A 57,671-nucleotide genomic window follows, 5' to 3' on the forward strand; every position below is an offset into this window, starting at 1 on the left:
CGGGATGTACGTCGTGCAGACGCCGTCGCCGTGGGCGATGGTGGCCAGCCGCTGGACGTGGGTTCCCAGCAGGTGGGAGAAGACCTCGGCCTCCGCCTCACACAGCTGCGGGAACTCCTCGGCGATGTGCGCCACCGGGCAGTGGTGCTGGCAGAGCTGCTCACCGGCGGGCTCCCGTGCGCCGGCGCCGGCCGACGCGCTACGGGTGGTAGCAGCGTACCCGTCCTCACTCAAGGCCTTCGCGAGCGCCTGGGTGCGCTGGGCGGGCTCCGCGGCGTCGACCGCGGCGCGGTAGCGGTCCGCCTGCTGGGCGACGCGGGCCCGGGCGAACGCGGTGACCGCGGCATCGCCCATCTCCCCGCCGCCGGCGGACTGCGCGATCCAGCGCAGCGCGTCGGCCGCGATCTGGTCGTACGCCTGGTCGAAGGCGTCGCGGCCGCAGTCGGTGAGCGCGAAGACCTTGGCGGGGCGCCCACGGGTGCGCGCTCCGTAGACCCGCTGCTCACGCGGCTCGACGATGTTCTCTGCGACGAGGTGGTCCAGGTGGCGACGGACGGCGGCCTGCGTGAGGCCCAACCGCTCCGCCAGGTCGGCGGCGGTCGAAGGACCGTGGTCCAGGATCGACCGGGCGACCCGGTTGCGGGTACTCCGCTCCCCGGTCGTCTGCTCCTCCTGAGCCGCGCCGACGTTTTTCACAACTTCATTGTTGCGTAATTCATCGGGCCCCGGCAACCCGCGTCGGATTCGACTCCGGTGGAGTTCGTCACTTAGGTGAACCTAAGTTGACCTGCGAAATTGCCTGAACAAGATCCATTCCCCGGGTATTCCTTCCACCCGCCGACCGGCGGGGCCATGGGCGGGTTCTGAACGGAGAACGGCGCTCCCTAGACTCACGGGTATGCGAAGCGGCAGCACCAGTCAGTCACCGGCGGTCGAGATCGCCGGCCTGGTCAAGCGGTACGGCGACAAGACCGCGGTGGACGGTCTGGACCTGACGGTGGCGGCCGGCTCGGTGACCGCCGTGCTCGGGCCGAACGGCGCCGGCAAGACCACCACCGTCGAGACCTGCGAGGGGTACCGGCGCGCCGACGCCGGCAGCGTGCGGGTCCTGGGCCTCGATCCGGCCACCGACGGCGCCGCGCTGCGGCCGCGCATCGGGGTGATGCTGCAGTCCGGCGGCGTGTACCCCGGGGCGCGTGCCGAGGAGATGCTGCGGCACACCGCGGCGCTGCACGCCCGCCCGGTGGACCCCGCGCTGCTCATCGAACGGCTCGGCCTGGAATCCTGCGGCCGCACCACGTACCGCCGACTGTCCGGCGGGCAGCAGCAGCGGCTCGCGCTCGCCATGGCCGTCGTCGGCCGTCCCGAACTGGTCTTCCTCGACGAGCCCACCGCCGGGCTCGACCCGCAGGCCCGCCGCGCCACCTGGGACCTCGTACGGGAACTGCGCGCCGACGGGGTGACCGTCGTCCTCACCACGCACTTCATGGACGAGGCGGAGCAGCTCGCCGACCAGGTCGTGATCATCGACCACGGCCGGTCGATCGCCCACGGCACGCCCGAGGAACTGTGCCGGGGCGGCGCCGAGAACACCCTGCGCTTCACCGGCCGTCCCGGCCTCGACCTCGTCTCGCTGCTCAAGGCGCTGCCGGACGGCACCGCGGCGGCCGAGCTGACGCCGGGCAGCTACCGGATCGAGGGCGCGGTCGACCCCCAGCTGCTCGCCACCGTCACCTCCTGGTGCGCGCAGCACGGCGTCATGCCGGACCGCCTGGCGGTCGAGCGTCGCACCCTTGAGGACGTCTTTCTGGATCTGACCGGCAAGGAGCTGCGCGCGTGACCACGGCAGAGAAGAAGGCCGCCGAGGCCGCCGGAACCTTCGTTCCCGACCCGGGCGCGGCGCCGCTGTCCCGGATGATCGGTGCGCAGACCGCGTTCGAGACGAAGATGCTGCTGCGCAACGGTGAGCAGCTGCTGCTCACCGTCGTGATCCCGGCGCTGCTGCTCGTCCTGTTCAGCGCCGTCTCGATCGTCGACACGGGTTCGGGCAAGGCCGTCGACTTCCTGGCCCCCGGCATCCTGGCGCTCGCCGTGATGTCCACCGCCTTCACCGGTCAGGCCATCGCCACCGGGTTCGAGCGCCGCTACGGCGTGCTGAAGCGGCTCGGCGCCTCGCCGCTGCCGCGCTGGGCGCTGATGACGGCGAAGACCGGCTCGGTGCTGGTCACCGAGGTGCTGCAGATCGTGCTGCTGACGGCGATCGCGTTCGCGCTGGGCTGGTCGCCGCACGGGAACCCGCTCTGCGTCGTGCTGCTCCTCGTGCTGGGCACCGCCGCCTTCTCCGGGCTCGGCCTGCTGATGGCCGGCACGCTCAAGGCGGAGGCGACGCTCGCCGCCGCGAACCTCGTCTTCCTGCTGCTGCTGGTGGCCGGCGGGATCATCGTGCCGCTGGACAGGTTCCCGGGCGCGGCGCAGGACGTGCTGCGGCTGCTCCCCGTCTCCGCCCTGTCCGACGGCCTGCGGGACGTGCTGCGGGACGGCGCGGGCATGCCCTGGGGCGACCTCGCGATCCTGCTGGTGTGGGCGGTCGTGGGGCTCGGCGCGGCGGCGCGCTTCTTCAAGTGGGAGTGACGCCCGGCGGGACGGTCCTCAGCCCGGCGTGATGCAGTCGACGAAGCGGGCGAACGTCTTGTCGTGCGCACCGGCGGCCACGAACGCGTCCGCGGGATGGTCGACGATCCGGCACATGTCGTAGCGGACGCTGGTCGGCAGCTGCGCGCCGGCGGCGGCCCGGTACTGGTGGGCGCCGGAGAGCTGGCACATGTCGTACCGCACCAGCGGCCCTGCGGGGCCGATGTTGTAGCGGTGCGCGGTCAGTCCGTCCGAGTACTGCTTGTAGGACTGGGACGTGTCGTCGCAGTCGTTGAAGTGGACCGTGCCGCTGCTCCACTCGCAGTCGATGACCACGACCTGCGGGTCGCGTATCTCGAAGCGGATGTCCTCGGCGTGGAAGCGCTGCACGGAGTCGAAGTGCGAGGCCCGCGGGAAGCGGAAGAAGGCACTCTCGAACCCGTACTCCGGGTGGGGGGTGGGGCGGCGGCCGGTGATGATGTAGCTGCCGCTGCGGCAGGTGATCGAGCCGCCGTAGGGGAACTCCAGGAAGTTGCCCCAGTCGTAGGTGACCGTCATGTCGGTGAACCAGTAGTTGAGGAACTGGTCCTGCTGCTCGCGCTTCTCCGACCGCTTGGAGAGCCCCGAGTACAGGAAGGCCTTTCGCCAGGCGCCGCCCACCCGGCACGCCTCCCAGCGCATCTCCGAGTTGTTGTTGCTGCCGTCCAGGGCGAGGCCGTACTCCCACTCCCCCATCCACTCGCACTCGGAGAAGCGGTAGTTCTGCGCCCAGCCGGTGGAGTACGAGGAGAAGAACGACGCGCCGGGGGTGCCCGAGGTGAAGCGCAGCCCCTCGAAGGAGATGTTGCTCCACATGTTGTTGTTGCGGCACAGATAGGCGTCCTTGGGCGACTCCGGAGCGAAGACGATCTCGCTGATCCGCATGCCGGCGCCCCGAAAGCGCAGGCCGCTCGCGCGCTTGTCCGGCTTGTCGCCGGCGAGCAGCGCGCCCGGCTTCTTCACCAGGTACACCCCCGGCGGCACGTCGATCACGGTGTGTCCCACACCGCCCGAGATCCGCGACTCGGCGTAGGCGTACGCGGCGGCGAAGGCCGCGCTGTCGTCCGTCCTGCCGTCGCCCTTGGCGCCGAAGTCCGCCACGACGTCCGCCACGCCGGGATGGTCGGCGTTCCCCTGCGCCGCCGCGGGGGCGTTCCACTCCCCGCTCGCGTAGCCCGCGATGCCCGCCCCGGCGACGACGGCCGCGCCGCCGTAGAGCATTCTCCGCCGGTTGACCGAACCGCTCTTGTCGGTTGTCATATTTCCCCCAGTCGCGGATCCTCCGCTCGATGTTATGCGCGCGGGCCAGCTCCCGACCCCCTCGTGAAAAGTTGCACAAGCGGCCGCTTACGATGGACGCGTGCCGAAGTCGCTCGAAGTCGCCCGTAACCCCCTCGCCTCCATCGCCCGGCGCTGGACCCCGTCCCCGGTGACGGTCCGGCGGGCCTGCGCGGCCGCCCTCGCGATGGCCGTGGTCATCGTGGTGACGGGCGGGGCGGTCCGGCTGACCAGTTCGGGGCTCGGCTGCCCGACCTGGCCCAAGTGCACCGACGACAGCCTGACGACCACCGGCGACATGGGCTTCCACGGCGCCATCGAGTTCACCAACCGGATGCTGACGTACGTGCTGTGCGCGGCGGTCGGCTGGGCGATCATCGCGGTGCGCTCGCAGAAGCCGTGGCGGCGCAGCCTGACGCGGCTCGGCTGGGCGCAGTTCTGGGTGGTCATGGGCAACGCGGTACTGGGCGGGCATCACGGTGCTGACCGGCCTCAATCCCTACGTCGTCGCCGGGCACTTCCTGCTCTCCAGCGCTCTGATCACGGTCGCGGTGGTGACCTGGCAGCGGGCCCGCGAGGGCGACGGCGCGGCGCGCGCGCTGGTGGGCCAGCCGGTGCGGCAGCTGGCGTGGGTGCTGACCGCCGGCTCCGCGCTGCTGATCGCGGTGGGCACGATGGTGACCGGCGCCGGGCCGCACGCGGGTGACTCGGCCGAGGTGCACCGCATCCCGATCGACTGGAAGACCGTCGCGCAGCTCCACGCCGACCTCGCCTGGGTCGTGGTGGCCCTCACGCTCGCGCTGTGGTTCGTGCTGCGCGCCGTGGACGCGCCCGCCGGCCCGAAGGCCCGTACGCGGGACCTGTTCCTCGTGCTGCTGGCGCAGGGCGTCATCGGCTATGTGCAGTACTTCACGCACCTGCCGGAGGTACTGGTCGGGCTGCACATGCTCGGCTCCGCGCTGATCTGGATCGGGGTGCTGCGGGTCGCGCTGTCGATGCGCGAGCGCCCGTCGGAGCAGCCGGGCATCCCGGGCCCCGCGCAGTCCGGCTCCCCGCTCGCGTCAACGGTCTGAGCCGGCGCTTCAACCATCTGAGCCTGCGCCCAAGGGCCTGAGCCGGCACGTCAGCGGTCCGGTCCGGCCCGGTCCAGGCGCTCCAGCCCGTACACCCGCCGCGCGTTGCCCGCGGCGATCAGTCCCGCGACGCGGTGCGCGTCGGCCGGGGTCCAGGCCCCGCCGACCACCCGGTCGGTGAGCAGCCGCTCCAGCGCCTCGCGGAAGAGGCGGGCCCCGACCACGTACAGCTCGGGCAGCGCGTGCGCCCCGGTCGAGAAGAGCACCTTGCCGAAGGGCGCCAGTTCCAGCGTCTCGGCCAGGGCCGACGCCGCCGGCGCGGAGCCGATGTCCGCGTAGACGTGCGGGAACGCTGCCGCGAGGCGGGCGACGGGGCGGTGGCTCGGGAAGCCCCGTAAGAGCACCACGTCGGTGCCGAGGCCCGCGGTGGCCCGCAGAAAGCCGGTGAGCCGCAGCGGGTCGGCGCCCGCCGAACCGCGGATCTGCAGCGGCAGGCCGGTCGCGACGGCGTTCCACACCAGATGGCGCAGCAGCACCGGGTCATCGAGCGCCTCGCCCGCCGTACGTCCCGCGAGCCACGCTCCGGCGGCGCGCCGTACCGGTCCGACGTCGGGCGGCCCGGCGGGGAATCCGGGCGGACAGGTGTCGGCGACCGAGAAGGCGACGGCCGTGCGAGCCGCTCCGTGCACCGCCTCGGCGACATTGGCGAGGAACGCGCCGACGGTCCCCGAGGTGTCGGCGACCTGCTGCGCCAGCGGTTCCAGCCGGACGGTCTCGTACACGGGAGCCGCCGCGGCGGCTCCCAGCTCCTCGGGCGAGGTGACCTCGGGGGGCGGCGCGGGGGGACCCCAATCGGCGGGACCGTCGCCGGCTCCCCCCGCCGCGTCCACCAGGTAGGCGCCGATCCCGGCGCCGCGCAGCAGCCGCCGGGTGGCCTCGTACGCGCCCAGCTCCCGGCGCCCCGCCAGGTAGTGCGCGGGGGTGCAGTGCGGTTCCAGGCCCAGCAGGGGCGGGCACCAGCGGCGTACGGCGAAGCCGGTCGGACTGTCGAAGAGCGTGGTGCCGGGCGCGGCGGCCCCCGCGAGGAGCGCCTCGAACGAGCCGAGGCCGAGCTCCCCGAAGACCACCCCGTGGCAGTGCGCGTCCACCAGTGGTGGCAGCTCCAGCATCACTGACTCCTCGCGCCGCCGGTCGGGACCGCTTCCATGGTCCCTAACGTGCGGGCGGGGCGTCAGGTGTTGCTGGGCCCGCCGACCTGGATGCCGGCCATCCGGGACCACTCGTACGGGCCGGTGCGCACCTTCGCGGCGAACTCGCCGTCGAAATCCTCGTGCACGGTGACGCCGGCGCGCTCGACGGCCTCGCGGGCCATGGCGTACGTCGGGGCCACCAGGTCGCCCCACTCGCCGTTCTCGCCGACGAGGACGATTCGGGTGCCGACCCCGCCGATGTAGGCGATGTTCGCCTCGGCGGCGCCGCCGTGGCTCTTGGCGAAGGCGTGGATCTGCTTCGTCAGCCTGGCGGTGCGGCGCTCGGCGCGCGGGTCCGCCTTCGGGGTCTCTTCCACGGGGTTCTGCGCGGTCTCAGCCATGAGGCAGATGCTACCCGTCGGTAATCAGTGAAGGAAAGGATCCACGGCCACGACGACGAAGAGCAGCGACAGATAGGTGATGGACCAGTGGAACAGCCGCATCTCCTTCAGCTTCGCGCCGCTGACCCCGGCCTTCGCGCGGCTGTACAGGCCGTGCGCCTCCTTGAGCCACATCGCGCCGAGCAGCACCGCGGCCACCGGGTAGAGCCACGACGTCTCGTTCAGCGGCCACCACAGGGTCAGCGAGACGAGCACCATCACCCAGCTGTAGATCACGATCTGCCGGGCGACCACCAGGTTGCCCGCCACGACCGGCAGCATGGGCACGCCCACCCGCTCGTAGTCGTCCTTGACCTTCATCGACAGCGGCCAGTAGTGCGGCGGCGTCCAGAAGAAGATCACCAGGAAGAGGACCAACGCGGCCCAGGAGACGGAGTTGGTGACCGCGGACCAGCCGATGAACACCGGCATGCACCCCGCGATGCCGCCCCACACGATGTTCTGCGCGGTGCGTCGCTTGAGGCCGAGCGTGTACACGAAGACGTAGAAGAGGATGGCCGTCAGCGACAGCGCCGCCGACAGCGTGTTCACCAGGACCGCGAACCAGACCGTGGAGACCACGGAGAGCGCGATGCCGAAGACCAGCCCCTCGCGCGGCGAGACCATGCCGGTGACCAGCGGACGCTGCTCGGTGCGGTGCATCAGGGCGTCGATGTCGCGGTCGATGTACATGTTCAGCGCGTTGGCGCCGCCCGCCGAGAGGTAGCCGCCCACGACGGTCGTCAGCACCAGCCACAGGTCGGGGACGCCACCCGCCGCCAGGAACATCACCGGAACGGTCGTGATGAGCAGCAGCTCGATAATGCGTGGCTTGGTCAGCGCCACGAACGCCATGACACGAGCCGCGAACGGCCGCTGTCCGTGGCTCGTCCCGATGACCCCTGCGGGTCGGGATTCGACGGCCGTCACAAACACCCCTGGGGAAGGATTAAGTCCAGCAAGTCCCGGTCCCAGACGTGAAGGTCCGGTAAGTCCTTGCGCGTACCACGCCACTGTAGACGTAGGGAATACTCCGCCCGCCCCGGGGGGTGACCCGTGTTGCCGCCCGCCCTTCGCCGCCCGTTCAGCAGGCGAACGCGCCCGGGCCGGGGCAGGCTGTCAGTATCCCGGCAGGCCGGGAATGGGTGCGCGAGGGTCCTGGTTGCCCGAAGTGAGACCGGGAGCGCTGCTCGAGGCAGTACTCCGGGCGTCGTACGGAGGGTCGAACAGCCCGCTCGAAAAGGTGCAGGTCCTTGCGGCGGTAGGCTCGACCACGCCGGGTAGGCGCCACGTCACCGGCATCTCAACATGTGGAAAGGAGCCCTGAACCAGGGTGAGCAGCAAGCCGACCACCACAGCCCTTGAGTGGACCGATCTGGACAAGCGGGCCGTTGATACCGCTCGTGTTCTGGCCATGGATTCCGTGCAGAAGGTCGGCAACGGCCATCCCGGCACGGCCATGAGCCTCGCGCCCGCCGCGTACCTGCTGTTCCAGAAGCTGATGCGGCATGACCCGTCAGACCCCGACTGGACCGGTCGCGACCGCTTCGTCCTCTCGGCCGGCCACTCCAGCCTGACGCTCTACATCCAGCTCTTCCTCGCCGGGTACGGCCTGGAGCTGGACGATCTGAAGGCGTTCCGCACCTGGGGCAGCAAGACCCCGGGCCACCCGGAGCACGGCCACACGGTCGGCGTGGAGACCACGACGGGACCCCTCGGCCAGGGCATCGCCAACGGTGTCGGCATGGCCATGGCGGCCCGCTACGAGCGCGGCCTGTTCGACCCGGACGCGGAAGCGGGCACCTCCCCGTTCGACCACACCGTCTGGGTCATCGCCGGTGACGGCTGCCTGCAGGAGGGTGTCTCGGGCGAGGCTTCCTCGCTCGCCGGGCACCAGAAGCTCGGCAACCTCGTGCTGCTGTGGGACGACAACCACATCTCCATCGAGGGCGACACCGAGACGGCCGTCAGCGAGGACACCCTCAAGCGCTACGAGGCGTACGGCTGGCACGTCCAGCGCGTCGAGCAGCTGCCCAACGGCGACCTGGACCCCGCGGGTCTGTACGAGGCCCTGAAGGCGGCCCAGGCCGAGACCTCGCGGCCGTCGTTCATCGCGGCCCGCTCGATCATCGCCTGGCCGGCCCCGAACGCGCAGAACACCGAGGCCGCGCACGGCTCGGCGCTGGGCGACGACGAGGTCGCCGCGACCAAGACCGTGCTGGGCTTCGACCCCGCCAAGACCTTCGAGGTCGAGGACGGTGTGCTGTCGCACACCCGCACGGCCGCCGACCGCGGCCGTGCGGCGCACGCCGTCTGGAACAAGCGGTTCCTGGAGTGGCGCGAAGCCAACCCGGAGCGCGCCGCCGAGTTCGACCGCGTCAACGCGGGCGAGCTGCCCGACGGCTGGGAGAAGGCGCTGCCGTCCTTCGAGACCGGCAAGAGCCTCGCCACCCGCGCCGCCTCCGGCAAGGTCCTGCAGGCGCTCGGCGCCGTCGTACCGGAGCTGTGGGGCGGCTCCGCCGACCTCGCGGGCTCCAACAACACCACGATCGACAGCGGCTCGTCCTTCCTCCCGGAGGGGAACCCGCTGCCGGGCGCGCACCCGTACGGCCGCACCGTGCACTACGGCATCCGCGAGCACGCCATGGGCTCGACGATGAACGGCATCGCGCTGCACGGCAACACGCGCATCTACGGCGGCACCTTCCTGGTGTTCTCCGACTACATGCGCCCCGCCGTGCGACTGGCCGCGCTCATGCAGCTGCCCGTCACCTACGTGTGGACGCACGACTCGGTCGGCCTCGGCGAGGACGGCCCGACGCACCAGCCGGTCGAGCACCTGGCCGTGCTGCGCGCGATCCCGGGCCTGAACATCGTCCGTCCGGCCGACGCCAACGAGACGGCGATCGCCTGGCGCGAGATCCTCAAGCGCCACGCGTCCAAGCCTGCCCCGCACGGCCTGGCGCTCACCCGCCAGGGAGTGCCCACGTACCCGGCGAACGAGCACGCGGCCAAGGGCGGCTACGTGCTGTTCGACTCCGAGGGCGGCCGTCCGCAGGTCATCCTCATCGCCACCGGCTCCGAGGTGCAGCTGGCCGTCGAGGCCCGCGACGCACTGCAGGCCGACGGGATCCCGACGCGTGTCGTCTCGATGCCGTCCGTCGAGTGGTTCGAGGAGCAGGACCAGGCGTACCGCGACAGCGTGCTGCTGCCGGACGTCAAGGCGCGCGTCGCGGTCGAAGCCGGTATCGGCCTGACGTGGCACCGCTACATCGGCGCGCAGGGCCGGATCATCAGCCTGGAGCACTTCGGTGCCTCGGCCGACGCCAAGATCCTGTTCCGCGAGTTCGGCTTCACCTCCGACGCCGTCGCCAACGCCGCACGTCAGTCCATCGACGCCGTCGACGCCGTCAGCCGCTGACGAACCGCACCCGACCAGTAGGAGATGTAATTTCCATGACAGACGCACTCAAGCGCCTCTCCGACGAAGGCGTCGCGATCTGGCTGGACGACCTGTCCCGCAAGCGGATCACGTCCGGGAACCTGGCCGAGCTGATCGACCAGCACCACGTCGTGGGTGTCACCACCAACCCGTCGATCTTCCAGAAGGCGATCGCCCAGGGCGAGGGGTACGAGACCCAGCTCACCGACCTCGCCGCCCGTGAGGTCACGGTCGAAGAGGCCATCCGCATGATCACCACGGCGGACGTCCGCGACGCCGCCGACATCCTGCGGCCGGTCTTCGACCGCACCGACGGCCAGGACGGCCGGGTCTCCATCGAGGTGGACCCGCGCCTGGCCCACAACACCCGGGCGACCGTCGCCGAGGCCAAGCAGCTCGCCTGGCTCGTCGACCGGCCGAACGCCCTCATCAAGATCCCGGCGACCCTGGGCGGCCTGCCCGCGATCGCCGAGGTCATCGGCCGGGGCATCAGCGTAAACGTGACGCTGATCTTCTCGCTGGCCCGCTACCGCCAGGTCATGGACTCCTACCTGGAGGGACTGGAGAAGGCCAAGGCCTCCGGCCTGGACCTCTCGAAGATCCACTCGGTGGCGTCCTTCTTCGTGTCCCGCGTGGACACCGAGATCGACAAGCGCCTCGACAAGGTCGGCGGCGACCAGGCCAAGGCGCTCAAGGGCAAGGCCGCGCTGGCCAACGCCCGGCTCGCCTACCAGGCGTACGAGGAGGTCTTCACCTCGGACCGCTGGAACGCGCTGGAGAAGGCGGGCGCGAACAAGCAGCGTCCGCTGTGGGCATCGACCGGCGTCAAGGACCCCGACCTGCCGGACACGCTCTACGTGACCCAGCTGGTCGCCCCCAACACCGTCAACACCATGCCGGAAGCCACCCTGGAGGCCACCGCCGACCACGGCGAGGTCACCGGCGACACCATCCGCGGCGAGTACGTGCAGGCCCAGGCCGACATCGACGCGCTGGCGGGCCTCGGTGTCTCGTACGACGACGTGGTGCAGCTGCTCGAAGAGGAGGGCGTCGAGAAGTTCGAGGCCGCCTGGAACGAGCTGCTGGAATCCACCAAGGCGGTACTCGAGCGTCAGACGCCCAAGGGGGCATGAGTTGACCAGCAGCAATCCGCTGCGTGACGCACAGGACCGGCGGCTCCCGCGTATCGCGGGGCCGTCCGGCCTGGTCATTTTCGGCGTCACGGGCGATTTGTCCCGTAAAAAGTTGATGCCTGCCGTCTACGACCTCGCCAACCGCGGTCTGCTGCCACCGGGCTTCGCGCTCATCGGCTTCGCCCGCAGGAGCTGGGAGGACGAGGACTTCGCGCAGGAGGTCCACGACGCGGTCAAGGAACACGCCCGCACGCCCTTCCGCGAGGAGGTCTGGCAGCAGCTCGCCGAGGGCTGCCGCTTCGTGCAGGGCGAGTTCGACGACGACACCGCCTTCGAGAAGCTGAAGTCGACGATCGACGAACTCGACAAGGCGCGCGGCACCGGTGGCAACTTCGCCTTCTACCTCTCCGTGCCGCCGAAGTTCTTCCCGAACGTCGTGCAGCAGCTGAAGAAGCACGGCCTGTCCGAGGGCCCGGGCGAGTCCTGGCGGCGCGCGGTCATCGAGAAGCCGTTCGGCCACAACCTGGAGAGCGCGCAGGAGCTCAACCAGCTCGTGCACGACGTCTTCCCGCCCAACGAGGTCTTCAGGATCGACCACTACCTGGGCAAGGAGACCGTCCAGAACATCCTGGCGCTGCGGTTCGCCAACACGATGTTCGAGCCGATCTGGAACCGGTCGTACGTCGACCACGTCCAGATCACGATGGCCGAGGACATCGGCATCGGCGGCCGGGCCGGGTACTACGACGGCATCGGCGCGGCCCGTGACGTCATCCAGAACCACCTGCTGCAGCTGCTCGCCCTGACCGCGATGGAGGAGCCCGGCTCGTTCCACCCGAAGGCCCTGGTCGCCGAGAAGCTCAAGGTGCTCGGCGCCGTCGAGCTCCCCCAGGACCTGGCGTCGCACACGGTGCGCGGGCAGTACGCGCACGCCTGGCAGGGCGGCGAGGAGGTCGTGGGATACCTCGAGGAAGACGGCATCGACCCCAAGTCGAAGACCGACACCTTCGCCGCGGTCAAGCTGGAGATCAACAACCGCCGCTGGGCGGGGGTCCCCTTCTACCTGCGCACCGGCAAGCGGCTCGGCCGCCGGGTCACCGAGATCGCGGTCGTCTTCAAGCGGGCCCCGTACCTGCCCTTCGAGGCCGGATCCACCGAGGAGCTGGGGCAGAACGCCCTGGTCATCCGGGTGCAGCCGGACGAGGGCGTGACGGTGCGCTTCGGCTCGAAGGTGCCCGGCACCTCGATGGAGGTCCGGGACGTGACGATGGACTTCGCCTACGGCGAGTCCTTCACCGAGTCCAGCCCGGAGGCGTACGAGCGGCTCATCCTCGATGTGCTGCTCGGCGACGCCAACCTCTTCCCCCGCCACCAGGAGGTCGAGCTGTCCTGGAACATCCTCGACCCGATCGAGAAGTTCTGGGACACGCACGGCAAGCCCGCCCAGTACGCCTCGGGCACCTGGGGACCGGTCGAGGCGGACGAGATGCTCGCACGAGACGGTAGGAGCTGGCGCCGGCCATGAGGATCGATCTGACGGACACCACGTCGTCCCGTATCAACGCCGGGCTCATCGACGCCCGCCGCGCCATCGGCACACCCGCCGTCGGCATGGTGCTCACCCTGGTCATCGTCACCGACGAGGGCAGTGCCTACGACGCCCTCAAGGCGGCCAGCGACGCGTCGCGGGAGCACCCGTCCCGCATCCTGGCCGTCATCAAGCGGCCCGGCCGCTCTCCGCGCGACCGCGCGATGGCGCGGCTGGACGCCGAGGTGCTGGTCGGCTCGGACTCCGGCACCGGTGAGACGGTCGTGCTGCGGATGCACGGCGAGCTCGCCAACCACGCCGAGTCCGTGGTGCTGCCACTGCTGCTGCCGGACGCCCCGGTGGTGGTGTGGTGGCCGGAGGAGTCCCCGGTCAACCCCGCCGAGGACCCGCTGGGGAGGCTCGCGCAGCGCCGGATCACCGACGCGGCCGCGGCCGAGGACCCGGTGGCCGCGCTCAGTGAGCGTGCCGACGCGTACGCCCCGGGCGACACCGACCTGGCCTGGACCCGGATCACGCCGTGGCGCAGCATGCTGGCCGCGGCCCTGGACCAGAAGCACACCAAGATCGCCTCCGCGACCGTGGAGGGCGAGGCCTACAACCCGAGCACCGAACTGCTCGCGCTGTGGCTCGCCGACCGGCTGCGGATCTCGGTGGAGCGCAAGGTCTCGGAGGGACCCGGGATCACCGGTGTCCAACTGGTCACCGCCGACGGCGAGATCCGGCTGGACCGGGCCGACGGCTCACTGGCCGAGCTCGCCATGCCGGGGCAGCCGGACCGTCACGTGGCGCTCAAGCGGCGCGAGACCTCCGAGCTGATCGCCGAGGAGCTGCGGCGGCTCGACCCGGACGACATCTACCGTTCCACGGTGAAGTTCGGCGTCGGCCGGCTGGCCGACTTCGGGTCGCAGGACTCGGAGGAGCCGGTCGAGGCGGTGGAGCTGATCTCCCCCGCCAAGGACGCCAAGGCGGCCGGGGCGGCATCGGCCGACAAGGCTCCCGCCAAGAAGGCCGCGCCGACGAAGAAGTCGGCGGCCAAGGGAACGAGCTCGTCATGAGCACCCCGCAGGTCGTCGTGCACCGCGACAAGGAGCTGATGGCGAAGGCCGCGGCGGCCCGGCTGATCACGAAGATCGTGGACGCCCAGGCCGCCCGCGGCTCCGCCTCGGTGGTGCTGACGGGCGGGCGCAACGGCAACGCGCTGCTCGCGGCGCTCGCCGGGTCCCCGGCGCGGGACGCGGTGGACTGGGCGCGGCTGGACCTGTGGTGGGGCGACGAGCGGTTCGAGCGGGAGGGTGACTCCGAGCGCAACATCACCCAGGCCCGGGAGATCCTGCTCGACGCGGTGCCGCTCGATCCGACGCGGGTGCACGCCATGCCCGCGTCCGACGGCGCCCACGGCCGTGACGTCGACGCCGCGGCGGCCGAGTACGCGGTCGAGCTCGCCAAGGCGTCCGGGCCGGAGGACCACGGTCCGGTGCCGACGTTCGACGTGCTGATGCTGGGGGTCGGCCCCGACACCCACGTCGCGTCGCTCTTCCCGGAGCACCCGGCGGTGCGGGAGACGGAGCGGACGGTGGTGGGCGTGCACGGAGCGCCCAAGCCGCCCCCGACCCGGATCTCGCTGACGCTCCCGGCGATCCGCGCGGCGCGCGAGGTGTGGCTGCTCGCGGCGGGCGAGGACAAGGCCGGCGCGGTCGCGATGGCGCTGTCCGGCGCGGGCGAGATCCAGGCACCGGCGGCCGGAGCACGCGGCCGCCGTCGCACGCTGTGGCTGCTGGACCGGGCCGCGGCGGCGAAGCTGCCACCACAGCTGTACCCGCCCGCTTCGGCGTAGCGGGCGCTCCGTACGTGACGGCCGCCGGCCGGGCTGATCATCAGCCCGGCCGGCGGCCGTTGTGCGTCTGTCAGCGGCTGTTACGCGTCCCTCAGCGGCCGCGCAGCTCCCGGTAGCGCCGGACCAGCGCCTCCGTGGAGCCGTCCAGGCCGGGGATGGTCGCGCCCTCGCTGAGCGCGGGCTCGATCCGCTTGGCGAGCACCTTGCCCAGCTCGACCCCCCACTGGTCGAAGGAGTCGATGTTCCACACCGCGCCCTGCACGAACACCTTGTGCTCGTAGAGCGCGATCAGCTGGCCGAGCACCGACGGGCTCAGCTCGGTGGCCAGGATGGTGGTCGTGGGGTGGTTGCCGCGGAACGTCTTGTGCGGCACGAGTTCGGCGGGCACGCCCTCCGCCGCGACCTCTTCCGGCGTCTTGCCGAAGGCCAGCGCCTGGGTCTGCGCGAAGAAGTTGGCCATCAGCAGGTCGTGCTGGTCCGCGAGCGGGCCGAGTTCACCGATGGGGTTGGCGAAGCCGATGAAGTCCGCGGGGATGACCTTGGTGCCCTGGTGCAGCAGCTGGTAGTAGGCGTGCTGGCCGTTGGTGCCGGGCGTGCCCCAGACCACCGGGCCGGTCTGCCAGGTCACCGGGTTGCCCTGCCGGTCGACGGACTTGCCGTTGGACTCCATGTCCAGCTGCTGCAGGTACGCGGTGAACCGCGACAGGTAGTGGCTGTACGGGAGGACGGCGTGCGACTGCGCGTCGTGGAAGCCGCCGTACCAGACGCCCAGCAGGCCGAGCAGGAGCGGGACGTTCTCCTCGGGCGGCGCGGTGCGGAAGTGCTCGTCCACCAGGTGGAACCCGGCCAGCATCTCGCGGAAGTGGTCCGGGCCGATGGCGAGCATCAGCGACAGGCCGATCGCCGAGTCGAAGGAGTACCGGCCGCCGACCCAGTCCCAGAACTCGAACATGTTCGCCGGGTCGATGCCGAACTCGGTGACCTTCTCCGCGTTCGTGGACAGCGCCACGAAGTGCTTGGCGACGGCCGAGGAGTCGGCGTTCAGGCCGCTCAGCAGCCAGTCGCGGGCGGAGGTGGCGTTGGTGATGGTCTCGATGGTGGTGAACGTCTTGGACGCGATGACGAAGAGCGTCTCGGCCGGGTCCAGGTCGCGCACGGCCTCGTGCAGGTCCGCTCCGTCGACGTTGGAGACGAAACGGAGCGTCAGCCCCCGGTCGGCGTACGGGCGCAGCACCTCGTACGCCATCGCCGGGCCCAGGTCGGAGCCGCCGATGCCGACGTTGACGATGTTCTTGATGCGCTTGCCGGTGTGGCCGGTCCACTCGCCGGAACGGATGCGGTCGGTGAAGACGGACATCTTGCTGAGGACGGCGTGCACCGCGGGCACGACGTCATGGCCGTCGAGCTGGATGACGGCGGAGCGCGGCGCGCGCAGCGCGGTGTGCAGGACCGCACGGTCCTCGGTGACGTTGATCCGCTCGCCGCGGAACATCGCGTCGCGCAGTTCGGCCACGCCACTGGACGCCGCCAACTCGCGCAGCAGCCGCAGCGTCTCGTCGGTCACCAGGTGCTTGGAGTAGTCCAGGTGCAGATCACCGACCTGCAGGGAGTACCGGTCGGCGCGCTGCGGATCCTGGTCGAACAGGTCGCGCAGCCGCACCTCCCCCAGCTCTTCGCGGTGTTTGCCCAGGGCGTGCCATTCGGGCAGCTGGTCGAGACGGGGACGGCCATGCGTATGGGTGTCGGACATGGGTCCAAACTAATTGATGACGGCCGGTACGAGCACGATCACCCCGCAGGCGAACAGCGCGGCGGCGGCCAGCGCCGGGGCGTTCAGCCCCCAGGCCGTCGCCACCGAGCCGCCGAGCAGGGCGCCGAGCGGCGCCCCCGCCACGGACAGGGTGCGGTTGGCGGCGCTGACCCGGCCCAGCAGCGCGGCGGGTGTCCGCTCCTGCAGCAGGGTGACCTCGTTGACGTTCCACACCATCCCCACGGCGCCGAATACCGCCAGGGCGACGACGGCGACGGGCAGCGAGCGCACGGTGCCGAGCACGGTCAGGGCGCAGCACTGCAGCACCAGCCCGGCCACCAGCGCCCTGATCCTGCCCAGCAGTTCGGAGAGCCGGCCGGCCACCAGACCGCCGGCCACGCTGCCGGCGCCGTAGGCGGTGAGTACGGCCGCGTACCCGAAGTGCCCGGCGTGCAGCCACCCGGTGACGTGCAGGACCAGGGTGGCGATGAGCGCGCCCACCCCCACGTTGACGACGGTGTTGGCCGTACAGAGCGACCGCAGGACCCGGTCCCGCCACAGCACCCCGATGCCCTCGGCGACGTCCTGACGCAGCGTCCGGCCCGCGGGGCGCGGCGCGCGCTCGCGCGGCGCCGTGCGTATGGAGGCGACCAGCGCCGCGGCGAGCAGGTACGTCACCGCGTCCACAGCGAACGGCAGCCCCGTGGACAGGCCGATCAGCACGGGCACCAGGGGCGCGCCCAGGAAGGTGCCCGCGATGGTCTGCCCGGTCATCAACCGCGCGTTGGCGCGGCCGAGGGCTGCCGTGGGGACGACCGACGGCAGCAGCGCGGTCGCCGCGTTGTCGAACAGGGTCTGCAACGTCGTCAACACGAACGCGAGGACCAGCAGCAGGGCGACGCTCACCTCGTGCAGCCACACCGCGAGCGCGAAGCAGGCCATCAGCCCGCAGCGCACCGCGTCGACCGACCACATGGCGCGCCGCTGGTCCACCCGGTCGGCGATCGCTCCGCCCAGCAGCCCGAACAGGATCCAGGGCAGGAACCCGGCCGCCGTGACCAGGGAGACGAGCAGCGGGGAGTCGGTGAGCCCCACCGCGAGCAACGGCAGCGCCGCCGTGCGCAGTCCGTCCCCCAGCCGGGAGACCGCGGCGGCGCTCCACAGCCGGCCGAAGCCGCCGTGCCAGGACGGCACGGCGCGCTCCACGGCCGGCCGCAGATCGCTGTCGTTCGCGGTCAAGACTCCCCCTCGGACCAGGATTCGATCAGTCCTGGCACCGTAACGGGCGCCACTGACAATGCCCGGGGGTCGGTGGGGAGCCGAGGTCAGCGGGGTCGTGTCGGGGTCGTCGGGGTCATCGGGGGTTCAGAACCCGCCGCGGTGCAGCCTGCCCTCGTAGCGGGCCTCCAGGACGGCGTTGCGCTCGAACCCGCCGGGCAGGTTGGCCGATATGTAGACCGGCGGTTCGTGCCCCTCGGCGGTCAGGATGCCGACCGCCTCGGCGACGACCATCTGGACGAGCAGCGCTGAGGTGATGGTGGAGACCCCGCACAGCGCGCCGCCGTCGGGCATCGGCAGCAGCGCGTCGCCGGCCGGCGCGCAGTTGTCGAGTACGGCGTCGGCGAGGTCGGCGAGCCGCTTCCCGCTGCTGTGCAGGGTGGGCACCGCGTGGGTGTGCTCCAGGGAGGTGAGGGCGACCAGCCGGTGTCCCGCCTCCTTGACCCGCAGGGCCATGTCGACGATGGAGTTGTTGACGCCGGAGTTGGAGATGATCACGAAGAGGTCCTGCGGCCGCGGGGTGGCCAGTTCGTAAAGTCGTTTGGCCAGGCCCGGGGAGCGTTCCAGCAGCGGGTCGGCGAGCACGGAGCGGTCCTCGCCGCCGCGCAGCACCAGGTCGGACAGGCCGATCCGGCTGGTCGGGACGAGGCCGCCGGCCCGGCCCGCGATCTCCAGTGCGGTGGCCTGCGAGTGGCCGGTGCCGAAGGCGTGGATGACTCCGTCGGCGGCGACGCTGTCGGCGACGAGGCGGGCCGCGGCGGCCACGGAGTCGGTGTTGGCCGCGATCGCCCGCTCCACGGCGGCGCGGCCGTGCTCGGCGAACTGGGCGGCGCTGAGCTGTGCTTCGGCCATGACCGACTCTCCTCGGTTGAATTAACCATCGCTGCGACAAATCATTGAAACAATGAACCGAGTAGCGTGGTCACGTCAATAGCCTCGCGAGCGCCACCGCCCCCGCACCGCCGTCGCGAACCGGGACGACCCGCAGTCCCATCGCCTCCGCACGCTCCGCCAACCTGCCCAGCAACGGCCCGGCGGGGGCCAGCAGACCGCCGGTGACCACCAGCGGCTCGCCCGCCTCGGGACGCAACGCCGCGACGGTGCTGCCGAGTTCCGCGGCCGCCGCGTCGAGCAGCGCACCGGCGACCTCGTCACCGGTCCGGTCCGCCGCGACGACCAGCGGGCTGAGCGCCGCCAGCCGCACCGGCGGCTGCGCGTACACCAGGGGCACGATCAGCTCCCGCAGCCGGCCCGGTCGGCGCGGGTCGGCGCGGTCCACGGGCACCGCGCGGCCCGGCATATCCCCGCCGGGCGCCAGGTAGTGGGCCGCCACCGCGTCGACCAGCGAGGTCCAGGGCCCGCGCCCGCTCAGCGCCCGCAGCGCCGCCCTGACGGCCTCCCGGCCCAGCCAGAAGCCGCCGCCCTCGTCACCGAGCAGCCACCCGTCGCCGTCCACCGTCAGCTCCTGCCGGCGCCCGGTGATCCGGGCCGCCGCGGCGCCCGTACCGGCGATGAGCAGCAGCCCGTCGGCGGGCATGCCCGGCGCGGAGGCGAAGGCGATCTCGATGTCGCCGCGGACCGCGACCCGCCCTGCCCCCATCCCGGTCGCGGCCAGCGCCGCCCCGAGGCAGGACCGCGCCAGGTCGTGGCCGGTGTCGGGCCCCGTGTCGAGGGCCGCGCCCGCGAAGCCGCCGAGCACGGCGACGACCGAACCGCGCAGGTCCACCGGAACGGCGGCGCCGAGCGCTGCCGTCAGGTTCCGGGTCAGCTCGGCCCGCGGCACGCTCATCGCGTTGCCTGGACCGCCGGCGCCCTCACCGATCACTCCGACCGCGTCGGCCAGATAGGCGCGGATCCGGGTGCCGCCCGCGTCGATGCCGACCACCAGCGACCGACCGCCGGGAACGGACCGGAGGCCGTGGTCGCCGGAAGCGCTTCGGTTGTGAATTTCATTCATCACACCGCATGGTGATTGATAGATTCACTGACCGACAAGACCCCAGCCGAGACGAGTCGTCATGGTCATCGCCCTGATCCGCTCCGAACTCCCCCGGATGTCCGACTCCTTGCGCAAGGTGGGCGAGCTGGTGCTGGCGGACCCGGCGGCGGCCACCCGGGGCTCCGCGGCCGAACTGGGCCGCCGCACGGGCACCTCGCAGGCCACCGTCACGCGGTTCTGCCACGCGCTGGGTCTGGACTCCTACCAGCATCTGCTGATCGAGCTGGCGCAGGAGCAGGGCCGCAGCCAGGGCGGCGACGGGGAGGGGCCGCTCAGCCCTGTGCTGGGCCCTGACATCGGCCCCGACGACGACCTCGACCACGTCATCGCCGTGGTCGCCCAGGCCGATCTGCGGGCGTTGCGGCACACCGTCGAGAACCTGGACCGGGAGGGCCTGGAAAGGGCCGCCCAGGCGCTCGCCAGGGCCCGCCGGATCGACGTGTACGGCGTCGGCGGCTCCGGGATCGCCGCCCGGGAGGCCGAGGCCCGGCTGTTCGGCATCGGCTGCGCCGCCCGGGGCTGGACGGAGGTGCACGCCGCCGAGACCTCGGCCGCACTGCTGACGCCGTCCGACGTGGCCGTGGCGATCTCGCACTCCGGCACGACGCGTGAGGCCCTGGACCCGTTGCGACTGGCCGCCGAACGCGGCGCGACCACGGTGGCCGTCACCAGCGACGCGCGCTCGCCCCTCGCCCAGGCCGCCGACATCCGGCTCACCTCGGCCTCGGCGGAGACCAGCTTTCGGCGGGGCGGCTACGGCACCCGTCATTCGGTCCTGCTGATCATCGACTGCCTGTCGGCCCGGGTCGCCCAGCTCACGTACGAGCGGGCCACCGCGGCGGTCGCGTTGACCGCCCACATCGGCGACAGCCACAGCGCCCGCGGCCGCCGGCGCTGACGACGGCACCGCCGGCCGCGCGGCACCGGTAACCGACGTCCGCAGTCCGCGCGCTCCCCCCGGACAGCGAAACACCCCTGTTCACCGGGTGGCCCCCGGCCTCAGCCTTCGGGCCGCCCGGCGAACAGGGGCGTATATCCGCGTGCCGTACGCGGGAAAAGCTCTCAGATCTCGCCGCGGAGCTTCGCGAGGGCCTCGGCGAGGATCGCCTCGCCGTCGGCCGCGCTGCGCCGCTCCCGCACATAGGCCAGGTGCGTCTTGTACGGCTCGGTCCGCGGCGGCGCCGGCGGGTTCTCCTCGTCCTGCCCGGCCGGGAAACCACAGCGCGGGCAGTCCCAGGTCTCCGGGATCTGCGCGTCGCTGGCGAAACTCGGCTGGGTCTCGTGCCCGTTCGAGCACCAGAAGGAGATGCGGAGGCGTGGCGCGGACTCGCCGCGCTCGGCCTCTCCCATCGGCCCCGCTCCGACCCGACTGCCACGGATCGCGTTGCCACTTGCCACGGTCGTAACTCCCTGCGTGATGGTGCTGCGAGGTCGCCCAGTTTACGGAGACCTTACGTGCCGTCCAGTGGCAGGTGGTGTACCCGGCCCCGTGAGACGCCCTCCCATGATAAGCCGCGTTTGCGACGAGGCGTCAGTTCTCCCTGGACTCACGGGAGTACGCCAGGGGCGCTACTTCTGGAACTTCAGCACCAGACCAAGTACGACAATGCACGTAAACCACAACAGACCGATCACCACGGTGATCCGGTCGAGGTTGCGTTCGGCCACCGAGGAGCCGCCGACGGAGGACTGCATGCCACCACCGAACATGTCCGAGAGGCCGCCGCCCTTCCCCTTGTGCATCAGCACCAGCAGCAGAAGCAGCAGGCTGAAGATGATGAGGGCGATGGAGAACCCGAGAACCACGGCTGGACCAACTCTCTCGACTACAAACTGGACGGCGCAGGGCCGAACCGGGCGCCAATGCGCCGGTCCGGCCCCGACAGGGTACTTCGTGCGGGCCCGCTCGGCCCACCGCCTACTGGTCCTACTGGTCCCGGAAGCGGACGATCTTGACGAACTCCTCCGCGTCGAGCGCCGCGCCGCCGATCAGGGCGCCGTCCACGTCCGGCTGCGCCATGATCGCGGCGACGTTTCCGGACTTGACCGACCCGCCGTACTGGATCCGGACCTTTTCGGCCAGTTCCTGGCTGTACAGCTCCGCGAGGCGGCCGCGGATGGCACCGCAGACCTCCTGCGCGTCCTCGGGGGTGGCGACCTCGCCGGTGCCGATGGCCCACACCGGCTCGTAGGCGACGACGATCGTCTCGGCCTGCTCGGCCGGGATGTCCTTGAGCGCGCCGTCGAGCTGGGCGAGGGTGTGCGGGACCTGCTGACCGGCCTTGCGGACGTCCAATCCCTCGCCGACGCACAGGATCGGGGTCAGCCCGTGCCGGTACGCGGCCTTGACCTTGGCGTTGACGAGCTCCTCGTCCTCACCGTGGTACTGGCGGCGCTCGCTGTGACCGACGGCCACGAACGTGCACTTGAGCTTGGCCAACATACTGCCGGAGATCTCACCGGTGTACGCGCCCGAGTCGTGCGCGGAGAGGTCCTGGGCGCCGTACTTGATCTTCAGCTTGTCGCCGTCGACCAGGGTCTGCACGGACCGCAGGTCGATGTACGGCGGCAGGACGGCGACCTCTACCGCGTCGTAGTCCTTGTCGGCGAGCGCGAAGGCGAGCTTCTGGACGTGCGCGATGGCCTCGAGGTGGTTGAGGTTCATCTTCCAGTTGCCGGCCATCAGCGGGGTACGGGTACTCATGCTGGGTCAGTCCTCCAGAGCGGCGAGGCCGGGGAGCGTCTTGCCCTCGAGGTACTCGAGGCTCGCGCCGCCACCGGTCGAGATGTGGCCGAAAGCGTTCTCGTCGAAGCCGAGGATGCGCACGGCCGCGGCCGAGTCACCGCCGCCGACGACCGTGAAGGCCGGGCTGTTGATCAGTGCCTGGGCCACCGCGCGGGTGCCCTCGGCGTAGTCCGGGTGCTCGAAGACACCCATCGGTCCGTTCCAGAACACGGTGGCCGCGTCGGCGAGCTTCGAGGCGAAGAGCTCACCGGACTTCGGGCCGATGTCCAGGCCCATCACGTCGGCGGGGATCGCGTCGACGTTGACGGTCACATGCTCGGTCGACGCCTGCGCCTTGAGGTCGGGGAACGCGCCCGCGGCGACGACGTCGACCGGCAGGACGAACTCCACGCCCTTGGCCTCGGCGCGCTTGAGGTACTCCTGGACGACCGGGATCTGGTCCTCCTGGAGCATGCTCTTGCCGACCTCGTGGCCCTGGGCCTTGAGGAAGGTGAAGACCATGCCGCCGCCGATCAGGATGCGGTCGGCCTTCTCCAGCAGGTGGTCGATGACGCCGAGCTTGTCGGAGACCTTCGCCCCGCCGAGCACGACCGCGTACGGCCGCTTCACCTCGGAGGTGAGCTTCTTCAGTACGTCGACCTCGGTGGCGATCAGACCGCCGGCGGCGTGCGGGAGGCGCGCCGGGAGGTCGAACACGGAGGCGTGCTTGCGGTGCACGGCGCCGAAGCCGTCACCCACGTACACGTCCGCGAGCGAGGCCAGGCGGTCGGCGAAGGCGCCGCGCTCGGCGTCGTCCTTCGCGGTCTCGCCCGCGTTGAACCGCAGGTTCTCCAGCAGCACCACGCCGCCGTCGGCCAGCGCGGCGACGGCCGCCTGCGCGCTGTCCCCGACGGTGTCGGTCGCGAAGGTGACCTCGGTGCCGAGCAGCTCGCCGAGGCGTGCGGCGACCGGTGCGAGCGAGAACTGCGGGTCGGGCTCGCCCTTGGGGCGGCCCAGGTGGGAGGCGACGATCACCTTCGCGCCGGCGGCGACGAGCTGGGTGATGGTCGGGACGGCGGCGCGGATGCGGCCGTCGTCGGTGATGTCGGTGCCCGAGAGCGGCACGTTCAGGTCGGCGCGGACGAACACCCGCTTGCCCGCGACCTGTCCCTCGGTCAGGAGGTCGTCGATCGTCTTCATATCCGGTGGGCTCCTCGTGGTCGACAAGGGACAGGGCCCGGCCGACGCGTCATCGCGTCACCCGGACCCTGTCCCTCACATCTGCGCGGCTGGGCCGTGACTTAGAGCTGGCCGCCGACGAAGGTGGTCAGGTCCACCAGGCGGTTGGAGTAGCCCCACTCGTTGTCGTACCAACCGAAGATCTTGACCTGGTCGCCCTGAACCATGGTCATCTGCGAGTCGAACGTGCACGAGGCCGGCTCGTTGACGATGTCCGTCGAGACGATGAGGTCCTCGGTGTACTCGAGGATGCCCTTGAGCTGGCCCTCGGCCGCCTTCTGGAAGGCCGCGTTGACCTCTTCCTTGGTGACGTCGCGCTCGACGGTCACCACGAGGTCGGTGATCGAGCCGGTCGGGACCGGGACGCGCAGCGAGGTGCCGTCCAGCTTGCCCTTGAGCTCGGGGATGACCAGCGCGGTGGCCTTGGCGGCGCCCGTGGAGGTCGGGATGATGTTGATCGCGGCGGCCCGCGCACGGCGCAGGTCGCTGTGCGGGAAGTCCAGGATCTTCTGGTCGTTCGTGTAGGCGTGGATCGTCGTCATCAGACCCTTGACGATGCCGAAGTTCTCCAGGAGGACCTTGGCCATCGGCGCCACACAGTTCGTGGTGCACGAGGCGTTGGAGATGATGTTGTGCTTCGCCGCGTCGTACTTCTCGTGGTTCACGCCCATGACCACGGTGATGTCCTCGTCCTTGGCCGGAGCCGAGATGAGGACCTTCTTCGCGCCGGCCGCGAGGTGCTTGGCGGCGTCGTCGCGCTTGGTGAAGAAGCCCGTGGACTCGATGACGATGTCCGCGCCGAGCTCGCCCCACGGCAGGTTCGCCGGGTCCCGCTCGGCCATCGTCTTGAAGGTCTTGCCGCCGACCGTGATGGTGTTGTCGGTGTGCGTGACCTCGGCCTTGAGGCGGCCCAGGATGCTGTCGTACTTAAGAAGGTGCACCAGGGTCGCGTTGTCGGTCAGGTCGTTGACACCGACGATCTCGATGTCCGCGCCCTGCTCAAGCACGGCACGGAAGAAGTTGCGACCAATACGACCGAAGCCGTTGATGCCTACCCGGATCGTCACGAACCGATCTCCTCGCTGATGTGCCGGAATACACTCCGGCTGCGAAATATGGGATGTCCCCGACCACCCACGACCCTACCTCGCCCAGGTGTTCCCAGTGACATCGACAGCCCCTGAACGGGCTCAGGACGGCCTCTGAGCGCCCGCTCAGGGGCTGTTTTCGCAGTTCAACCCGCTTGTCACGGAGTGTCACCGAGGAGGTCCGGGGCAGCCGCTCCGGATGCTGAGACGGCCGATGGGTCAGCCGACCATTTCCTCGGTGAGGTTCGCCTCGGTGCCGGGCATCCCCATGTCGATCGCGCGCTTGTCGGCCATGGCCAGCAGCCGGCGGATGCGGCCGGCGACCGCGTCCTTGGTCAGCGGCGGCTCGGCGAGCGAGCCCAGCTCCTCCAACGACGCCTGCTTGTGCTCGATCCGCAGCCGGCCGGCCGCCGCGAGGTGCTCGGGCACCTCCTCACCGAGGATCTCCAGGGCGCGCTGCACCCGGGCGCCCGCCGCGACGGCGGCCCGGGCGGAGCGGCGCAGGTTCGCGTCGTCGAAGTTGGCCAGCCGGTTCGCGGTGGCCCGGACCTCGCGCCGCATGCGGCGCTCTTCCCAGGCAAGGACGGAGTCGTGGGCGCCGAGCCGGGTCAGCAGCGCGCCGATCGCGTCGCCGTCCCGGACGACGACCCGGTCGACGTTGCGCACCTCGCGGGCCTTGGCCGGGATCTGCAGCCTGCGGGCCGCGCCGACCAGGGCCAGCGCCGCCTCGGGGCCGGGGCAGGTGACCTCCAGCGACGAGGAGCGGCCGGGCTCGGTGAGCGAGCCATGGGCCAGGAAGGCACCGCGCCAGGCCGCCTCGGCATCGCAGGTGGCGCCGGAGACGACCTGTGGGGGCAGGCCCCGGATGGGGCGCCCGCGGCCGTCCACCAGGCCGGTCTGCCGGGCCAGCTGGTCGCCGCCGGCGACCACCCTGACCACGTACCGGCTGCCGCGGCGCAGCCCGCCGGGGGCCATCACCACCAGGTCGGAGGTGTGGCCGAAGATTTCCAGGATGTCCTTGCGCAGCCGCCGGGCCGCGATCCCGGTGTCCAGCTCCGCCTCGATCACGATGCGGCCGCTCACCAGGTGCAGACCGCCCGCGAACCGCAGGATCGACGAGACCTCCGCCTTCCGGCAGCAGGTCCGGGTGACGGGGAGCCGGGAGATCTCATCCTTCACCGCTGGCGTCATCGCCATGGGCCGATCCTTCCACGCATACGAAAAATCCGGTCATACGCGGTGGCCAACAGCTCCGGATCGTGCCGCGGCCCGTCGGGGGCCGCTATCCGCGCCAGCTCGACCGTGCCGCACAACCGTTCGGCAGCCTTGACCAGGCTCTCGCGGTCGGGCACGGCGGCCTCGTCGGCCAACACCACGTCGATGGTGAGTTTAGGGGCGTGTCGGCCCAAAACCTCCAAGTGACGCTGCGGAGAAAAGCCGTCGGTCTCCCCGGGCTGGGGCGCGAGGTTCAGTGTGAGGACCTTGCGGGCCCGGGTGTTCATCAGTGCGTCGGCCAGCTCGGGGACCAGCAGATGCGGGATCACCGAGCTGAACCAGGACCCCGGTCCGAGGACCACCCAGTCGGCGTCCAGAACCGCCTGTACGGCCTCGGGAACGGCCGGCGGATCGGCGGGCTCCAGCCACACTTCCTGCACGTCACCGGGGGTGAGGGCGACCGTGGCCTGACCCCGTACCGTGGTGGTCTCGTCGGGCGCGGCGGGGTCGTGCCCGCGGACGCTCGCATGGAGGTCCAGGGGCACCGCGGACATGGGCAGCACCCGGCCGTGCGCACCCAGTAGCCGGCCGACCCACTCGAGGGCCGCGACCTCGTCGTTGAGCTGCTCCCAGAGGGCGACAATCAGCAGATTGCCCACGGCGTGTCCGTGCAGATCGCCCTCGCTGACGAAGCGGTGCTGGATCACCTTCGCCCACGTCCGCCCCCACTCGTCGTCCCCGCACAGCGCGGCCAGCGCCTTGCGCAGGTCGCCGGGGGGCAGGACGCCCATCTCCTCGCGCAGCCGGCCGCTGGACCCGCCGTCGTCGGCGACCGTGACGACGGCGGTCAGGTCGCCGGTGATCCGGCGCAGGGCGCTCAGCGACGCGGCCAGGCCGTGGCCGCCGCCCAGGGCGACCACTTTCGGCGGTACTCCGGAGCGACGGCTCGTGCGACGCAGGCGCCGTGCCGTCCGGATCACTCGCGCCCCATGTCCCGGTGGACGATGACGGTCTCCACCCCGTCCGAGGAGAGCCGCGCGGCGAGCCGCTCGGACATCGCGACACTGCGGTGCTTGCCCCCGGTGCAGCCGACGGCGATGGTCACGTACCGCTTGCCCTCCCGGCGGTAGCCGGCGGCGATGATGTGCAGCAGCTCCGCGTACCGGTCCAGGAACTCCTTGGCGCCGGGCTGGTTGAAGACGTACTGCGAGACCTCGTCGTTGAGACCGGTGAACGGGCGCAGCTCCGGTACCCAGTGCGGGTTCGGGATGAACCGGCAGTCGACCACCAGGTCGGCGTCGACCGGGAGCCCGTACTTGAAGCCGAAGGACATCACCGTCGCCCGCAGCTCGGGCTCCTCGTCGCCCGCGAACTGGGCGTCCATCTTGGCGCGCAGCTCGTGCACGTTCAGACTGGAGGTGTCGATCACCAGGTCGGCCTCGCCGCGCAGCTCGCGCAGCAGGTCGCGCTCCTTGGCGATGCCGTCCACGATCCGGCCGTCGCCCTGCAGCGGGTGCGGGCGGCGGACGGACTCGAAGCGGCGCACCAGGAGGTCGTCGGAGGCCTCAAGGAACACCACGCGGCGCTTGACGCCCTTGGTGTCCAGGGCCGCGAGCGACTCCCGCAGGTTGTCGAAGAAGCGGCGCCCCCGGACGTCCACGACGACCGCGATCCGCGCCACGTTCCCCTGCGAGCGCGCGCCGAGGTCCACCATGGTGGGGATCAGGGCCGGCGGCAGGTTGTCCACGACGAACCAGCCGAGGTCCTCGAGACACTTGGCCGCGGTGCTGCGGCCTGCTCCGGACATGCCGGAGATGATCACCAGTTCGGGAATGGCCTCGGCGGCCTCCCCCGCTCCACCGGTCGTCACAGTCGCTCCGTCTCCGTCGTTCTCTGTCATCGCTGTCTCCCCCGTTCCACTGAGGCGGCCCCCGGGTGCGGCCGACTACTCATCCTCAATGATCTCTCCCGTGGTGGTGTTTACCGCGGGACCGGCGGGCACGGCGCCGGCCAGCGCCGCGACGACCGTCTCGGCCGTGCGCCGGCCGATGCCCGGCACCTCGCAGATCTGGTCCACCGTGGCGGTCCGCAGCCGCTTGACGGAGCCGAAGTGCTTGAGCAGCGCCTTGCGGCGTGTCTCGCCGAGGCCCGGCACCGTGTCCAGGGCGCCCGCCTTCATCGATTTCGACCGTTTGGTGCGCTGGTACGAGATCGCGAAGCGGTGTGCCTCGTCCCGGATGCGCTGCAACAGGTACAGGCCCTCGCTCGTGCGCGGCAGGATCACCGGATCGTCGTCATCGGGCAGCCAGACCTCTTCCAGCCGCTTGGCGAGCCCGCAGACGGCCACGTCCTCGATACCCAGCTCCGTCAGTGCCCGCCGGGCCGCCGCGACCTGCGGCTGGCCGCCGTCGACGACGACGAGCTGCGGCGGGTACGCGAACTTGCGCGGCCGGCCGGTCTCGGGGTCGATGGGGCCGCTCACGGCCTCCGGGGCCGCTTCGGCGGCCGCTCCCGCCTCCGCCCCGGGCACTGCCTGTGCGACCGCGCCACCCTCGGCGGCGACCTCGCCGCCGGCCGCGCTCGCGTCCCACTCCCCCGTCCTCTGCTTCTCCGCCAGATAGCGGCGGAAGCGCCGGGAGATCACCTCGTGCATGGACCGGACGTCGTCCTGGCCCTCGAAGGACTTGATCTGGAAGCGGCGGTACTCGCTCTTGCGGGCCAGACCGTCCTCGAAGACCACCATCGAGGCGACCACGTCGTCACCCTGCAGGTGCGAGATGTCGAAGCACTCGATACGCAGCGGGGCGGTGTCGAGCTCCAGCGCCTCGGAGATCTCCTCCAGGGCCCGGGAGCGGGTGGTCAGGTCCGAGGCGCGCTTGGTCTTGTGCAGCGCGAGCGCCTGCTGCGCGTTGCGCTGCACGGTGATCATGAGGTCCTTCTTGTCGCCGCGCTGCGGGATCCGCAGGCTGACCTGCGAACCGCGCCGCTCGCCGAGCCACTGCGTGAGCGCCTCGGCGGTCTGCGGCATCGCCGGGACCAGGACCTCCTTGGGGACGCCGTCGCCCTTCTCCTCGCCGTAGAGCTGCTGCAGGGCGTGCTCGACGAGCCCGGCGGTGTCGACCGCCTCGACCTTGTCCGTGACCCAGCCGCGCTGCCCCCGTACCCGCCCGGCGCGGACGTGGAAGATCTGGACGGCCGCCTCCAGTTCGTCCTCGGCGACCGCGATCAGGTCGGCGTCGGTGGCGTCGGTGAACACCACCGCGTTCTTCTCCAGGGCGCGCTTGAGCGCTTCTATGTCGTCGCGCAGCCTGGCGGCCCGCTCGTACTCCATCTCCGAGGCCGCCTCGCGCATCTGCTGCTCCAGCCGGCGCAGGTACGTGCCGGTGCGGCCGGCCATGAAGTCGCAGAACTCCTCGGCGAGTTCGCGGTGCTCCTCCGGGCTCACCCGGCCGACGCAGGGGGCGGCGCACTTGCCGATGTAGCCGAGCAGGCAGGGCCGGCCGATCTGCGCGGAGCGCTTGAACACCCCTGCGGAGCAGGTCCGCACGGGGAAGACCCGGAGCATCAGGTCCACGGTCTCGCGGATCGCCCAGGCGTGGGCGTACGGCCCGAAGTACCGCACGCCCTTCTTCTTGGGCCCGCGCATGACCTGCACCCGGGGGAACTCCTCGCCCATGGTGACGGCCAGCGAGGGATAGCTCTTGTCGTCCCGGTACTTGACGTTGAACCGGGGGTCGAACTCCTTGATCCAGGAGTACTCCAGCTGCAGCGCCTCGACCTCGGTGCCGACCACGGTCCACTCGACGGACGCGGCGGTCGTCACCATGGTGCGGGTGCGCTGGTGCAGGTTGGCGATGTCCTGGAAGTACGAGGACAGCCGGGGGCGCAGGCTCTTCGCCTTGCCGACGTAGATCACCCGGCCGTGCTCGTCCCGGAATTTGTAGACCCCCGGCGAGTCGGGGATCTGACCCGGCTTCGGTCTGTAAGTGGAGGGGTCTGCCATGCCACCACCCTACTGGCGGGCAGTGACATTCCCGGTCCCGGCACGGGTCACGCGCGGGGACCGGGAATGACGGTTCAGCTACGCCGCGCGGTGCGGCGGCGTACGCCGAAGGCGAGGGCGGTGATCAGCGCGAGACCGGCGCCGACCGCGCCGAGCGGAGCGCCCGTCCCGAGGGACCCGCCGGGGGCAGGGGTGGCCTCGGGAGCGGCTTGCGGAACGGCCTGGGGAGCGGCGTCGGGAGCGGCCGCCGCGTCGTAGCCGCCGCCCAGGCCGGCCCTGTCGTACGCCGAGCCGGGCAGCTTGTCGCCGTACCGGCGGTGCACCGACCGCTGGTAGCCGGCCAGCGTGGTGCCACCCGCGCCCACGGCCCTGACCGCGTCCGGGTCGAGCGGCAGGACCCTGCCGTCGCGCACCACGTACCAGGCGTCGATCTGCGGCTCGCGGAACACCGTCGAGCCGGCCTGCGCGGCGCCCTTGGCGACGTAGTCGGTCTCGTCGCTGCCGGTGGCGATGTTCACCACCTTCCAGCCGGCTCCGCTGCGCACCGTCCACACGGACGCGGTGTGGCCGTCCGCGGAGACCGCCTTGGTCGCGGCGAAGTCGGGGAGCGCGACGGCCGCGCCCCGGTCACCGGCGACGAAGGCGGGATTGAGGGTGTTGACGGTGACGGTCGCGCCTTCCAGGCGCGGCGCGGCGGCCTTCAGGGCGGTACCGCCGGCACGGGCGAAGAAGCGGGAGAGCGTGTCGAGGGTGGCCGGCGCGGCGGCGGCCTCGCGGGCGGCGGAGGCGGCGGGTGCGTCGTCGGCGTGCGCCGTGGGGACCGCGCCCAGGGTGAGCGCGCCGGACGCCAGGACGGCGGCGGCGCCTGCCGTGAGCTTGTGTGCCGTGTTCGTCCTCATGGGCACCTCACGCTCCGATCCGGTAGAGCGAATGCGTCCAGGAGAAGGAGCTGTTGTTGACGTAGTAGTTGTAGTCCGCCCAGTTGTAGCGGTTGTTGGACGGCCACGGGTCGCCCCAGTAGACGAAGTCGGTGGCGGTGTCGTATCCGTAGAGCACGTGCATGTGCCCGCCGCCGGAGCTCCACTGGATACGGGTCTCCATCGGGCGGTTGGCGCCGATCTCGCTCTGCACGGTCGTGTAGCGCAGGTAGCCGCTGACGTAGCTGCCGGCACTGATGCCCGCCCAGTCCAGCGCGTTCTGGACGTTGTCCAACGACGCCTGCCAGTTGCCGCAGGTCGAGCCCTGTGCCCGGTCGAAGGCCGCGTTGCAGAACTGGGTCTGCGAGTAGGAGCGGCCGAACCAGGTGGCGATGGTGTTGCCGCTCGCGGCCCAGCACCAGTTGGTGTTCTGCTGTGCCTGCATGGTGATGTTCAACTTCTTCGCGCCGGCCAGGTCGCCGGTCGCGGCACCGGCCGTTGGGGTGCCGGTGAGGCCGAGGCCGAGTGTCGCCGCGAGTGCCAGGACGACCGCCGCGGGGCGACCGCGACCGCGGGACCGCATGCGGAGGGGATGGAGCATGGCGTTCCTCCCTGTCGGGAAGTGGGGGGTGGAGGAGCGCGTCCGGACGCTGGATCAGAGCATCGGGGTGTTGTCGGGAACCGGTCAACCGGCTTGAATGTGCGGGCGGGCCGGGTGTGAACGCCCGCTGTACAGGTGTGAACGCACGGCGCGGATCAGCAGGTCAGCAGCGTGTCGCGAGACGTACCGGCCACCACGTGGGTGAACGTTCACAGACCGCGCGGCCCGAGGAGCGCGATGTCCCAGAGAACCGCACTGTCCGACGCGCTGCGCACCGGACCCTTCCACCACGCGCTGCGGACGGCCGTCGCCGCCCGCGGCCTGGCCCTGGAACGGGTGCGGCACCGCCTCGCGCAACGCGGCGTGCGCGTCTCCGTCGCCAGTCTCAGCTACTGGCAGAGCGGCGTCCGCCGGCCCGAGCGGGCCGAATCGCTGCGCGCCGTCCGGGCGTTGGAGGACGTCCTGGAACTGCCCGCGCACTCCCTGAGCCGGTTGCTCGTACCCCGCACGTCGACCGACCGGCCGCCGGCCCGCTCGTACCAGTACCTGATGGAGCCCGCGGCGGCGCTGGCCGGTCTGCTCGCGGAGCTCGACTCCCCGTCGGACGGCGGGTTGCACACCGTCGTGCACTACGAGCGGGTGCGGATCGGGGAGGCGCGGGAACTGGTCGCGCACGACTCACAGCATGTGGTCCGCGCACACCGCGACGGTATGGACCGCTATGTGGCCATCCACCACGGCGACCCCGGCTGCGACGTCGAACGGGTGCGGGTGCGGGCGGCCGACAACTGCCGGGTCGGACGGGTGCGGCGGGACCAGGAGTCCGGCGTGGTCGTCGCCGAGCTGCTCTTCGACGGCCGGCTGCGCGGCGGCGACACCGCCCTGCTCGGCTACGGCTTCGACGACGGCAGCGGCCCGCCGAGCGGCGAGTACGTCCGCGGCTTCCCCTTCGGGGGCGGCCAGTACGTCCTGCAGGCCGCCTTCGCCCCGACCGCCCTGCCGGTCCGCTGCCGCCGCTTCGAACAGCCGACGCAGGGCGCGCCCCAGCAGGCCGTGGCCGAGCTGGTACTCAACGGCCGGGGCACCGCCCACTTCGTCGAGGAGACGGTACGACCGGGGCTGCTGGGCATCGCGTGGGACTGGTCCTGACGGGCCTGTAGGCACCCTGGGGCACCCGGAGCGGGGCCGTCCGGTCGTCGGGCGGCCCCGGGCGGGTCACCAGCCGCGCTCGCGCCACTCGGCGAGGTGCGGGCGCTCGGCGCCCAGCGACGTGTCGCTGCCGTGGCCCGGGTAGACCCAGGTCTCGTCGGGCAGCGCGTCGAAGAGCTTGGCGCTCACGTCGTCCAGCAGCCGGGTGAAGGCCTCCGGGTCGTCGTGGGTGTTGCCGACGCCGCCGGGGAAGAGGCAGTCGCCCGTCCACAGGTGCGGGTGACCGTGCGGGTCGTCGTAGACGAGGGCGATGCTGCCGGGGGTGTGGCCGACCAGGTGGCGGGCGGTCAGCTCGATCCGCCCGACGCGGACGGTGTCGCCGTCCTCGACCAGCACGTCGGTGGGCACCGGGATGCCCTCCGCGTCGTAGCGGCCGGCGTAGGTGCGCGCGCCGGTGGCGGCCTGGACCTCGCCGAGGGCGCCCCAGTGGTCGCCGTGCTGATGGGTGGTGACGACGGAGGCGATTCCGTCGTCACCGATCAGGCCGAGCAGCGTCCGGGGCTCGGCGGCCGCGTCGATCAGCAGTTGTTCGCCGGAGTTCCGACAGCGCAGCAGGTACGCGTTGTTGTTCATCGGGCCGACCGCGACCTTGGTGATGATGAGGTCGGTGAGCTCGTGCACGTCCGGCGCGCCGCCGACCTTCACTTCTCCGTTATAGGACATGCCGCCCAGGTTAGTGGCGTCAGATGAGCGGCGGGAGGACCGGCAGGGGGAGGTCCGGGTCGGTGGCCAGTCCCCTGCCCTCGGCGCGGCCGCTGACCCAGGCCAGCAGGGCGGTGCCGGTGCCGCTGACGGTGAGCTCCGGCTCGGTGGCCGCGCCGAGCTCCCAGGAGGCCCCGCTGCCGGTGTCGCGCACCCGGACGGCGGCGACGCCCTCGTGGCCGGAGAGGCTGTCGAGCAGGGCGTCGAGCTGCCGCCCGGTGAAGTCCGCCGGCAGATCGTCGAAACCGTGCCCGATGCCGAGGTCCACATGATGGAAGTGGATCTCGACCAGTCGCCGCCACGGGACCTCGGCGGCGGCGATCACCTTGCCGGACCGCATCCGGACCTGGGCGGCCCAGGCCTGCGGGGAGATCTCCCCGGCGGCCAGCGCGAAGCGCTCGGCGGAGCTCCGCAGATCGTCCAGGTGCTCGGCGAGCGGGCGGCCCGCGCCGTCGGCGATGTCCTTGTCGCGGACCTCGCTGCTGAGGTACATCGGGGTCTCCTCGCCCGTGCGCGCCCAGGTGAGGAGGTTGACGAGCGAGTCGGCGTTGCGGGCGAGGTGGGCCAGGACGTGGCCGCGGGTCCAGCCGGGCAGCAGCGAGGGCTCGGCGACCGCGGTGGCGGGTAGCGCCGCGACCGACTCGATCAGCCGTTCGGTGGCCGTCGATACGGCAGCCGCATCGCGGGCGGGGTCGGGTCGTTGGACGGACACAGGGGGCCTCCTGATCGACATCCTGATCGACTTCTGGTCGACAATGCAGGGACGACGCTAGCGCGATCACTCGGTCGGGTGAACATGGCACACGCGCTCCGTAAATCGAATGCGCGTGCTATAGGCTCGGTGTGTCACAACAGGAAGAAATGTTCACGGCATCCTGTTTACGCTGACTGGGGGTGCCGACTCTGTCCTTTTCTATGAAAGGTGCGCACTGGCGTGGCCGATCGACTCACAGTCCGTGGCGCTCGCGAGCACAACCTCAAGAACGTCTCGCTCGACCTTCCCCGTGACGCGCTCATCGTGTTCACGGGGCTCTCCGGTTCGGGCAAGTCGTCCCTCGCGTTCGACACGATCTTCGCCGAGGGGCAGCGCCGGTACGTCGAGTCGCTCTCCTCCTACGCCCGGCAGTTCCTGGGCCAGATGGACAAGCCCGACGTCGACTTCATCGAGGGCCTCTCCCCGGCCGTCTCGATCGACCAGAAGTCCACGTCGCGCAACCCGCGCTCCACCGTCGGCACCATCACCGAGGTCTACGACTACCTCCGGCTGCTCTTCGCCCGGATCGGCAAGCCGCACTGCCCCGAGTGCCGCCGCCCGATCTCGCGCCAGTCGCCGCAGGCCATCGTGGACCGGGTGCTGGAGCTGGAGGAGGGCAGCCGCTTCCAGGTGCTCTCCCCGCTGGTGCGCGAGCGCAAGGGCGAGTTCGTCGATCTCTTCGCCGACCTGCAGACCAAGGGGTACAGCCGAGCCCGGGTGGACGGCGTGACCATCCAGCTGACCGAGCCGCCGGTGCTCAAGAAGCAGGAGAAGCACACGATCGAGGTGGTCATCGACCGCCTCACCGTCAAGGAGAGCGCCAAGCGGCGCCTGACGGACTCCGTCGAAACCGCCCTCGGGCTGGCCGGCGGCATGGTGATCCTGGACTTCATCGACCTGCCCGAGGACGACCCGCAGCGCGAGCGGATGTTCTCCGAGCACCTGTACTGCCCCTATGACGACCTCTCCTTCGAGGAGCTGGAGCCGCGCTCCTTCTCCTTCAACTCGCCCTTCGGCGCCTGCCCGCAGTGCAGCGGCATCGGCACCCGCATGGAGGTCGACCCGGAGCTGATCGTCCCGGACGAGGAGAAGTCGCTGGAGGACGGCGCGGTCGCGCCGTGGTCCGGCGGTATGTCCAAGGGGTACTTCCAGCGGCTCGTCGAGGCACTCGGCGAGGAGCTCGGGTTCCGTACGGACATCCCGTGGGCCGGTCTGCCCGTCCGCGCCAAGAAGGCGCTGCTGCACGGGCACAAGACGCAGATCAAGGTCGCCTACAAGAACCGGTACGGCCGCGAGCGCGCCTACACCACCAACTTCGAGGGCGCGATCCCCTTCGTCAAGCGGCGGCACCAGGAGTCCGAGACGGACTCCAGCCGCGAGCGCTTCGAGGGCTTCATGCGCGAGGTGCCCTGCCCGACCTGTGAGGGCACCCGGCTCAAGCCGATCGTGCTGGCGGTCACCGTCCAGGGCAAGTCCATCGCCGACGTCGCGGCGATGTCGATCAGCGACTGCGCCGACTTCCTGTCCGTGATGAAGCTGGACGCCCGCGACAAGAAGATCGCCGAGCGGGTCCTCAAGGAGGTCAACGAGCGGCTGAAGTTCCTCGTCGACGTCGGCCTGGACTACCTGTCGCTCAACCGCGCCTCGGGCAGCCTGTCCGGCGGCGAGGCCCAGCGCATCCGGCTCGCCACCCAGATCGGCTCGGGCCTGGTCGGCGTGCTGTACGTGCTGGACGAGCCGTCGATCGGCCTGCACCAGCGGGACAACCACCGACTCATCGAGACCCTGGTGCGGCTGCGGGACCTCGGCAACACCCTGATCGTCGTGGAGCACGACGAGGACACCATCAAGATCGCCGACTGGATCGTCGACATCGGCCCGGGCGCCGGTGAGCACGGCGGCAAGGTCGTCCACTCGGGTTCACTCAAGGACCTGCTGAAGAACGAGGAGTCGCTGACCGGCCAGTACCTGTCCGGCAAGCGCGCGATCCCGATGCCGGACGTCCGCCGGCCGGTGGACCGCGACCGGCAGCTCACCGTGCACGGCGCCCGCGAGCACAACCTGCAGGACATCGACGTGTCCTTCCCGCTCGGGGTGCTCACCGCCATCACCGGTGTCTCGGGCTCCGGCAAGTCGACGCTGGTCAACGACATCCTGTACACCCACCTGGCCCGCGAGCTGAACGGGGCGCGCAGCGTCCCGGGCCGGCACACCCGGGTGGACGGCGATGACCTCGTCGACAAGGTCGTGCACGTGGACCAGTCGCCGATCGGCCGCACCCCGCGTTCCAACCCGGCCACGTACACCGGTGTCTTCGACCACGTCCGCAGGCTCTTCGCCGAGACGATGGAGGCGAAGGTGCGCGGCTATCTGCCGGGCCGGTTCTCCTTCAACGTCAAGGGCGGCCGCTGCGAGAACTGCTCGGGCGACGGCACGATCAAGATCGAGATGAACTTCCTGCCGGACGTCTACGTCCCGTGCGAGGTCTGCCACGGCGCCCGCTACAACCGCGAGACGCTGGAGGTGCACTTCAAGGGCAAGTCCATCTCCGAGGTGCTCGACATGCCGATCGAGGAGGCGCTGGACTTCTTCGAGGCCGTCCCGACGATCTCCCGCCACCTGCGCACCCTGAACGAGGTGGGGCTGGGGTACGTCCGGCTCGGGCAGTCGGCGCCCACCCTCTCCGGCGGCGAGGCGCAGCGCGTCAAGCTCGCCAGCGAGCTGCAGAAGCGCTCCACCGGCCGGACGGTCTACGTCCTGGACGAGCCGACCACCGGGCTGCACTTCGAGGACATCAGCAAGCTCATCAAGGTGCTGTCGGGCCTGGTCGACAAGGGCAACACGGTCATCGTCATCGAGCACAACCTCGATGTCATCAAGACCGCCGACTGGGTCATCGACATGGGCCCCGAGGGCGGCAACGGCGGCGGCCTGGTGGTGGCCGAGGGCACCCCGGAGGACATCGCGGGCTCGACGGCGAGCCACACCGGCAAGTTCCTGCGGGACATCCTCGGTGACCGGGTGAGCGATGCTCCGACGCCGCCGAGGAAGAAGCCGGCGGCCAAGAAGACGGCCGCGAAAAAGGCCGTGGCACCCGTGAAGAAGGCGGCGCCTGCCAAGAAGGCGGCGCCGCGCAAGAAGGCAGCCGGCAAGGCCTGACACCGGCCGGCACAGGAAGGGGACGTAGGGTACTGGTCGCAAGATCAGTACCCTACGTCCCCTTCCGCGTCCCTTTCGGCCTTCTGAGCCTGGAGCACCACCATGACCGAACCGCACGCCGCCTGCCGCCGTACCGTCCTGCGGGGCACGGCTCTCGCCGGAGTCACCGGCCTGGGCCTCACGGCCTGCGGCGGGTCCGGCGGCTCCGGTGCGGAGAAGGCCCCGGCCACCGGCCCCGTGACCCTGGGCCCGGCCACCGACGTCGCCGTCGGCGGCGCCAAGCTCTTCCGCGAGGACAAGGTAGTGGTCTCGCAGCCCACCCAGGGCGCCTACCAGGCGTTCAGCGCCGTGTGCACGCACGCCGGCTGCGTGGTGGACAAGGTCAAGGACGGCGTCATCTCCTGCCCCTGCCACGGCAGCACCTTCGACGCGACGACCGGCGCGGTCATCCAGGGCCCGGCAACCGAACCGCTGCCCGCGGTCGCGGTGCGCGTCGAGGACGGCAAGCTGGTCAAGAACCCGAAGGCCTGAAGCTCCTGGATGTGCCTAAGGGCTGTCCCGTCATCCCTGGTGGATCAGCGCGCGGCGTCAGATGCGGTGCATCGCACGGCGGAGGGGCACCCGCATACTGGATGTATTCGGGCGTTCCGACAACGCGGCGAGGTGCCGTAGCTGTCGTCGGGCGCCCGCCAGGGAATACGGGACAGCCCTGAGGAGCGGCGGCGCATGCGCCGGCCGACTGTGGCGATCACGATCGCGCCCAGTCCGAGCACGGTGAACGCGGTCGTCCGCGCGATGGTCCGGCGGCCGCCGCCGTGGCGGCGGCGCAGCCCGCCCGCCGCGTAGAGCCCGGCCGGCAGGAGCACGGCGGCGAGCGCCACCCGTCCAGCTGCCAGGCCTCCAGGAACGTGGACATCGTCGGTTCCGGCAGAGCCGCTGCCGTGGTTCCCGGTGCGGCAGCCATGCCGTCCTCGTATCCGTCCGATCCCGATGACCGGGACCGGGTCACGGTCGGGGCCGGGAACGACCTTGGACCCGCCCGAGCGGACGGACACGCACAGGGCCCGGCGGGTCGACCGCCGGGCCCTGGGCGTCACACGCGTGGTCACGCGTCGATGGTCTCCTTCTCCGCCGCTTCGGCCGCCGTCTGCTTCTTGGAGGCGATGAGGCTGGTGACGGTGGTGACCGCGAGCACGACCACGATGACGCCGAGCGAGACGGGGATGGAGATCTCGGGCACGTGCACCCCGGACTCGTGCATCGCGTGCAGGACCAGCTTCACGCCGATGAAGCCGAGGATGACCGACAGCCCGTAGGAGAGGTGGACCAGCTTCTTGAGCAGGCCGCCGATCAGGAAGTAGAGCTGGCGCAGACCCATCAGCGCGAAGGCGTTGGCCGTGAAGACGATGTACGGGTCCTGGGTGAGGCCGAAGATCGCCGGGATGGAGTCGAGCGCGAACAGGACGTCCGTGGTGCCGATCGCCAGCATGACGACGAGCATCGGCGTCATCAGTCGCTTGCCGTTCTCGACGATGAACAGCTTCGTGCCGTGGTACTTGTCGGTGGACGGGACGCGCCTCTCTACGAGCTTGAGGAGCTTGTTCTCCTCGAACTCCTCGTCCTCCGGGTCGGCCAGCGCCTCCTTGATGAGCTTCCAGGCGGTCCAGATCAGGAACGCGCCGAAGATGTAGAAGACCCAGGAGAAGTTGGCGATGATCGCCGCGCCACCGGCGATGAAGACCGCGCGCAGCACCAGGGCGATGAGGACGCCCACGAGCAGCACCCGCTGCTGGTACTTCGTCGGCACCGCGAACTTCGACATGATCAGGACGAAGACGAAGAGGTTGTCGACGCTCAGCGACTTCTCGGTGATGAACCCCGCGAAGAACTCGCCGGCGGGCTGACCGCCCGCGAAGAGCGCCAGGCCGAGCCCGAAGAGGGCGGCGAGGACGATCCAGACGACCGTCCAGATGCCCGCTTCCTTGATGGTGACGTCGTGCGGCTTGCGTCCGATGAGGAAGTCGACGGCGATCAGGGCACACAGACCGGCGATGGTCAGTGCCCACATGGTCAAGGAAACATCCACTGCGCCTCCGGTAGTTCACTACGAACAGCGAACGGTACCGGAATGCCCAAGAGATGGCAAAGGTAAGGTCAAAATCGCAGGTCGGGGGCTTTCAGTGGCAATCAGCGGCCATAGGCCTGCCGAGCTGCCGCGACCTGACGTAGGACCTGCGGCACCACGTGACTACCCGGAGGTACGAGCAGCGGCTCATACGTCCAGGCGTGGCCGACCCACGGGTCCGCGAGGTGGTCCTCCGGGGTCGGGGTGAGCCGCATCAGGGACCGCCACAGCGGGTCGAGGACCGGGCCGTACGCCCTCGCGTCGTCCCGGTCGGCCACCATCAGCAGGTGCACGCCGACGGCGGGCCCCTCGTCGGCGAGGTAGCGCAGCTGGTTGACGGTGCGGTCGTCGAAGCCGTACGGGAAGTCGTTGACGATCAGCAGTTGCTCGGCGGTGTCCAGGTCCACCGGCAGCGAGTCCGGGGCGCCGGCCCGCATGGCCATCTGCACCAGGTCGACCCGCTCGGTCATCTTCCCGATCAGCGCGGCCACCCCGGCCGCGCCGGCGGCGGGCGGCACACGCAGCGTGCCCGACGCGGTCAGCGGGGTGAGTGCGGTGGCGCCGGTGCCGGCCGGGTCGATCACGTGCACCGAGAAGTCGCCGACCGGGTACGACGCGAGCAATCGGGCCGCGATGGTGACCGCGATCTCCATGGCGAGGCGCCGGTCCTGCGAGCTGTCGATCCACAGACCACGCTCCAGCGGCAGCCTGACCAGCAGCGGTATCCGCAGTTCGGGGTTCTCCGGCAGATGCAGGTTGCCGAGCCTGGCGGCCATCGGCACCTCCATCGGCACCGTGTACCCGTGCCAGACCGGGCTCTCCCAGCCGGCGTAGGCCGGCGGCAGCGCCGGTTCGACCACCTCGGACTCGGCGCGCAGCTGCGCCAGGTCGCGGTCGAGCACGGCACGGGCCTGATCCGTGAGGTCGGCCTGCTTGGCGCGTGCCTGGTCCCGGGCGGCGTCGGCGGCCGGTCCGACGCGGGTGCGCGGGTCGGCCAGCAGCCGGTCCAGTTCCTGGTCCAGCCGGGACTCGGCGAAGTCGACCGCGCTGCGGTAGGCGGCGGTGGTACGGGCCAGGTCCTCGAACATGCCCCAGACCTGGTTGTAGAGCCGCTCCTCCATCGTCCAGCCGCCGGCGTCACCGGCGACGGGCTGGGGGGCGCTCTGCGGGGGCGCGGAGTCGGCGGGATGGCCGGCCGGCGCGTCAGACGTCCGTGCGGCCTGCGGGGGCGGCGGGGCGGTGTGCCGCCGGGGGTGCTGGTAGCTGATCGGGCCGCCGGCGGGCGAGGACGGGGCGGCACCCGCGGGCTGCTGCGGCCGGGGCGGCGGGGCGACCGAGCGGGCCAGCCCCTTGGCCACCGCGTCATGGATGCCGGCGGCGAGCCCGGCCGCCTCCGGGACACCGTGGTCGAGCAGCATCGCGGACAGGCCGCCCGCGTACCCCTGACCGACCGCGCGGACCTTCCACGCGCCCTGTCTGCGGTAGAGCTCGACGGCGACGACCGCGGTCTCCGGGCCGAGCCCGGTGATGGTGAATCCCGCGACCTCCGCCCCGTCCAGCGTGGTGACCGCGACATGCGGAGCGGCCACCACGCCGAAGGAGGCCGGAACACCGGCCGCGGTGGGGAGGGCGAGCAGCACATGGACCCGGTGGACGTCCTCGGAGAGGGCGCCCAGGTCCACCGCGAGCCGGTGGGAGGCGGCGGCCTGCTGGGAGACTTCGAGACCGGGGAGGTGCGGCGATCCGGGGTGGGCGATCCACTCCGTGCCGCTCACCCGCCCCTGCTCGTCACCCAGGGTGGCCACGGCCACCACCGGCGTGCCCGCCGTCACCCGGATCTCCAGACGGCCGGCGCCCTCGGGCCCGGCCGGGAGCGGATGATTCTGTCCCCGGACCAGCTCGGCAGCCATGCCGCCACCCCCCATTGGTGTTGTACGCGTCGTGCGTGTGACGCGCGTCGTGCAGTCGTGCAGTCGTGCTGTGTTGCTGTCGTACTGGTGGCGCGGGTGCCGCCGTGGTGCGGGTGCCGCCGTGTGTCAGAGCGCCGGCAGGATCGACGGCATCAGGTCCTGGAACGTGCGGCCCGCGGCCGGCGTACCGATGGCGGTCATCGACCAGCCGTTGCCCGCGCGCTGCACCTTCGCCATGATCTGCGCGGTGTACTGCCCGCCGCCGGTCAGGGTGTAGCGGGCCAGCTCCTGGCCGTTGGTCTCGTCGACGAGGCGGCAGAACGCGTTCTGCACCTCGGCGAAGGTCTGCCCGGTGAACGAGTTCACCGTGAAGACGATCTGGTCGATGTGGACCGGCACCCGCTGCAGGTCCACCAGGATCGACTCGTCGTCGCCACCCTGGCCGGCGCCGCCGACCACGTTGTCGCCGGTGTGCCGGACGGAACCGTCGTCGCTGACCAGGTGCCGGAAGAACACCACGTCCACCGGCTGCTTGTCGGCGAAGAGCACCGCCGAGGCATCGAGGTCGATCTCCCGGGTGCGGCTGCCGAACAGCCCTCGGCGGGGCGCGGCCTGCCAGCCGAGCCCCATCCGAACCGCCGTCAGCGTCCCCCCGTCGGTCTTGGTCAGGCTGATCTGCTGGCCCTTGGTCATGTTGACCGTCACGCGCTGTCCCCTCTCACCCGTCACCGGACTGTGTGCGGTTGTCCCGCACCCTAACAAGACGTTGTGACAGCGCACTCCGGTTCGCTCCAGGGGTTACGCGATACCGGCCTCGCGCATCTGGCGCAGCTCCTTCTTCAAGTCCCCCAGCTCGTCACGGAGTCGGCCCGCGATCTCGAACTTCAGCTCGGCCGCGGCGGCGTGCATCTGCGCCGTGAGCTCGGCGATCAGGTCCGCCAACTCCTCGGCCGGCAGGCTCTTGGACACCCGCTTGCCGCCCGCCTTGGACGACAGTCCCGGCACCGGGGCCTTGCCCCGCGAGCGCTGCCTGCCGGAGCCCAGCAGCTCCTCGGTGTCCGCGTCCTCGCGCGCGAACGAGTCGAGGATGCCCGCGATCTTCTTGCGCAGCGGCTGCGGGTCGATGCCGTGCTCGGTGTTGTAGGCGACCTGCTTCTCACGGCGCCGGTTGGTCTCGTCGATGGCCTGGGCCATCGCCGGGGTGACCGTGTCGGCGTACATGTGGACCTCACCCGACACGTTTCGGGCCGCACGGCCGATGGTCTGGATCAGGGAGGTGCCCGAGCGGAGGAAGCCCTGCTTGTCCGCGTCCAGGATCGCCACCAGCGACACCTCGGGGAGGTCCAGGCCCTCACGGAGCAGGTTGATGCCGACCAGCACGTCGTACTCGCCGGCCCGCAGCTCGCTCAGCAGCTCCATCCGGCGCAGCGTGTCGATGTCGCTGTGCAGGTACCGCACCTGGATGCCGAGCTCCAGCATGTAGTCGGTGAGGTCCTCCGACATCTTCTTGGTGAGGGTGGTGACCAGCACCCTCTCGTTCCGCTCGGTGCGCAGCCGGATCTCGTGCACCAGGTCGTCGATCTGCCCTTCGGTGGGCTTGACGATGACCTGCGGGTCGACCAGCCCGGTCGGGCGGATGATCTGCTCGACCGCGCCGTCGCCGCGCGACAGCTCGTACTTGCCGGGGGTCGCCGACAGGTAGACGGTCTGGCCGATGCGCTCCAGGAACTCCTCCCACTTCAGCGGGCGGTTGTCCATCGCGGACGGCAGCCGGAAACCGTGGTCGACCAGGGTGCGCTTGCGGGAGGCGTCGCCCTCGTACATGGCGCCGATCTGCGGCACGGTGACATGCGACTCGTCGATGACCAGGAGGAAGTCCTCCGGGAAGTAGTCGATGAGCGTGTTCGGGGCGGTGCCCGCCTCACGGCCGTCCATGTGCCGCGAGTAGTTCTCGATGCCGGAGCAGCTGCCGATCTGCCGCATCATCTCGATGTCGTACGTGGTCCGCATGCGCAGCCGCTGGGCCTCCAGCAGCTTGCCCTGCCTCTCCATCGTCGCGAGCGTCGTCTCCAGCTCCTTCTCGATCCCCGCGACGGCGCGCTCCATGCGCTCGGGCCCCGCCACGTAGTGGGTCGCCGGGAAGACGTACATCTCCCGGTCGTCGCTGATGACCTCGCCGGTGAGCGGGTGGAGGGTGGACATCGCCTCGATCTCGTCACCGAACATCTCGATGCGGACGGCGAGCTCCTCGTACACCGGGAAGATCTCGATGGTGTCGCCCCGCACCCGGAAGGTGCCCCGCTGGAACGCCAGGTCGTTGCGGGTGTACTGGATGTCCACGAACTTGCGGAGCAACTGGTCGCGCTCGATCGTGTCACCGACGCGGAGCCGCACCATGCGGTCGACGTACTCCTGCGGGGTGCCGAGGCCGTAGATGCAGGAGACCGACGCGACGACGACGACGTCGCGACGGGTCAGCAGGGAGTTGGTGGTGGAGTGGCGCAGCCGCTCGACCTCCTCGTTGATCGAGGAGTCCTTCTCGATGTAGGTGTCCGTCTGGGGGACGTACGCCTCGGGCTGGTAGTAGTCGTAGTACGACACGAAGTACTCGACGGCGTTGTTCGGCAGCAGCTCGCGGAACTCGTTCGCCAGCTGTGCCGCGAGGGTCTTGTTGGGCGCCATGACGAGCGTCGGGCGCTGGAGCCGTTCGATCATCCACGCCGTGGTCGCCGACTTTCCGGTGCCGGTCGCGCCGAGCAGGACGACATCCTTCTCACCTGCGCGGATGCGCCGCTCCAGCTCCGCGATGGCGGCCGGCTGGTCACCATTGGGCTGGAAGGGGCTGACGACCTCGAAGGGCGCCACAGTACGTTCGATGTCTGATACGGGCCGCATGGAACCACCGTACGGCCCCCCACTGACAAACCACGGGGATCACCTCGGGCGGCGGCCGTGGGCGGGGTGACGGACCGGCTCGCGGACCAGCTCGTACCCGGACTGCCGGGAGACAGCGGGCGGGTCCAGCGCCACCACGACCCCGGCCAGGAACAGGAACACCACCGGGCCGATCAGGACCGGCGCCAGGATCGCGGCGGGCGAGGCGCCGCCCAGGCCGCCCGCGATCCCCGAGTCGTGCAGATGCACTCTGAGCGCGGCCATGCCCGTGTAGTGCATGCCGGTGACCGCGACGCCCATGATCAGGCTGGCCCCGATGCTCGCGGCGAACCCCTTGACCGAGACGGCGGCCCACAGGGCCGCGGTGGCCGCCGCCACCGCGACGCCGATCGACAGGTACACCGTCGAGGTGTTGTAGGCGAGCTCCGCGTCCAGCTTCATGCCGGCCATGCCGAGGTAGTGCATGGCGGCCACCCCGACACCGGTGATCGCGCCGGCGGCGAGCAGGACCGGTGCGCCGCGGCCGAGGAACCCGACCAGGAAGACGCCGGCGCCGACCACCGCGATGGCCACCGCGAGGCTCGCGAAGGTGATCGACTTGTCGTAGTTGATCTCCACCTGGTCGACGGTGAACCCCATCATGGCGATGAAGTGCATCGTCCAGATGCCCGAACCGATCGAGACGGCGCCCAGGGCGAGCCAGCCGGCCCGCCGCGACCGCTCCATCACGAGCGCCCGGACCGTGCAGCGCAGCCCGAGGGCGGCTCCTAAGCAGGCCATGATGTAGGCCACCACCGGGGTGATCCAGCCGTACGTGAATCCGTCGACCGTTCCGTACATGCCGTCCACGGCGGGCCCCCTCCGACGCATCGAGGTGGCACACGATAGGACGAACGGGGGAACGCCTGACCGAGTTTCAGATTCCCTTTACCGACCCGTGATCCGGATGCACGGTGACCCGGTCGAGCGGCCCGTGCGGCCCCGAGGACAGGGCCGCCCGCAGCGCCGCCACGACCAGCGCGGGACTCGTCGTCAGCGCCTCCGGCGGCACCCGGACGACCCGCAGGCCACAGGTGTGCAACCGGCCGTCGCGGGCCGGCGATCCGATCTCCAGGACCACCCCTTCGCGCGCCCAGTAGGCGTCCGGCTTCGCCAGGAAGACACCGTCCAGGCGGAGCTCGGGCCGCCAGAACGGGGGCCGCGTTCCCGTGAGCGCGGCGAGCGAACGCACCTGGCCGCCGAGCGGGCGGCGCACCAGTCCGGGGACCGAGAGCTCCCGCAGCGCCTCGTCGATCCCGGACCTGCGGGCCGGCGGGACGCGGCGCAGCTCACCCGCCAGTTCGGCCGGGTCGACCCCTCGGTCGCACACCAGCTCACGGAGGACCGCGCGCACCCACTGCGGGTCACACGACGCCCGGACACCGTCCCCCGCGGCCCGAACCAGGGGCGCGAGGGGCAGTTCGTCCACCACTTCGCGACCCGGGAGGATGCGCGCGTGGTGGACCCGCACCCAGGTGTGCGTCCTGAGCGCGCGACCGGCCGGCACAAGGACGTCGACCACCCGTACCTCGGCGGGCACCACGACCTCACGCACCCCGTGCAGGGCCAGCGCCGCGATCCCCGTCAGTTGCGCCTGCGCCGCCGGGTAACCGGCGTAGGCCAGGGCGGCACGGCAGCGCTGCCAGGCGGACAGCGCACCCCGCCGCAGCACCACCACTCCGGGCAGCACCCGCTGCCACGGGCCGCCCGGCCCGCAGCGCTTGCGCAGCGCCACCTCCGACACCCCGATGCCGGACAGCTGGCCGACCGCCACCACCTGCCGCTGGTCGCGGGCGAGGATGCGCAGTGCCTGGGTGTAGTCGTTTCGCGTCATGCCGGTCCCCTCCCCCACCGGAAGCGGTCAACTACCCGCTGTGACAAGGCTGTCGAAGAGCGGCACCCGCGCGGGTGACCGCTGCGGGCCGCGCTGACGAGCTTGCGGACGGGCCTGCGGACGGGCCTGCTGGCCAGCCGAGGAGGGGGCGTACCGACGGGCCGGGCCGACGGCGCGGGCTGGCAGGCGCGGGGCGCCGGCGTGGGCTGGCGGATCCGCCCGAGGGGTTAGGCCGTGTCTGACACATACCGGCGTCCGCCCGGAGGGCGGGGCCCGGGGCGTCTGGTGCGTGTGATCGCACGGCGGAGGGTCGCCCCTGTACTGGACGTACCGGGGCGGGCCCGACAACTGGGGGCCCCTCCCAGCGGTAGCTGGGGGAGAGCGCGCGTGCCAGACGTCCCGGGCCAGGCGGGATCTGTCAGACACGGCCTAGGGCGATGGGTTCGACGACGGGCCCGGCCGAGGTCCGGCCGACGGGGTCCGGCCGAGGTCCGGCCGACGGGTTGGTCCGCCGGCGTGACCGCCGGCAGTGGCGCTCGTTACGATCATGGTCCGGTGCGAGATCTGGGCCTTGTGACGACGAAAGGCCCGACGCGCCGCCATGACCCACCCTTCGCGTGACCACACCCTCGCTCACTCCGGTGAAGAGACCCTCCTGCTGGACCACGTAGCACCCGCGGCGCATCCCAAGGTGGTGCGGGATGAACTCATCGCGGCGGCGGAGTGGGTGTCCCAGTACCTGAGCGACCTCGTGACAGCCCCGGTGAGCCGTCCGGTGCCCGCCCGGCAGCGCGCCCTGCTGCGCAACGCCTCGCTCGGCCGCACCGGGAGTGAGCTGGGCCGCGTCCTGGACTTCGTGCGGGAGGACATCGCGCCGTTCCCCACCGGGAACGGTCACCCCGCGTTCTTCGCCTGGATCAACTCCCCGCCCGCACCCGCCGGCCTCATCGCCGAACTGCTCGGCGCCGCCATCAACGCGACCTGCGGCATGGGCGAGAACGCCCTCATGGACCTGGAACGCGGCGGCGTCCGCATCCTCGCCGACCTGGCCGGTCTCCCGGTCACCGCGGGAGGGGTCCTGACGAGCGGCGGCTCCATGGCCAACCTGCTCGCCCTGGCCACCGCCCGCACCTGGTTCCTCAACCGACGCGGCTCCGGCGACGGCCCCGCCTACGACCGGGACCACGCCCGCCTCACCCTCTACTACAGCGCCCAGGCCCACATGTCCGTGGCCAAGGCCGCCGCCTGCATCGGCATCCCCGCCCACCGCCTGCGTCCGATCACCAGCGACCCGCAGCACCGCCTGGACCCCGACGCGCTGCGCGCCGCCGTCGACGCCGACCAGGCGGCCGGGCTCCTGCCGTTCTGCACCGTCACGACGCTGGGCACCACCGCGACCGGGGCCGTCGATCCCCTCGAACCGGTCACCGCCCTGTGCCGACGGGTCGGGATGTGGCACCACGCCGATGGGGCCTGGGGCGGACTCGGTGCCGTCGTCCCCGCCATGGCGCCCCTCTACGAGGGCGTCGCAGGTGTCGACTCGCTGACCGTGGACCCGCACAAGACCCTCAGCGTGCCGGTCGGCTGCGGAGCACTCCTGGTCACCGACCCGGAGCACTTGCACACCGCCTTCGCCCACCGCGCCTCGTACCTCACCGCCTGCGAACCGGACACGCTGCCCTGGCTCTCCCACGCCACCATCGAACTCACCCGCCCCGGAACCCGCGCCCTCGCCCTGTGGGCGACCCTCCAGCACCTCGGACGTGACGGAATCACCACCCTGATCGAGCACTACCTGACCCTCGCCGACCGACTGCGCGAGAAGATCACCGCCAGCCCCCGGCTGGAACTGCTGGCCGGCGGCCCCTGGCCGGTCGCCTGCTTCCGTCTCACCGATACCACCGGCTCCGACCCCGACGCCCTCCACACCCGCGTCGCCCACCACGTCCAGACGGCCGGGCGGGCCTACCTCGCCACCGTCACCGTCGACGGTCGCACCGTCCTACGGGCCTGCCTCTGCAACTACCGCACCACCGAGAGCGACCTCGACCTGCTGCTCCACGAAGTGCTGCACGCCGCCGACCGCGACCGTGAAGCGCAGGTCCGCCCCCCGCGCTGACGCATGGTCATCAACGACCAGCGACGGGCCGTTCCGTTCGCCGTTCCGTTCGTGTTCCCGGTGCTGTCGCAGGGTGGACGTCCGCTGTCAGTGGCCCGGCATACGCTGACGGTATGACGAACACCGAGCCGCGCGATGTGGCCGAGGACGTGGCGGACCGCCCCGCCACGGTGGTCTGGACGCGGATGGACACCCCGATCGGCCCGCTGCTGCTCGCCGCGACGGCCCAGGGTCTGGTCAGTGTGGTCTTCCGGGCCGACGACGAGGTGACGGAGGCCTTCCTGGAGCGGCTGGGGCGCCGGCTGGGCATGGTCCCGGTCGAGGAGTCCGGGGAGTCCGGGCGGCTCGCCCCCGCCGTCGCCCAGCTCCGGGCGTACTTCGCCGGGGAGCTGCGCGACTTCACCCTCGACCTGGACTGGTCGCTGACCGCCGGCTTCAACCGCCGCGTCCAGCGCGAGCTCGCCACCGGGGTGCCGTACGGCTCGGTCGTCGGCTACCAGGACCTCGCCGACCGCGTCGGCGAGCCGGGCGCCGCCCGCGCCGTCGGCACCGCCATGGGCGCCAACCCGCTGCCGATCGTCGTCCCGTGCCACCGCGTCGTGGAGAGCAACGGGGGCATCGGCGGCTTCGGCGGCGGCCTGGAGACGAAGCGCACGCTGCTGGCTCTGGAAGGCGTGCTTCCGGCGCCCCTCTTCTGACGGCGGGAACGGGGCTGCGGCGCCACTCCGGTCAGGGGCAGCCGGGGTTGGCTGCGTCGACCGACAGCGCGTCGCCCTCGGGCACCAGGTACGTGACGTACAGGACGACCGGCACCGTCCCGAGATTGCGCCCGTTGTGCACCTTGCGGGCGCCGTCCGGCTCGATGAAGGACTGACCGGCGCTGCTGCGCTCGACCGAGCAGTCCGCCAGCGTCCTCGTCAGCGTGCCCGCCTGGACGACCGCGATCAGCGGCCCCTGGTGGTAGTGCCAGCCGGTCTCACCGCCGGGCGCGATGGTGATCGTGCGCACCACGACGTCGGTGCGCCCCTTGGTTTTGATCTTCAGGCCCTCGGCGGAGGTGCCCTTGGCCAGCACCGTCGCCGTCACCCCGCTGCCCGGCGTCGCCAGGGCCGCCGACGGCAGCAGCCCCAGCGCCGCCACACATCCCGTCACCGCCGCCGCTCTGCGGATCCGGCTCAGCCGCTTGCCGTCGTCCATGTACGGGGTCCCTTCCGAACGGTTCAGCGATCGTCGAAGCGGGCCGCCTCGACGAAGTCCGGTCGCGGATCGAGCGCGGCCGCCAGCCGGAAGTGCCGCAGCGCCTCGTCCGGGCGGTTGGCGCGCTGCAGAGTCCGGGCGAGCGCGAAGTGGGCGAAGGCGTTGTCGGGTTCCCGTTCGAGAACTATCTGGAACTCGAGCTCGGCCGGGCGGAGTTGGGCGGCGGCGAAGAAGGCTCGGGCCCGCAGCAGGCGCGCGGCGGTGTTCTCCGGATGGGCGGCGATGACCGAGTCCAGCAGCTTCACCGCTCCGCGCGGGTCACGGGCTTCCAGCAACTGCTCCGCGGCACGGAAATCGATGACGTGGGTCTCAGGGGTCTGCTCGGGCACAGCCGCCTCCCTTCCTGGTTCGGGTGACGACTGATCGTCGGCACAGACATACCCAACGCGGTCCCCGGCAATCGCATTCCGGGCCGTCGGGCCGGGCCGGCCGCTACTGCCCGACGCGCTCGCGCAACTGCTGCCAGACCCGTTTGACCTGCGGTTCGAGCGCTTCCAGGGGGCCGTCGTTGTCCAGCACGACATCGGCGATGGCGAGCCGCTCCTCGCGGGTGGCCTGGGCCGCCATCCGGGAGCGCGCCTCGCTCTCGTCCATGCCGCGCAGCCGCACCAGGCGGTCGAGTTGGGTGTCGGGGGACGCGTCCACCACCACGACCAGCTCGTAGAGCTTGGCCAGCCCGTTCTCGGTGAGCAGCGGCACGTCATGGATCACGATGTCGTCCGGGCCCGCGGCCGCCTCCAGCTCCGCCGACCGGCGGCCCACGAGCGGGTGCACGATCGCGTTCAGGGCCCGCAGCCCGGCGGGGTCGGCGAAGACGATCGAGCCCAGTTTCGGGCGGTCGAGCGCGCCGTCGCCGGTCAGCACCTCCGCGCCGAATTCGGCCACCACGGCGGCCAGTCCCGGCGAGCCGGGTTCCACGACCTCACGGGCGATCTTGTCCGCGTCCACCACGACCGCCCCGTACGACGCGAGCAGCCGTGACACTTCGCTCTTGCCGGCGCCGATTCCACCGGTCAGGCCCACCTTCAGCATGCCGCCACCCTAGAGCCTGCCCGCACGCGCAGGAGTGGCCGGTCGAAAGATCGACCGGCCACTCCCCCACGTCTCGGCGCGCTCAGCTGCCGTCGTCCTCCCGGTCCGCGAGGAACCGTTCGAACTCGGCCCCGAGGTCGTCGGCCGACGGCAGGTCGACCGGCTCGGCGATGAGGCTCTCCCGGGTCATCGAACCGGCCACCGCGTCGTACTGGCTCTCCAGCCCGCGGACGACCGAGACCAGCTCGCCGTCGCCCTCCGCGACCTGGCGGTCGATCTCGCCGCGCACCGTGTGCGCCTCGGCGCGCAGCGCGTGCGCCACCTCGGGCAGGACCAGGCCGGTGGCTGCGGTGATCGCCTCGAGGACGGCGAGCGCCGCGTCCGGGTACGGGGAGCGCGACAGGTAGTGCGGCACGTGGGCGGCGACGCCCAGGACATCCCGGCCCGCTTCGGCGAGCCGCAGCTCGATGAGGGATTCGGCGCTGCCGGGCACCGTCGCCTCGTCGAACCAGCTGCGGTGGCCGGGCATCAGGTCCACCCGGTTGCCGTGCGGGGTCAGACCGACCGGGCGGGTGTGCGGCACGCCCATCGGGATGCCGTGGAAGTTGATGGCCAGCCGCACGCCGAGCCGTTCGACGATCTGCAGCACGGCCGCGGCGAAGCGCTCCCACTCGACGTCCGGCTCGGAGCCGGTCAGCAGCAGGAAGGGCGTCTCCGTGGTGTCACGGACCAGGTAGAGGGCGATCTCCGGCGCCTCGTACCCCGACCAGTGGTCGCGCTCGAAGAGCATCAGGGGCCGGCGCGCGCGGTAGTCGACCAACCGGTCGGCGTCGAACCGGGCCACCAGCTGGTTGTCGAGCCGGTCCAGCAGCTGCTCCGCGATCTGCTCGCCGGTGTCCCCCGCGTCGATGTACCCCTCCAGGTGGTACAGCAGCACGGGGCCGGCCTCCCCGACCGCCTCGTCCACGGCCTCGGCGCCGCCCGGCACGAATTCGTACAGCCCCTGCGGATCCAGCACTGTGATCGTTCCTCCTCGTTCTTCCTCCTCGGAAACGTGCGAGGAGCTGGGAGCATTCCCGCAACCGGGTCCGCTTCACCCCCGACAACGCGGAAGGCCCGCTCCCCTCTCGGGGAACGGGCCTTCCGTCCGTACTGCTACCTGCGGGTCAGAGCGTCAGCTCTGGCCGCCGGCCAGCTTCTCGCGGAGCGCGGCCAGGGCCTCGTCCGACGCCAGGGCGCCGGAGTTGTCGTCCGACTCCGAGGAGTAGGAGCCACCGCCGCCACCGAGACCGGCGGAGCTGGCGGCGCCGGCGGGAGCCGCAGCACCCTCGGCCTCCGCCTTCTCGTCGGCCTCGCGGGACTTGATGACCTGGGCCTGGTGCTGCTCGAAGCGGGTCTGGGCCGTGGCGTACTGGCCTTCCCACTCCTCGCGCTGCTTGTCGAAGCCCTCGAGCCAGTCGTTGGTCTCGGGGTCGAAGCCCTCGGGGTAGATGTAGTTGCCCGCGTCGTCGTACGAGGCAGCCATACCGTAGAGGGTCGGGTCGAACTCGACCGAGGCCGGGTCGGCACCGAAGGACTCGTTGGCCTGCTTCAGCGAGAGGCTGATGCGGCGGCGCTCGAGGTCGATGTCGATGACCTTGACGAAGATCTCGTCGTTGACCTGGACGACCTGCTCCGGGATCTCCACGTGGCGCTCGGCCAGCTCGGAGATGTGGACCAGGCCCTCGATGCCCTCGTCGACGCGCACGAACGCTCCGAACGGGACGAGCTTGGTGACCTTACCGGGAACGACCTGGCCGATCTGGTGCGTCCGGGCGAACTGCTGCCACGGGTCTTCCTGCGTCGCCTTCAGTGACAGGGAGACACGCTCGCGGTCCATGTCGACGTCGAGGACCTCGACGGTGACTTCCTGGCCGACCTCGACAACCTCGGAGGGGTGGTCGATGTGCTTCCAGGACAGCTCGGAGACGTGCACGAGACCGTCGACGCCGCCGAGGTCCACGAACGCACCGAAGTTGACGATCGAGGAGACGACGCCGGAGCGGACCTGGCCCTTCTGCAGGGTCGTGAGGAAGGTCTGGCGGACCTCGCTCTGGGTCTGCTCGAGCCAGGCACGGCGGGACAGGACCACGTTGTTGCGGTTCTTGTCCAGCTCGATGATCTTGGCCTCGAGCTCCTTGCCCACGTACGGCTGGAGGTCGCGGACGCGACGCATCTCGACGAGCGAGGCCGGCAGGAAGCCGCGGAGGCCGATGTCGAGGATGAGACCACCCTTGACGACCTCGATGACGGTACCGGTGACGATCCCGTCTTCTTCCTTGATCTTCTCGATGGTGCCCCAGGCACGCTCGTACTGAGCGCGCTTCTTCGAGAGGATCAGGCGGCCTTCCTTGTCCTCCTTCTGGAGAACAAGGGCTTCGATCTCGTCGCCGACCTTGACGACCTCATTGGGGTCGACGTCGTGCTTGATCGAAAGCTCGCGGGACGGGATGACGCCCTCGGTCTTGTAACCGATGTCGAGCAGGACCTCGTCCCGGTCGACCTTTACGATCACGCCTTCGACGATGTCGCCGTCGTTGAAGTACTTGATCGTCGCATCGATCGCTGCGAGGAAGTCTTCCTCGGAACCGATGTCGTTGACCGCCACCTGCGGGGTGGTGCGCGTTGCCTCGGTGCTGCTCGTCATATGGGGAAGGGCTCCGGTACGGACAGAAGTTGTAGGTACTGCTACGCCAGGACCCGTGATCGCACCGCCGAAGCCGGACAGCCGCGAGGCGGACCTTCCAAAAAACGATTCGGAGAGTCGCCTCGAGGACCGAGGGGAAACAACCAGTGCGAGCGCAACCTGCTACGTCTGAGGTGCGCAGGCCCGCAGCGCAACTTGTAGCATACGGGGGCAGCCAGACAGGGTCAATGCGCGAAGGGCACACCGGGGGCGGAACAGCCCAGATCCGGCTCAAGTCTCCCCGTCACAGGTCCAACCAGAGAGTACGACGACAACCGCGATGAGCCAAGGACCCGAACCAGAAGCCACCCGGCGTACCGCCGGTGTCACGGAAAGCAGCCGGGCGAACCGCGGGTGGTGGGACCGGAACGCCGACGAGTACCAGGTCGAGCACGGAGCGTTCCTCGGCGACGGGAACTTCGTCTGGGGGCCCGAGGGCCTGGACGAGGCGGACGCCGGGCTGCTGGGTCCCGCCGCGGACCTCGCGGGCCGGGCGGTGCTGGAGATCGGCGCGGGCGCGGCGCAGTGCTCGCGCTGGCTGGCGGCGCGCGGCGCGCGCCCGGTGGCCCTCGACCTCTCCCACCGGCAGCTGCAGCACGCGCGCCGGATCGACGAGGAGTCGGCGGACGGCGGCTTCCCGCTGGTCCAGGCCGACGCCGGGACGCTCCCCTTCGCGGACGGTTCCTTCGACCTGGCGTGCTCGGCGTACGGCGCGCTCCCCTTCGTCGCCGACCCGGAGCGCGTGCAGCGCGAGGTGCACCGCGTGCTGCGGCCGGGCGGGCGCTGGGTCTTCTCCGTCACCCACCCGATCCGCTGGGCCTTCCCGGACGAGCCGGGCCGCGAGGGGCTGACCGCGGTCTCCTCCTACTTCGACCGCACCCCCTACGTCGAGCAGGACGAGCGCGGGCTGGCCGAGTACGTCGAGCACCACCGCACCCTCGGCGACCGGGTCCGGGAGATCGCCGCGGCCGGCTTCCGGCTGGTCGACCTCGTGGAGCCGCCCTGGCCGGAGTGGAACACCCAGGAGTGGGGCGGCTGGTCGCCGCTGCGCGGGAGCATCCTGCCGGGCACGGCGATCTTCGTGTGCGTGCGGGACTGACGGCCCCTGCTGAAGGCTCGCGGCCTGACCGACGGGGGCACACTGGGCGGGTGATCCGCACCGGCTCCCTCGACCTGCCCGTACAGACCGTCGTACCCGCCCTGCTGCGGGCGCTCGACGAGCGGGGCTGCGCCGTGCTCGCCGCCCCGCCCGGCACGGGGAAGACCACCCTCGTCCCGCTCGCGCTGGCCGGGCTGCTCCCGGAGTACGGGCCGGCCCCGCACCGGGTGCTGGTGGCCGAGCCGCGCCGGATGGCGGCGCGGGCCGCCGCCCGGCGGATGGCATGGCTGCTCGGCGAGGGTGTGGGCGGCCGGATCGGCTTCACCGTGCGCGGCGAGCGGAAGGTCTCGGCGGAGACGGTCGTCGAAGTGGTGACGACCGGGGTGCTGCTGCAGCGGCTGCAGCGCGACCCGGAACTGCCCGGCGTCGCCACCGTCGTGCTGGACGAATGCCACGAGCGGCATCTGGACGCCGACACGTCGATGGCCTTCCTGCTGGATGTACGGGCCGCCCTGCGCCCGGAACTGCGGGTCGTCGCGGCCTCCGCCACCTCGGACACCGCGGCCTGGTCCGCGCTGGTCGGGGGCGAGGACGGCGCCGCCCCCGTAGTCGAGGCGCAGGGGGTCCTGCACCCGGTCGCGGTGGAGTGGGCGCCGCCGGGCCGCCCGGTGCGGCCGCCGCACGGGATGCGGGTCGATCCGGCGCTGCTGGAGCACGTGGCGGCGGTGGTGCGGCGGGCCCTGCGCGAGAAGGAGGGGGACGTGCTGTGCTTCCTGCCGGGTGTCGGGGAGATCGCGCGGGTCGCCGGGATGCTGGGTGGACTCGACGTGGAGGTGCTGCAACTGCACGGCCGGGCGCCGGCCGCCGTGCAGGACGCGGCGCTCGCGCCGGGAACCCGCCGCCGGGTGCTGCTGGCCACGTCGGTGGCCGAGTCGAGCCTGACCGTGCCCGGGGTGCGGATCGTCGTGGACGGCGGGCTGGCCCGCGAGCCGCGGGTGGACCACGCACGCGGCCTCGACGCGCTGACGACGGTGCGGGTCTCGCACGCGTCGGCCCGTCAGCGGGCCGGGCGCGCCGGGCGCGAGGGGCCGGGAACGGTGTACCGCTGCTGGTCGGAGGCGGACGACGCCGGACATCCGCGCCGGGCCGCGCCGGAGATCGCCGTCGCCGACCTCACCGCCTTCGCGCTGCAGTCGGCCTGCTGGGGCGACCCGGACGCCGCCGGTCTCGCGCTGCTCGACGCGCCTCCGGCGGGCGCGATGGGCGCGGCCCGCGAGGTGCTCCTCGCGGTCGGCGCGGTCTCCGCCGACGGGCGCGCCACCGACCGGGGCAAGCGGCTCAGCCGCATCGGCGTGCACCCGCGGCTGGCCCGCGCGCTGCTCGACGGGGCCCGCGCGGTCGGTGCGCGCCGGGCGGCCGAGGTCGTGGCGCTGCTCAGCGAGGAGCCGCCGCGCGACTACGGCGACGACCTGGCCGCCGCCTGGCGGCAGGCCCGGCGCGGCGGCGACGGGTACGCGGCGCGCTGGCGGGCGGAGGCGGGGCGGCTGGAGTCGTCGCTGCGCCAGGCCGGGGCGGCCGGCGGATCGGACGGTTCCGGGGGTGACGACGCGGCCGCCGGGCTGGTGGCCGCCCTCGCCTTCCCCGAGCGGGTGGCCCGGGCGCGCGGCGCCGGCACGTACCTGATGGCGTCCGGAACCGCGGCGGAACTGGGAGCCGGCTCCCGGCTCGGCACGCCCGGCTGGCTCGCCGTCGCGGTCGCGGACCGGCCGGTGGCGGCCGTCTCGGCGCGGGTCCGGCTGGCCGCGGTGATCGACGAGGCGACCGCCCGTACGGCCGCGGCCCCGCTGTTGGCGGCGGGCGAGGAGGTGCGCTGGTCGGACGGCGACGTGGTGGCGCGGAGCGTGGAACGGCTGGGCGCCGTGGAACTGACGGCACGTCCGCTGCGCTCGCCGGACCGGACGCTGCTGCGCGCCGCCGTCGCCGAGGGGCTGCGGCGCGAGGGCACCGGGCTGCTGCGCTGGTCACGGGACGCGCAGGACACCCGCCGCCGACTGGCGTTCCTGCACCGGGAGCTGGGCGCGCCGTGGCCGGACGTCTCGGAGCAGGCGCTGCTGGACGGGATGGACGACTGGCTCGGGCCCGAGCTGGCGGCGGCCCGCCGTCGCGCGGATCTGGAACGTGTCGACGCGGGCGGCCCGCTGGGCCGGCTGCTGCCGTGGGGCGGCGGGGCCGCCGCCCGGTTCGGCGAACTCGCCCCGGAACGGATCGAGGTGCCCAGCGGCTCACGGATCCGGGTGGACTACGAGGGCGACCAGCCGGTGCTGGCCGTCAAGCTCCAGGAGCTGTTCGGCTGGCAGGAGACACCCCGCATCGCGGGCGGGCGCGTGCCGCTCCTCGTCCATCTGCTCTCCCCGGCGGGACGGCCCGCCGCCGTCACCGCCGACCTCGCGTCGTTCTGGCAGGGCGGCTACCGCTCGGTCCGTGCCGAGCTGCGCGGCCGCTACCCCAAGCACCCGTGGCCCGAGGACCCGTCGACCGCCGCGCCCACCCGCCGGACGAACCAGCGACCCGCCGGGGGCCTCAGGCGATGACCGGCTGCGGGTCGGGATCCGGTGCGCGCAGCGCGTCGAGCGGGGGGCCGGATCGGCGGGGCGGCGGCCGCGCGCCTCCAGCAGCAGGCTCAGCGCGAGCAGCGCGACGCCCAGGACGAGGAAGCCCCAGGGGAGGTAGCTGGTCAGCAGCAGGACGAGTTGGCGCTGGGACTTCACCAGGTCGACGGTGGAGTCGATGTAGTCCTCGCGCATCTTCACGTCGCCGGAGAAGACGGTCACCGGCTTGGTGTCGGGCGCCTGCGGGAAGCGCAGCTCCTCGCGGTGGACCTCCTCGCCGTTGACGGGGGCGCCGGTGGTCGGGTCGACCCAGAACTTCCGCACGGTGGTGTACCAGCGCTCCACCGAGCCGCCGAGCGAGTCCTCGGTGACGCCGCCGGGCATCTTCTTCGGCAGCGGGACCTTCACCCAGGGGACGGTCTGCTCGAAGTAGTAGACGGACAGGCCGCGGAAGTTCTGCGTCGCCTTGTAGTGGATGGGCGCGGACGTCCGGGACTGCGCGTCGAAGTAGAAGTAGTCGCGCTTCTCGGTGAGGAACGGGAACTTGAACTCGACTCCCTCACGGTGCACCGGGTCGCCGTCCACGCTCTCGCTCGCGATGTGGACCGGGTCCTGGGTGTGGGCGTCGAAGACGTACCGCTCGGGGATCTCCGAGACCATCTTGCCGTCCGGGCCGGCCACGAAGGACAGCGCGTCCCAGACCACGACGTCGCGGCCGGTGTCCGCCTTGACCCTCTTGGCCTCCGCGACATTGCCCTTGAGCGTCTGGACGATGCTGA

Annotated in this window: 49 protein-coding genes and 2 pseudogenes (2 of these 51 cut by a window edge); 16 read left to right on the forward strand and 35 right to left on the reverse strand. The window is 71.4% G+C overall.

All coding sequences use genetic code 11. The features are described from left to right. On the reverse strand, positions 1–696 hold the 5' portion of the coding sequence (locus M2266_RS08755; protein ID WP_277437658.1) for a metalloregulator ArsR/SmtB family transcription factor. The gene continues 105 nt to the left of window position 1, outside the view; the window shows 696 of its 801 coding nt (coding positions 1–696); it begins with the start codon at positions 694–696; the stop codon falls past the left edge of the window. Between the two features lie 202 nt (positions 697–898). Between M2266_RS08755 and M2266_RS08760 the strand changes: the two genes are divergently transcribed. Both M2266_RS08760 and M2266_RS08765 read left to right on the forward strand, forming a co-directional pair. Next, complete coding sequence (locus M2266_RS08760; RefSeq protein ID WP_277437659.1) at positions 899–1,840, forward strand: ABC transporter ATP-binding protein; 942 nt, start codon at positions 899–901, stop codon at positions 1,838–1,840. 74 nt (positions 1,841–1,914) lie between these two features. Further along, complete coding sequence (locus tag M2266_RS08765; RefSeq protein WP_277441113.1) at positions 1,915–2,631, forward strand: ABC transporter permease; 717 nt, start codon at positions 1,915–1,917, stop codon at positions 2,629–2,631. 18 nt (positions 2,632–2,649) lie between these two features. Here M2266_RS08765 and M2266_RS08770 read toward each other — a convergent pair whose 3' ends face one another. Continuing rightward, entirely contained in the window at positions 2,650–3,930 is a 1,281-nt protein-coding gene (locus M2266_RS08770; RefSeq protein ID WP_277437660.1) for a glycosyl hydrolase family 28-related protein, read from the reverse strand. A gap of 100 nt (positions 3,931–4,030) precedes the next feature. Between M2266_RS08770 and M2266_RS08775 the strand changes: the two are divergent. Next, positions 4,031–5,021, forward strand: a pseudogene (locus M2266_RS08775) (COX15/CtaA family protein). 50 nt (positions 5,022–5,071) lie between these two features. On the opposite strand, the gene M2266_RS08780 reads toward M2266_RS08775, so the two are convergent. The 3 genes from M2266_RS08780 to M2266_RS08790 form a co-directional block, all read right to left on the reverse strand. After that, on the reverse strand, positions 5,072–6,190 hold the full coding sequence (locus tag M2266_RS08780; RefSeq protein WP_277437661.1) for an amidohydrolase: 1,119 nt from the start codon (positions 6,188–6,190) through the stop codon (positions 5,072–5,074). A 62-nt stretch (positions 6,191–6,252) separates the two neighbouring features. Then, the gene (locus tag M2266_RS08785) at positions 6,253–6,612 is read right to left on the reverse strand and encodes a hypothetical protein (RefSeq protein WP_277437662.1); all 360 of its coding nucleotides are present in this window, start codon (positions 6,610–6,612) and stop codon (positions 6,253–6,255) included. 24 nt (positions 6,613–6,636) lie between these two features. Continuing rightward, positions 6,637–7,581: a heme o synthase gene (locus tag M2266_RS08790; RefSeq protein ID WP_277437663.1), complete on the reverse strand. Its 945-nt coding sequence runs from the start codon at positions 7,579–7,581 to the stop codon at positions 6,637–6,639. A 403-nt stretch (positions 7,582–7,984) separates the two neighbouring features. Here M2266_RS08790 and tkt point away from each other — a divergent pair, with 403 nt between their 5' ends. From tkt to pgl, 5 genes are read left to right on the forward strand one after another with little or no spacing between them, the layout of a single operon-like run. Continuing rightward, a complete protein-coding gene (gene tkt, locus M2266_RS08795; RefSeq protein WP_277437664.1) occupies positions 7,985–10,072 on the forward strand; it encodes a transketolase in 2,088 nt (695 codons plus the stop codon). Positions 10,073–10,107: 35 nt separating this feature from the next. Beyond that, positions 10,108–11,226, forward strand: a complete 1,119-nt coding sequence (gene tal / locus M2266_RS08800; RefSeq protein ID WP_277437665.1) for a transaldolase — start codon at positions 10,108–10,110, stop codon at positions 11,224–11,226. Position 11,227: 1 nt separating this feature from the next. Then, a complete protein-coding gene (zwf, locus tag M2266_RS08805) occupies positions 11,228–12,751 on the forward strand; it encodes a glucose-6-phosphate dehydrogenase (RefSeq protein WP_277437666.1) in 1,524 nt (507 codons plus the stop codon). Further along, positions 12,748–13,830 carry a glucose-6-phosphate dehydrogenase assembly protein OpcA gene (opcA, locus tag M2266_RS08810; RefSeq protein ID WP_277437667.1) on the forward strand — a complete coding sequence of 361 codons (1,083 nt, stop codon included), beginning with the start codon at positions 12,748–12,750 and terminating at the stop codon, positions 13,828–13,830. Before zwf ends, opcA begins: the two co-directional genes overlap by 4 nt. Next, a complete protein-coding gene (gene pgl / locus M2266_RS08815) occupies positions 13,827–14,609 on the forward strand; it encodes a 6-phosphogluconolactonase (RefSeq protein WP_277437668.1) in 783 nt (260 codons plus the stop codon). Before opcA ends, pgl begins: the two co-directional genes overlap by 4 nt. A 91-nt stretch (positions 14,610–14,700) precedes the next feature. On the opposite strand, the gene pgi is transcribed toward pgl, so the two are convergent. From pgi to M2266_RS08835, 4 genes are all read right to left on the reverse strand, one after another. Then, positions 14,701–16,359 (reverse strand): glucose-6-phosphate isomerase, encoded by a 1,659-nt coding sequence (gene pgi / locus M2266_RS08820; protein WP_277437669.1) that lies wholly within the window; start codon positions 16,357–16,359, stop codon positions 14,701–14,703. Between the two features lie 9 nt (positions 16,360–16,368). Beyond that, the gene (locus M2266_RS08825; RefSeq protein WP_277437670.1) at positions 16,369–17,598 is read right to left on the reverse strand and encodes an MFS transporter; all 1,230 of its coding nucleotides are present in this window, start codon (positions 17,596–17,598) and stop codon (positions 16,369–16,371) included. A gap of 126 nt (positions 17,599–17,724) precedes the next feature. Then, positions 17,725–18,489 (reverse strand): SIS domain-containing protein, encoded by a 765-nt coding sequence (locus M2266_RS08830; protein WP_277437671.1) that lies wholly within the window; start codon positions 18,487–18,489, stop codon positions 17,725–17,727. Positions 18,490–18,559: 70 nt separating this feature from the next. After that, positions 18,560–19,594, reverse strand: a complete 1,035-nt coding sequence (locus M2266_RS08835) for a BadF/BadG/BcrA/BcrD ATPase family protein (RefSeq protein ID WP_277437672.1) — start codon at positions 19,592–19,594, stop codon at positions 18,560–18,562. Positions 19,595–19,655: 61 nt separating this feature from the next. On the opposite strand from M2266_RS08835, the gene M2266_RS08840 reads away from it, so the two are divergent. Next, positions 19,656–20,534, forward strand: a complete 879-nt coding sequence (locus M2266_RS08840) for a MurR/RpiR family transcriptional regulator (protein WP_277437673.1) — start codon at positions 19,656–19,658, stop codon at positions 20,532–20,534. 164 nt (positions 20,535–20,698) lie between these two features. Here the strand turns inward: M2266_RS08840 and M2266_RS08845 are convergent, their stop codons facing one another. From M2266_RS08845 to M2266_RS08895, 11 genes are all read right to left on the reverse strand, one after another. Further along, positions 20,699–21,034 carry an RNA polymerase-binding protein RbpA gene (locus tag M2266_RS08845; protein ID WP_073497103.1) on the reverse strand — a complete coding sequence of 112 codons (336 nt, stop codon included), beginning with the start codon at positions 21,032–21,034 and terminating at the stop codon, positions 20,699–20,701. A 171-nt stretch (positions 21,035–21,205) separates the two neighbouring features. Then, complete coding sequence (gene secG, locus M2266_RS08850; protein ID WP_269272348.1) at positions 21,206–21,442, reverse strand: preprotein translocase subunit SecG; 237 nt, start codon at positions 21,440–21,442, stop codon at positions 21,206–21,208. 121 nt (positions 21,443–21,563) lie between these two features. After that, positions 21,564–22,340, reverse strand: coding sequence for a triose-phosphate isomerase (tpiA, locus tag M2266_RS08855; RefSeq protein ID WP_277437674.1), 777 nt, complete (start codon positions 22,338–22,340; stop codon positions 21,564–21,566). A 6-nt stretch (positions 22,341–22,346) separates the two neighbouring features. After that, on the reverse strand, positions 22,347–23,561 hold the full coding sequence (locus tag M2266_RS08860; protein ID WP_277437675.1) for a phosphoglycerate kinase: 1,215 nt from the start codon (positions 23,559–23,561) through the stop codon (positions 22,347–22,349). Between the two features lie 101 nt (positions 23,562–23,662). Then, entirely contained in the window at positions 23,663–24,667 is a 1,005-nt protein-coding gene (gene gap, locus M2266_RS08865; protein ID WP_269272351.1) for a type I glyceraldehyde-3-phosphate dehydrogenase, read from the reverse strand. A gap of 240 nt (positions 24,668–24,907) precedes the next feature. Further along, positions 24,908–25,885, reverse strand: a complete 978-nt coding sequence (gene whiA / locus M2266_RS08870; protein ID WP_277437676.1) for a DNA-binding protein WhiA — start codon at positions 25,883–25,885, stop codon at positions 24,908–24,910. Further along, positions 25,876–26,862, reverse strand: a complete 987-nt coding sequence (yvcK, locus tag M2266_RS08875; protein WP_277441114.1) for a uridine diphosphate-N-acetylglucosamine-binding protein YvcK — start codon at positions 26,860–26,862, stop codon at positions 25,876–25,878. The genes whiA and yvcK overlap by 10 nt, the downstream gene beginning before the upstream one ends. Before the next feature lie 17 nt (positions 26,863–26,879). Further along, positions 26,880–27,803 carry an RNase adapter RapZ gene (gene rapZ / locus M2266_RS08880; protein WP_277437677.1) on the reverse strand — a complete coding sequence of 308 codons (924 nt, stop codon included), beginning with the start codon at positions 27,801–27,803 and terminating at the stop codon, positions 26,880–26,882. A gap of 45 nt (positions 27,804–27,848) precedes the next feature. Beyond that, positions 27,849–29,906 (reverse strand): excinuclease ABC subunit UvrC, encoded by a 2,058-nt coding sequence (gene uvrC / locus M2266_RS08885; protein ID WP_277437678.1) that lies wholly within the window; start codon positions 29,904–29,906, stop codon positions 27,849–27,851. 74 nt (positions 29,907–29,980) lie between these two features. Beyond that, positions 29,981–30,805, reverse strand: a complete 825-nt coding sequence (locus tag M2266_RS08890) for a hypothetical protein (protein ID WP_277437679.1) — start codon at positions 30,803–30,805, stop codon at positions 29,981–29,983. 7 nt (positions 30,806–30,812) lie between these two features. Then, positions 30,813–31,406: a papain-like cysteine protease family protein gene (locus M2266_RS08895; RefSeq protein WP_277441115.1), complete on the reverse strand. Its 594-nt coding sequence runs from the start codon at positions 31,404–31,406 to the stop codon at positions 30,813–30,815. Positions 31,407–31,661: 255 nt separating this feature from the next. On the opposite strand from M2266_RS08895, the gene M2266_RS08900 reads away from it, so the two are divergent. Beyond that, complete coding sequence (locus M2266_RS08900) at positions 31,662–32,573, forward strand: hypothetical protein (RefSeq protein ID WP_277437680.1); 912 nt, start codon at positions 31,662–31,664, stop codon at positions 32,571–32,573. A 66-nt stretch (positions 32,574–32,639) separates the two neighbouring features. Here M2266_RS08900 and M2266_RS08905 read toward each other — a convergent pair whose 3' ends face one another. Both M2266_RS08905 and M2266_RS08910 read right to left on the reverse strand, forming a co-directional pair. After that, positions 32,640–33,296 carry an MBL fold metallo-hydrolase gene (locus M2266_RS08905; protein WP_277437681.1) on the reverse strand — a complete coding sequence of 219 codons (657 nt, stop codon included), beginning with the start codon at positions 33,294–33,296 and terminating at the stop codon, positions 32,640–32,642. A gap of 19 nt (positions 33,297–33,315) precedes the next feature. Continuing rightward, positions 33,316–34,047, reverse strand: a complete 732-nt coding sequence (locus M2266_RS08910) for a maleylpyruvate isomerase family mycothiol-dependent enzyme (protein ID WP_277437682.1) — start codon at positions 34,045–34,047, stop codon at positions 33,316–33,318. A gap of 222 nt (positions 34,048–34,269) precedes the next feature. Here M2266_RS08910 and uvrA point away from each other — a divergent pair, with 222 nt between their 5' ends. Then, entirely contained in the window at positions 34,270–37,248 is a 2,979-nt protein-coding gene (gene uvrA, locus M2266_RS08915; RefSeq protein WP_277437683.1) for an excinuclease ABC subunit UvrA, read from the forward strand. A gap of 102 nt (positions 37,249–37,350) precedes the next feature. After that, on the forward strand, positions 37,351–37,779 hold the full coding sequence (locus tag M2266_RS08920; RefSeq protein ID WP_277437684.1) for a Rieske (2Fe-2S) protein: 429 nt from the start codon (positions 37,351–37,353) through the stop codon (positions 37,777–37,779). Between the two features lie 44 nt (positions 37,780–37,823). Here M2266_RS08920 and M2266_RS08925 read toward each other — a convergent pair whose 3' ends face one another. The 7 genes from M2266_RS08925 to M2266_RS08955 form a co-directional block, all read right to left on the reverse strand. Continuing rightward, positions 37,824–38,357 (reverse strand): hypothetical protein, encoded by a 534-nt coding sequence (locus M2266_RS08925; RefSeq protein ID WP_277437685.1) that lies wholly within the window; start codon positions 38,355–38,357, stop codon positions 37,824–37,826. Then, positions 38,354–39,334 (reverse strand): TerC family protein, encoded by a 981-nt coding sequence (locus M2266_RS08930; RefSeq protein WP_277437686.1) that lies wholly within the window; start codon positions 39,332–39,334, stop codon positions 38,354–38,356. Before M2266_RS08930 ends, M2266_RS08925 begins: the two co-directional genes overlap by 4 nt. A 101-nt stretch (positions 39,335–39,435) precedes the next feature. Then, positions 39,436–41,283 (reverse strand): TerD family protein, encoded by a 1,848-nt coding sequence (locus M2266_RS08935; protein WP_277437687.1) that lies wholly within the window; start codon positions 41,281–41,283, stop codon positions 39,436–39,438. Between the two features lie 126 nt (positions 41,284–41,409). Beyond that, positions 41,410–41,988 (reverse strand): TerD family protein, encoded by a 579-nt coding sequence (locus M2266_RS08940; RefSeq protein ID WP_277437688.1) that lies wholly within the window; start codon positions 41,986–41,988, stop codon positions 41,410–41,412. Positions 41,989–42,081: 93 nt separating this feature from the next. Beyond that, positions 42,082–44,178, reverse strand: coding sequence for an excinuclease ABC subunit UvrB (gene uvrB, locus M2266_RS08945; RefSeq protein ID WP_277437689.1), 2,097 nt, complete (start codon positions 44,176–44,178; stop codon positions 42,082–42,084). Between the two features lie 39 nt (positions 44,179–44,217). Next, complete coding sequence (locus tag M2266_RS08950; protein ID WP_277441116.1) at positions 44,218–45,018, reverse strand: MHYT domain-containing protein; 801 nt, start codon at positions 45,016–45,018, stop codon at positions 44,218–44,220. 76 nt (positions 45,019–45,094) lie between these two features. Then, positions 45,095–46,051 (reverse strand): hypothetical protein, encoded by a 957-nt coding sequence (locus M2266_RS08955; RefSeq protein ID WP_277437690.1) that lies wholly within the window; start codon positions 46,049–46,051, stop codon positions 45,095–45,097. Positions 46,052–46,652: 601 nt separating this feature from the next. Here M2266_RS08955 and M2266_RS08960 point away from each other — a divergent pair. Both M2266_RS08960 and M2266_RS08965 read left to right on the forward strand, forming a co-directional pair. Then, positions 46,653–48,170 carry an aminotransferase class V-fold PLP-dependent enzyme gene (locus M2266_RS08960; RefSeq protein WP_277437691.1) on the forward strand — a complete coding sequence of 506 codons (1,518 nt, stop codon included), beginning with the start codon at positions 46,653–46,655 and terminating at the stop codon, positions 48,168–48,170. A gap of 113 nt (positions 48,171–48,283) precedes the next feature. Beyond that, a complete protein-coding gene (locus M2266_RS08965; RefSeq protein WP_277437692.1) occupies positions 48,284–48,868 on the forward strand; it encodes a methylated-DNA--[protein]-cysteine S-methyltransferase in 585 nt (194 codons plus the stop codon). Between the two features lie 31 nt (positions 48,869–48,899). On the opposite strand, the gene M2266_RS08970 is transcribed toward M2266_RS08965, so the two are convergent. From M2266_RS08970 to rpsA, 5 genes are all read right to left on the reverse strand, one after another. Next, positions 48,900–49,367 (reverse strand): cupin domain-containing protein, encoded by a 468-nt coding sequence (locus M2266_RS08970; protein ID WP_277437693.1) that lies wholly within the window; start codon positions 49,365–49,367, stop codon positions 48,900–48,902. Between the two features lie 23 nt (positions 49,368–49,390). Beyond that, a complete protein-coding gene (locus M2266_RS08975; protein ID WP_277437694.1) occupies positions 49,391–49,756 on the reverse strand; it encodes a tetratricopeptide repeat protein in 366 nt (121 codons plus the stop codon). 103 nt (positions 49,757–49,859) lie between these two features. Beyond that, the gene (gene coaE / locus M2266_RS08980; protein ID WP_277437695.1) at positions 49,860–50,459 is read right to left on the reverse strand and encodes a dephospho-CoA kinase; all 600 of its coding nucleotides are present in this window, start codon (positions 50,457–50,459) and stop codon (positions 49,860–49,862) included. 82 nt (positions 50,460–50,541) lie between these two features. Beyond that, positions 50,542–51,477 (reverse strand): PAC2 family protein, encoded by a 936-nt coding sequence (locus M2266_RS08985; RefSeq protein WP_277437696.1) that lies wholly within the window; start codon positions 51,475–51,477, stop codon positions 50,542–50,544. A 156-nt stretch (positions 51,478–51,633) separates the two neighbouring features. After that, positions 51,634–53,145, reverse strand: coding sequence for a 30S ribosomal protein S1 (gene rpsA, locus M2266_RS08990; protein ID WP_277437697.1), 1,512 nt, complete (start codon positions 53,143–53,145; stop codon positions 51,634–51,636). A 319-nt stretch (positions 53,146–53,464) separates the two neighbouring features. On the opposite strand from rpsA, the gene M2266_RS08995 reads away from it, so the two are divergent. Both M2266_RS08995 and hrpB read left to right on the forward strand, forming a co-directional pair. After that, complete coding sequence (locus M2266_RS08995) at positions 53,465–54,283, forward strand: class I SAM-dependent methyltransferase (protein WP_277437698.1); 819 nt, start codon at positions 53,465–53,467, stop codon at positions 54,281–54,283. 50 nt (positions 54,284–54,333) lie between these two features. Then, positions 54,334–56,874: an ATP-dependent helicase HrpB gene (hrpB, locus tag M2266_RS09000; protein ID WP_277437699.1), complete on the forward strand. Its 2,541-nt coding sequence runs from the start codon at positions 54,334–54,336 to the stop codon at positions 56,872–56,874. Positions 56,875–56,922: 48 nt separating this feature from the next. On the opposite strand, the pseudogene M2266_RS09005 reads toward hrpB, so the two are convergent. After that, positions 56,923–57,671, reverse strand: a pseudogene (locus M2266_RS09005) (DUF3068 domain-containing protein); its annotated part runs 196 nt beyond the window's last position; the annotation flags it as partial.

The organism is Streptomyces sp. SPB162 (genome assembly GCF_029504575.1).
Classification (GTDB): Bacteria; Actinomycetota; Actinomycetes; order Streptomycetales; family Streptomycetaceae; genus Actinacidiphila.

What these genes read in the sequence shown, in the direction of transcription:
- M2266_RS08760 (WP_277437659.1), top strand. Translation starts at nt 899, where the DNA reads ATGCGAAGCGGCAGCACCAGTCAGTCACCGGCGGTCGAGATCGCCGGC.
- M2266_RS08765 (WP_277441113.1), top strand. Translation starts at nt 1,915, where the DNA reads ATGATCGGTGCGCAGACCGCGTTCGAGACGAAGATGCTGCTGCGCAAC.
- M2266_RS08770 (WP_277437660.1), bottom strand. Translation starts at nt 3,930, where the DNA reads ATGACAACCGACAAGAGCGGTTCGGTCAACCGGCGGAGAATGCTCTAC.
- M2266_RS08780 (WP_277437661.1), bottom strand. Translation starts at nt 6,190, where the DNA reads ATGCTGGAGCTGCCACCACTGGTGGACGCGCACTGCCACGGGGTGGTC.
- M2266_RS08785 (WP_277437662.1), bottom strand. Translation starts at nt 6,612, where the DNA reads ATGGCTGAGACCGCGCAGAACCCCGTGGAAGAGACCCCGAAGGCGGAC.
- tal (WP_277437665.1), top strand. Translation starts at nt 10,108, where the DNA reads ATGACAGACGCACTCAAGCGCCTCTCCGACGAAGGCGTCGCGATCTGG.
- opcA (WP_277437667.1), top strand. Translation starts at nt 12,748, where the DNA reads ATGAGGATCGATCTGACGGACACCACGTCGTCCCGTATCAACGCCGGG.
- pgl (WP_277437668.1), top strand. Translation starts at nt 13,827, where the DNA reads ATGAGCACCCCGCAGGTCGTCGTGCACCGCGACAAGGAGCTGATGGCG.
- pgi (WP_277437669.1), bottom strand. Translation starts at nt 16,359, where the DNA reads ATGTCCGACACCCATACGCATGGCCGTCCCCGTCTCGACCAGCTGCCC.
- M2266_RS08830 (WP_277437671.1), bottom strand. Translation starts at nt 18,489, where the DNA reads ATGGCCGAAGCACAGCTCAGCGCCGCCCAGTTCGCCGAGCACGGCCGC.
- M2266_RS08835 (WP_277437672.1), bottom strand. Translation starts at nt 19,594, where the DNA reads ATGAATGAAATTCACAACCGAAGCGCTTCCGGCGACCACGGCCTCCGG.
- M2266_RS08840 (WP_277437673.1), top strand. Translation starts at nt 19,656, where the DNA reads ATGGTCATCGCCCTGATCCGCTCCGAACTCCCCCGGATGTCCGACTCC.
- tpiA (WP_277437674.1), bottom strand. Translation starts at nt 22,340, where the DNA reads ATGAGTACCCGTACCCCGCTGATGGCCGGCAACTGGAAGATGAACCTC.
- M2266_RS08860 (WP_277437675.1), bottom strand. Translation starts at nt 23,561, where the DNA reads ATGAAGACGATCGACGACCTCCTGACCGAGGGACAGGTCGCGGGCAAG.
- whiA (WP_277437676.1), bottom strand. Translation starts at nt 25,885, where the DNA reads ATGGCGATGACGCCAGCGGTGAAGGATGAGATCTCCCGGCTCCCCGTC.
- rapZ (WP_277437677.1), bottom strand. Translation starts at nt 27,803, where the DNA reads ATGACAGAGAACGACGGAGACGGAGCGACTGTGACGACCGGTGGAGCG.
- uvrC (WP_277437678.1), bottom strand. Translation starts at nt 29,906, where the DNA reads ATGGCAGACCCCTCCACTTACAGACCGAAGCCGGGTCAGATCCCCGAC.
- M2266_RS08890 (WP_277437679.1), bottom strand. Translation starts at nt 30,805, where the DNA reads ATGAGGACGAACACGGCACACAAGCTCACGGCAGGCGCCGCCGCCGTC.
- M2266_RS08895 (WP_277441115.1), bottom strand. Translation starts at nt 31,406, where the DNA reads ATGCGGTCCCGCGGTCGCGGTCGCCCCGCGGCGGTCGTCCTGGCACTC.
- M2266_RS08900 (WP_277437680.1), top strand. Translation starts at nt 31,662, where the DNA reads ATGTCCCAGAGAACCGCACTGTCCGACGCGCTGCGCACCGGACCCTTC.
- M2266_RS08905 (WP_277437681.1), bottom strand. Translation starts at nt 33,296, where the DNA reads ATGTCCTATAACGGAGAAGTGAAGGTCGGCGGCGCGCCGGACGTGCAC.
- M2266_RS08920 (WP_277437684.1), top strand. Translation starts at nt 37,351, where the DNA reads ATGACCGAACCGCACGCCGCCTGCCGCCGTACCGTCCTGCGGGGCACG.
- M2266_RS08935 (WP_277437687.1), bottom strand. Translation starts at nt 41,283, where the DNA reads ATGGCTGCCGAGCTGGTCCGGGGACAGAATCATCCGCTCCCGGCCGGG.
- uvrB (WP_277437689.1), bottom strand. Translation starts at nt 44,178, where the DNA reads ATGCGGCCCGTATCAGACATCGAACGTACTGTGGCGCCCTTCGAGGTC.
- M2266_RS08950 (WP_277441116.1), bottom strand. Translation starts at nt 45,018, where the DNA reads ATGTACGGAACGGTCGACGGATTCACGTACGGCTGGATCACCCCGGTG.
- M2266_RS08955 (WP_277437690.1), bottom strand. Translation starts at nt 46,051, where the DNA reads ATGACGCGAAACGACTACACCCAGGCACTGCGCATCCTCGCCCGCGAC.
- M2266_RS08960 (WP_277437691.1), top strand. Translation starts at nt 46,653, where the DNA reads ATGACCCACCCTTCGCGTGACCACACCCTCGCTCACTCCGGTGAAGAG.
- M2266_RS08965 (WP_277437692.1), top strand. Translation starts at nt 48,284, where the DNA reads ATGACGAACACCGAGCCGCGCGATGTGGCCGAGGACGTGGCGGACCGC.
- M2266_RS08970 (WP_277437693.1), bottom strand. Translation starts at nt 49,367, where the DNA reads ATGGACGACGGCAAGCGGCTGAGCCGGATCCGCAGAGCGGCGGCGGTG.
- coaE (WP_277437695.1), bottom strand. Translation starts at nt 50,459, where the DNA reads ATGCTGAAGGTGGGCCTGACCGGTGGAATCGGCGCCGGCAAGAGCGAA.
- rpsA (WP_277437697.1), bottom strand. Translation starts at nt 53,145, where the DNA reads ATGACGAGCAGCACCGAGGCAACGCGCACCACCCCGCAGGTGGCGGTC.
- M2266_RS08995 (WP_277437698.1), top strand. Translation starts at nt 53,465, where the DNA reads ATGAGCCAAGGACCCGAACCAGAAGCCACCCGGCGTACCGCCGGTGTC.